The 57,671-nt window shown below is 72.8% G+C and carries 39 protein-coding genes and 3 tRNA genes (2 of these 42 only partly in view); 19 read left to right on the top strand and 23 right to left on the bottom strand.

Features of this window, described 5'->3' with window-relative positions:
* The 5 genes from NQZ70_RS22505 to NQZ70_RS22485 all read right to left on the bottom strand — a co-directional run.
* Positions 1-1,203: the 5' portion of a hypothetical protein gene (locus NQZ70_RS22505; protein WP_165374109.1), read on the bottom strand. 513 nt of this gene lie to the left of the window's left edge; 1,203 of the gene's 1,716 nt are visible here — the first part of the coding sequence; the start codon lies at positions 1,201-1,203; its stop codon lies off the left edge, out of view.
* A gap of 199 nt (positions 1,204-1,402) precedes the next feature.
* Positions 1,403-5,476: a hypothetical protein gene (locus NQZ70_RS22500; protein WP_129576027.1), complete on the bottom strand. Its 4,074-nt coding sequence runs from the start codon at positions 5,474-5,476 to the stop codon at positions 1,403-1,405.
* A gap of 197 nt (positions 5,477-5,673) precedes the next feature.
* Entirely contained in the window at positions 5,674-6,681 is a 1,008-nt protein-coding gene (locus tag NQZ70_RS22495) for a hypothetical protein (RefSeq protein WP_165374108.1), read from the bottom strand.
* A 150-nt stretch (positions 6,682-6,831) separates the two neighbouring features.
* Positions 6,832-8,358, bottom strand: coding sequence for a methyltransferase domain-containing protein (locus NQZ70_RS22490; RefSeq protein ID WP_129581514.1), 1,527 nt, complete (start codon positions 8,356-8,358; stop codon positions 6,832-6,834).
* A gap of 39 nt (positions 8,359-8,397) precedes the next feature.
* Positions 8,398-9,048 (bottom strand): transaldolase family protein, encoded by a 651-nt coding sequence (locus NQZ70_RS22485; protein WP_129576025.1) that lies wholly within the window; start codon positions 9,046-9,048, stop codon positions 8,398-8,400.
* 224 nt (positions 9,049-9,272) lie between these two features.
* On the opposite strand from NQZ70_RS22485, the gene NQZ70_RS22480 reads away from it, so the two are divergent.
* Entirely contained in the window at positions 9,273-10,823 is a 1,551-nt protein-coding gene (locus NQZ70_RS22480) for a PAS domain-containing hybrid sensor histidine kinase/response regulator (protein ID WP_237245523.1), read from the top strand.
* Between the two features lie 19 nt (positions 10,824-10,842).
* On the opposite strand, the gene NQZ70_RS22475 is transcribed toward NQZ70_RS22480, so the two are convergent.
* Positions 10,843-12,363, bottom strand: a complete 1,521-nt coding sequence (locus tag NQZ70_RS22475) for a sigma-54 dependent transcriptional regulator (protein WP_129576024.1) — start codon at positions 12,361-12,363, stop codon at positions 10,843-10,845.
* Positions 12,364-12,480: 117 nt separating this feature from the next.
* On the opposite strand from NQZ70_RS22475, the gene NQZ70_RS22470 reads away from it, so the two are divergent.
* The 6 genes from NQZ70_RS22470 (at position 12,481) to NQZ70_RS22445 (ending at position 20,357) form a co-directional block, all read left to right on the top strand.
* On the top strand, positions 12,481-13,341 hold the full coding sequence (locus NQZ70_RS22470; RefSeq protein WP_129576023.1) for an outer membrane protein assembly factor BamD: 861 nt from the start codon (positions 12,481-12,483) through the stop codon (positions 13,339-13,341).
* Complete coding sequence (locus NQZ70_RS22465) at positions 13,338-13,652, top strand: hypothetical protein (protein WP_129576022.1); 315 nt, start codon at positions 13,338-13,340, stop codon at positions 13,650-13,652. The genes NQZ70_RS22470 and NQZ70_RS22465 overlap by 4 nt, the downstream gene beginning before the upstream one ends.
* A 113-nt stretch (positions 13,653-13,765) precedes the next feature.
* A complete protein-coding gene (gene greA, locus NQZ70_RS22460) occupies positions 13,766-14,242 on the top strand; it encodes a transcription elongation factor GreA (protein WP_129576021.1) in 477 nt (158 codons plus the stop codon).
* Between the two features lie 71 nt (positions 14,243-14,313).
* On the top strand, positions 14,314-17,772 hold the full coding sequence (locus NQZ70_RS22455) for a sulfatase-like hydrolase/transferase (RefSeq protein ID WP_237245522.1): 3,459 nt from the start codon (positions 14,314-14,316) through the stop codon (positions 17,770-17,772).
* Between the two features lie 31 nt (positions 17,773-17,803).
* Positions 17,804-19,099: a tetratricopeptide repeat protein gene (locus tag NQZ70_RS22450; protein WP_129576019.1), complete on the top strand. Its 1,296-nt coding sequence runs from the start codon at positions 17,804-17,806 to the stop codon at positions 19,097-19,099.
* Entirely contained in the window at positions 19,086-20,357 is a 1,272-nt protein-coding gene (locus NQZ70_RS22445; RefSeq protein WP_129576018.1) for a PQQ-binding-like beta-propeller repeat protein, read from the top strand. The genes NQZ70_RS22450 and NQZ70_RS22445 overlap by 14 nt, the downstream gene beginning before the upstream one ends.
* Before the next feature lie 666 nt (positions 20,358-21,023).
* Here NQZ70_RS22445 and NQZ70_RS22440 read toward each other — a convergent pair.
* The gene (locus NQZ70_RS22440; protein ID WP_129576017.1) at positions 21,024-21,575 is read right to left on the bottom strand and encodes a GNAT family N-acetyltransferase; all 552 of its coding nucleotides are present in this window, start codon (positions 21,573-21,575) and stop codon (positions 21,024-21,026) included.
* A gap of 121 nt (positions 21,576-21,696) precedes the next feature.
* A complete protein-coding gene (locus NQZ70_RS22435) occupies positions 21,697-23,340 on the bottom strand; it encodes a hypothetical protein (protein WP_129576016.1) in 1,644 nt (547 codons plus the stop codon).
* 512 nt (positions 23,341-23,852) lie between these two features.
* Here NQZ70_RS22435 and NQZ70_RS22430 point away from each other — a divergent pair.
* The gene (locus NQZ70_RS22430) at positions 23,853-25,277 is read left to right on the top strand and encodes a serine/threonine-protein kinase (RefSeq protein ID WP_129576015.1); all 1,425 of its coding nucleotides are present in this window, start codon (positions 23,853-23,855) and stop codon (positions 25,275-25,277) included.
* A gap of 76 nt (positions 25,278-25,353) precedes the next feature.
* Here the strand turns inward: NQZ70_RS22430 and NQZ70_RS22425 are convergent, their stop codons facing one another.
* The 3 genes from NQZ70_RS22425 to NQZ70_RS22415 form a co-directional block, all read right to left on the bottom strand.
* A complete protein-coding gene (locus NQZ70_RS22425; RefSeq protein WP_129576014.1) occupies positions 25,354-26,118 on the bottom strand; it encodes a hypothetical protein in 765 nt (254 codons plus the stop codon).
* A 282-nt stretch (positions 26,119-26,400) separates the two neighbouring features.
* Positions 26,401-27,528 carry a carboxylate-amine ligase gene (locus NQZ70_RS22420; protein WP_129576013.1) on the bottom strand — a complete coding sequence of 376 codons (1,128 nt, stop codon included), beginning with the start codon at positions 27,526-27,528 and terminating at the stop codon, positions 26,401-26,403.
* Positions 27,525-28,508 (bottom strand): RimK family alpha-L-glutamate ligase, encoded by a 984-nt coding sequence (locus NQZ70_RS22415; RefSeq protein WP_129576012.1) that lies wholly within the window; start codon positions 28,506-28,508, stop codon positions 27,525-27,527. Before NQZ70_RS22415 ends, NQZ70_RS22420 begins: the two co-directional genes overlap by 4 nt.
* Before the next feature lie 374 nt (positions 28,509-28,882).
* Between NQZ70_RS22415 and NQZ70_RS22410 the strand changes: the two genes are divergently transcribed.
* The 3 genes from NQZ70_RS22410 to NQZ70_RS22400 all read left to right on the top strand — a co-directional run bounded on the left by NQZ70_RS22410 (position 28,883) and on the right by NQZ70_RS22400 (position 29,289).
* Positions 28,883-28,954: transfer RNA gene (locus tag NQZ70_RS22410), tRNA-Val, on the top strand.
* A 43-nt stretch (positions 28,955-28,997) separates the two neighbouring features.
* Positions 28,998-29,074: transfer RNA gene (locus NQZ70_RS22405), tRNA-Asp, on the top strand.
* Positions 29,075-29,212: 138 nt separating this feature from the next.
* Positions 29,213-29,289, top strand: a tRNA-Asp gene (locus tag NQZ70_RS22400).
* 285 nt (positions 29,290-29,574) lie between these two features.
* Here the strand turns inward: NQZ70_RS22400 and NQZ70_RS22395 are convergent.
* The gene (locus tag NQZ70_RS22395) at positions 29,575-33,924 is read right to left on the bottom strand and encodes a CheR family methyltransferase (RefSeq protein ID WP_165374106.1); all 4,350 of its coding nucleotides are present in this window, start codon (positions 33,922-33,924) and stop codon (positions 29,575-29,577) included.
* A 316-nt stretch (positions 33,925-34,240) separates the two neighbouring features.
* On the opposite strand from NQZ70_RS22395, the gene NQZ70_RS22390 reads away from it, so the two are divergent.
* Entirely contained in the window at positions 34,241-34,951 is a 711-nt protein-coding gene (locus tag NQZ70_RS22390) for a PA14 domain-containing protein (RefSeq protein WP_129576010.1), read from the top strand.
* Between the two features lie 27 nt (positions 34,952-34,978).
* On the opposite strand, the gene NQZ70_RS22385 is transcribed toward NQZ70_RS22390, so the two are convergent.
* The 3 genes from NQZ70_RS22385 to NQZ70_RS22375 form a co-directional block, all read right to left on the bottom strand.
* The gene (locus tag NQZ70_RS22385) at positions 34,979-36,517 is read right to left on the bottom strand and encodes a hypothetical protein (protein ID WP_129576009.1); all 1,539 of its coding nucleotides are present in this window, start codon (positions 36,515-36,517) and stop codon (positions 34,979-34,981) included.
* Positions 36,518-36,634: 117 nt separating this feature from the next.
* Positions 36,635-37,996 carry a TIGR03013 family XrtA/PEP-CTERM system glycosyltransferase gene (locus NQZ70_RS22380; protein ID WP_129576008.1) on the bottom strand — a complete coding sequence of 454 codons (1,362 nt, stop codon included), beginning with the start codon at positions 37,994-37,996 and terminating at the stop codon, positions 36,635-36,637.
* A gap of 404 nt (positions 37,997-38,400) precedes the next feature.
* Entirely contained in the window at positions 38,401-39,882 is a 1,482-nt protein-coding gene (locus NQZ70_RS22375; protein WP_129576007.1) for a hypothetical protein, read from the bottom strand.
* A gap of 293 nt (positions 39,883-40,175) precedes the next feature.
* Here NQZ70_RS22375 and NQZ70_RS22370 point away from each other — a divergent pair, with 293 nt between their 5' ends.
* Positions 40,176-41,474: a glycosyltransferase family 4 protein gene (locus tag NQZ70_RS22370; protein ID WP_237245521.1), complete on the top strand. Its 1,299-nt coding sequence runs from the start codon at positions 40,176-40,178 to the stop codon at positions 41,472-41,474.
* A 269-nt stretch (positions 41,475-41,743) separates the two neighbouring features.
* On the opposite strand, the gene NQZ70_RS22365 is transcribed toward NQZ70_RS22370, so the two are convergent.
* Positions 41,744-42,406, bottom strand: a complete 663-nt coding sequence (locus NQZ70_RS22365) for a hypothetical protein (protein ID WP_207217924.1) — start codon at positions 42,404-42,406, stop codon at positions 41,744-41,746.
* Between the two features lie 384 nt (positions 42,407-42,790).
* On the opposite strand from NQZ70_RS22365, the gene NQZ70_RS22360 reads away from it, so the two are divergent.
* Positions 42,791-45,307, top strand: a complete 2,517-nt coding sequence (locus NQZ70_RS22360) for a hypothetical protein (RefSeq protein WP_237245520.1) — start codon at positions 42,791-42,793, stop codon at positions 45,305-45,307.
* Between the two features lie 39 nt (positions 45,308-45,346).
* Here the strand turns inward: NQZ70_RS22360 and NQZ70_RS22355 are convergent, their stop codons facing one another.
* Positions 45,347-45,655: a YciI family protein gene (locus NQZ70_RS22355; protein ID WP_129576003.1), complete on the bottom strand. Its 309-nt coding sequence runs from the start codon at positions 45,653-45,655 to the stop codon at positions 45,347-45,349.
* A 349-nt stretch (positions 45,656-46,004) separates the two neighbouring features.
* On the opposite strand from NQZ70_RS22355, the gene NQZ70_RS22350 reads away from it, so the two are divergent.
* Positions 46,005-46,922 (top strand): hypothetical protein, encoded by a 918-nt coding sequence (locus NQZ70_RS22350; protein WP_129576002.1) that lies wholly within the window; start codon positions 46,005-46,007, stop codon positions 46,920-46,922.
* A 145-nt stretch (positions 46,923-47,067) separates the two neighbouring features.
* On the opposite strand, the gene gloA is transcribed toward NQZ70_RS22350, so the two are convergent.
* Both gloA and greB read right to left on the bottom strand, forming a co-directional pair.
* On the bottom strand, positions 47,068-47,463 hold the full coding sequence (gene gloA / locus NQZ70_RS22345; protein ID WP_020736265.1) for a lactoylglutathione lyase: 396 nt from the start codon (positions 47,461-47,463) through the stop codon (positions 47,068-47,070).
* Positions 47,464-47,513: 50 nt separating this feature from the next.
* A complete protein-coding gene (greB, locus tag NQZ70_RS22340; protein WP_020736264.1) occupies positions 47,514-47,987 on the bottom strand; it encodes a transcription elongation factor GreB in 474 nt (157 codons plus the stop codon).
* Positions 47,988-48,247: 260 nt separating this feature from the next.
* Between greB and NQZ70_RS22335 the strand changes: the two genes are divergently transcribed.
* Positions 48,248-50,107 (top strand): acyl-CoA dehydrogenase, encoded by a 1,860-nt coding sequence (locus tag NQZ70_RS22335; protein ID WP_129576001.1) that lies wholly within the window; start codon positions 48,248-48,250, stop codon positions 50,105-50,107.
* Between the two features lie 99 nt (positions 50,108-50,206).
* Here NQZ70_RS22335 and NQZ70_RS22330 read toward each other — a convergent pair whose 3' ends face one another.
* On the bottom strand, positions 50,207-50,692 hold the full coding sequence (locus tag NQZ70_RS22330) for a hypothetical protein (RefSeq protein ID WP_129576000.1): 486 nt from the start codon (positions 50,690-50,692) through the stop codon (positions 50,207-50,209).
* Between the two features lie 242 nt (positions 50,693-50,934).
* Between NQZ70_RS22330 and NQZ70_RS22325 the strand changes: the two genes are divergently transcribed.
* Complete coding sequence (locus NQZ70_RS22325; protein ID WP_237245519.1) at positions 50,935-52,485, top strand: PGRS family protein; 1,551 nt, start codon at positions 50,935-50,937, stop codon at positions 52,483-52,485.
* 10 nt (positions 52,486-52,495) lie between these two features.
* On the opposite strand, the gene NQZ70_RS22320 is transcribed toward NQZ70_RS22325, so the two are convergent.
* Entirely contained in the window at positions 52,496-53,284 is a 789-nt protein-coding gene (locus NQZ70_RS22320) for a hypothetical protein (RefSeq protein WP_129575998.1), read from the bottom strand.
* A 174-nt stretch (positions 53,285-53,458) separates the two neighbouring features.
* Between NQZ70_RS22320 and NQZ70_RS22315 the strand changes: the two genes are divergently transcribed.
* Positions 53,459-54,691, top strand: coding sequence for a di-heme oxidoredictase family protein (locus NQZ70_RS22315; RefSeq protein WP_129575997.1), 1,233 nt, complete (start codon positions 53,459-53,461; stop codon positions 54,689-54,691).
* Between the two features lie 83 nt (positions 54,692-54,774).
* Positions 54,775-55,836, top strand: a complete 1,062-nt coding sequence (locus NQZ70_RS22310; RefSeq protein ID WP_129575996.1) for an EfeM/EfeO family lipoprotein — start codon at positions 54,775-54,777, stop codon at positions 55,834-55,836.
* A 46-nt stretch (positions 55,837-55,882) separates the two neighbouring features.
* Here NQZ70_RS22310 and NQZ70_RS22305 read toward each other — a convergent pair whose 3' ends face one another.
* Both NQZ70_RS22305 and NQZ70_RS22300 read right to left on the bottom strand, forming a co-directional pair.
* Entirely contained in the window at positions 55,883-56,656 is a 774-nt protein-coding gene (locus tag NQZ70_RS22305; protein WP_129575995.1) for a PP2C family serine/threonine-protein phosphatase, read from the bottom strand.
* Between the two features lie 130 nt (positions 56,657-56,786).
* Positions 56,787-57,671, bottom strand: partial view of a hypothetical protein gene (locus tag NQZ70_RS22300; protein WP_129581512.1) — the 3' portion only. It continues 594 nt past the right edge of the window; the window shows 885 of its 1,479 coding nt (coding positions 595-1,479); the start codon falls outside the window, past its right edge; its stop codon occupies positions 56,787-56,789.

Raw genomic sequence — 57,671 nt, 5'->3', positions numbered from 1 at the left:
GCCGCTGCCGGCCGCGCAGAACTTCCCCGCCTTCGCGCCGCCGCCGCCCCCTCCGCCCTGACCGCGCGCACCGTTCGTGCCGCCCTTGCCGTCGCCTCCGCTGACGCCGGCCAGCGTCAGCAGGGTGCCGCTGCCAGGGGCGCCGGTCTGGCCGTTGTCGCCCGGCGCGCCTTCTCCTCCGCGCGTGCAGTTGGTCAGCGCATCCGGCTGTCCATATCCGACGCCGCCGACGCCGGCCCCCGCGGGGCTCTCTCCCGGCGGCGGCGTGCCGTCGGTGCCGTCCTGCCCGCGCCCATCGTCTTCCCCGGTCTTTCCACCGAGCCCCCCGACGCCGCCGCGCGTCTCTCCATCGTCGCAGACCGTCACGCCGGGCACGCCGCCGTAGACCGTTCCGTCGCACGTATCCGAGACGTCGTCCGGCGCGCTCGCTCCGTTCTGTGGGCTCGTCGGCGTCTCGCCCCGCGCGCCGTTCATCCCGTCGCCCGCGATCACGTCGACGCGCACGAGCTCGGCCTCGATGTCCGCGACCGCCACGCCGACCGACGACCCGCCCGGCTTCATCGCGTCGGCCGCGCGGATCGTGAAGTTCTGGACCTTCACCCCGCCCGCGTCCTCCGCCAGCGCGAGCGCCGCCTCGTCGGCGGGGCCCTCGATCGCGCTCCGCGCCTGCTTGCTCCACGTCCAGTCCGCGGCGCAGTCGAAGCCGCCGATCACCTCGACCGGCGCCTTGACCGTGACGCTCTCCTCGAACACGCCGCGCGAGCACGCCAGCACCCGCTTGCCGTTCGCGTTCGCGATCGCGTCCGCGAGCGACGCGTACGGCCGCGCCTTGGTCCCGTCGCCGCCGGACGCCGCGTCCGCGCTCGCGAACACCGCGCACCGCTCCGTCACCGTGCTCGCGTCCTGGGTCGGATCCGGGGCGCACGTCGGGTCGGGCTGAGCGCCGCCGGTCCCGGTCCCTGCGGGGGGGCAGTACCTGGCGTCGTCCTCGCAATCCTCGGAGTAGGACAGCGGCCAGCACCCGACGAGCTGCAACGCCACGACCGCCGACGCGGCGGGGAGCATCCACAGGAAGGGGATGCCGAGCCTCCGCCGGCGCGCGGCGCGCCGCGACGGCGCGCCGATCTCGGCCTGCGCTCCGCCGGAGGGGGGAGTGGATGCGTTGCTCACCGCCGTGCTGCTCGTCCGTTCCGTCGCTCTCATCGTCCAAGCCTTTCCTGTGGCGCTTCGCTGTGCCTGCACATCCTTGCAGAGGACGCACCGCGCTCCGGTCGCGCCGACCGGAGCATAGCCAGTCGGCGGATCGCCGGATCAAGGGCGATCCGCCGGCCGCATGCTCCCGCCGGAGACCCGCGCGGCGCCCCGCGCCCTCGCCGGGCCGGGCGCCGCGCCTGGCGGAGGCTCAGGGGGCGACGAGCGCCACGTCGCCCTTCGTGGTCTGGCCGCCGACGCGCCACCAGTTCGCGATGAGCAGCTTCCCGTCCACCTCGATGATCCGGGAGAAGGCGCCCGCGAACCCCTCCTGCTCGATCTCCTGCACGAGCCAGCTGTGGCCGTCGCCGCTCTTCGTCCCGATCGCGAGCCGCAGGGTCCCGCTCGTCGCGTCTTGGTAGCTGATGCGCACCTCCCCGGCCGCCGTCACGAACACGCTCGCGTCGTCGCCGACGAGGTGCTGCCCGTCCGCGAAGGGGACGCCCTCGATCCCGAGCCCGTCGTCCGCCACCTCGGACGCCTCGACCTCCTCGCCGCCCTTCACCCGCGCGTACCGCAGCCCCTCGGAGCGGCCGTCCGCGTAGGCGAGGTGCCAGTCGCCGGCGCGATCGATGAACAGCGACGCGCCCATGCCGACGTCGCCCGTGTCGGTCCCGTCCGGCGCCGCGCCGTCCACGATCCGGGTCTCCCACGCCCCCGTCGATCGCGACGCGATCACCACGTCGCCGCGGATGCGATCGTAGAACGCCAGGCCGAACCCGCCCGCGTTGTCCGGGGCCATCGCGATGTAGTCGCCGATCGCCTCGGGGTACGTCTCGGTCCGGTTCCCGTCGGAGATCGCGGCGCACGCCGGCGAGCCGTCGTCGTCGATGCACGCCTGTCCAGAGGCGCACGCCGGCGCGCAGTCGCCGCTCGCGAGCGGCTTCACGCAGCGCCCCGTGGACCGGACGCACTTCGTCCCCGCGCCGCAGAGGAACTCGCGGCACGGCGTCGCCTCGTCCGTCGCCACGTCCTCGAACCGCCACGCGCCCTCCCCGGGCGTGGCGCTCTCCCCGGTCGCGAGCCGGACGCTCGACGTGACCGCGCCGTCCTCGCCGGGCTCCATCGCGAGGTAGGCGATGACGGGCAGCCCCTTCACGAAGAGGAGCTTCGCGTAGCGGCCGATGTCGCTGTTCGGCGCCTGCTGCACGGAGCTCACGGCCCACGCGTCGCCCTGCTTCTGCGCGAACTTCAGCCCGCGGTTGGTCCGGTCGTAGTAGGCCACCGCCGGCTCGCCTTCCGGGTCGATCGCGATCGAGGTCCAGAGGCCGACGTCGTCGCCCGGCTCGGTCTGGCCCCCGCGGAACCCGCTCGCGTCGAACCGGGTCGGGTCGACCGGGGGCTCGGCGGGCACGCCGTCGATCGCCTCCCACGCGACGGCCTCGCCGTCCCACGTGCCGACCACGAGGTCGCCCCACTGGAACGCGTTGCGCCAGTCGGCCTCCGCGTAGCCGGCGACCCAGACGGTGCGCTTGTCGGGGGCGACCGCGACCGACGTGTAGGCCCCGATGAGCCCGTGCTCCAGCGTCATGCAGTCGGGCGCGACGCATCTCTGGTCCTCCACGACCGGCTCGTCGCTGCACGAGCAGCCCGCGTGCGAGCCGAGGAGCGCGGTCACGGCGACGGCGGCCAGCGCGCCGCGTACGCCGCGCCGGGCCGCGCGCGTCGGCGCTTCGCTGCGAGCAGGCGCCTCGCCGCGGGCAGACGCCTCGCCGCGCCGGGCGCCGCCGCGCCGCGCGAGCCGCACGATCGCCGCGGCGGCCGCGAGGCCGAGCCAGAGGCCGCCCGACGGACCGTCGCCCGGGCCGCCGGCCACGACGCAGCCGCAGCCGGCCGACGGGTCGACGGGGAAGCGGCCGCGGAGGATCGGCTGCCGCGCCGTGCCGAGGTTCCCCTCCTCGTCCACGGCCTCGACCTCGATGTCGGCGGCGCCGCCGACGTCCACCGACCGCATCTCCGCCGCCGTCGACCACGCCGACCACGGCCCGCCGTCGAGCCGCACGCGCACCTTCGCGCGCTCGGCGTCCGACACCCGGTCGCGCACCTCGAGAGGCGCCCACCCGTCCACCGCCGCGCCGACCGAGATGACCGGCGGATCGACGTCGACCACCATCTCCACGGTCGCCGGCGTGGGATCGAGCGACAGCGGGTCGCCCGCGACGCGCGATCGCACCGAGATCAGGTGGCGCCCCGGGAGCCGCAGCCAGTCGTCGCGCAGGTCGACGATGCGCTCGCGCGTGAACGGGCGCCACGCGCCGCCGTCGACGCGGTACGAGTACTCGACGACCCGGGTGCCGTCGTCGAGCGGCGAGCTCATGACGAGCCGCGCCGTGGGCCCGTTGTCGCGGGTCATCGTCGGCAGGCGGAGCCCCTCGGCCCGCACCTCCTTGCGGCTCAGCTCGGCCCGCGTCTCGCTTTGCATCGAGCGCTGCTGCGCCGCCGTGGCGAACGACGCGAAGATGCCGAGGTAGTTGTCCTGGCCCTTCGTGAGCTTCCGCAGGCCGGGGGAGCCCGCCCCCTCGGCCGACTCCGGGAGGATCAGCGAGAGTCCGAGCGGCGCGAGCGGCCCGTCGAGATCGATCGCCGGCAGGCCGCTGCCGATCAGCTGCCCGACCTGACTGCCGATGAGGCTGCCCAGCGCCTCCGCGATCGACCTGGGGTTCTCCCGGAGGAGCGCGCTGTTCGTCACCTCGCCGTTCGTGACCCCGATCGTCGCGATCACCGGCGTGAGCCCCTCGGGGGTGACCGCGAGGTTCATGGGCACATCGAGATCGAACGTCGCGGTCATGAACCGGATGAACCGGTCGAGCGACCAGATGTAGAAATCGAAGCTCGCCCGCTCGAGCTGGATGCGGATCAGCGGATCGTCGACGGCGTCCGTGCCGTTGCCGAAGGTGACCCGCGGCGGCGCCTGCGGGCGGATGACGAGCGCGACCTGCTGCGACTCGTGCTGGAGCGTGAGGTCCTTGGCCGACGCCGCGAGCAGCCCCAGCGTGCCGGAGTTGAGGAGAGGCACCGCCTCCGTGGAGATCCCGAGGCAGAGCAGTCCGCTGTTGTAGAGACCGTTCATGGCGTAATTCGCGAACCGCTCGGAGATCGCGAGACCGACGTGCGGGCCGGGGAGATCGCCGGGCCAGCCGGAGACGGTGTTGGCGACGAGCTCATCCGGAATCGGAATGCCCGTGGGCAGCTCGATCTCCGACAGCGGCACACACTTCGAGATCGGCAGCGGCTCGGCGCCGCCGTAGAGGCCGAGGGTGACCCCGTTGCCGACGGGGTTGAGGTCGCCCCACGCGAGATCCGAGCCGTCGTCGCGCTCGCCCATGCCGCCGCCGGCGAGCAGGAGGTCGAACCCGCCCTGGGTGCCGGGGGAGATGCTCGCGAGCAGCCGGCCGAGGTCGAGGTGGCCCTCGACGCCGAGCAGGACCGAGGCGCACTCGTCGGTCGCGTGCGTGCCGTAGCGGCAGACGCCGCCGATGTCGTTCGTGCCGTCGGGGCAGGCCGGATCCAGCGCCGGATCGGCCTTCTGACAGAGCTGCTGGTCGAGCTGGCCCTTCAGCGCGTTGGACATGGATCCCATGAAGATCGTGAGGATCGGCTTCACGAAATCGAGGGCATCGCCCACCCACGTGCCCCCGCAGTCGAGGTGCAGGCTCGATTCGAGCTGATCCTCGTCGATCGAGAGCCGGTTCACCTTGACGCGCGAGTAGCCTTGCCGCGAGTGCTGCGGGTTCACGTCGATCTCGATCGAGAGGTCGACCTCGACATCGATGTTCGTGAAGGTCTGCTCGTCGGGCGGGCACGCATCGTTGCCGTTGAGGGTGACGTACTGGGTGCTCTCGCCCAGGATGCCGCCGTCGAGGAAGATGGGCAGGCGCTGCATCCGCACCGGCAGAGGCCCCCGGATGACCAGGTTGTGCGGCGTCTTGGGCTGGATCTGCAGCGCCGCGCGCCCCGCGTCGATCTCGGCCACGCACGCCGGGGGGGTCGCCGCCGGATCGGCCCCGCCGGGACAGAGGGTGTAATCGACGATGCCGGCGGCCACGGAGCCCGAGGACTTCGGGATGGAGAAGGTGATCACGCCGCTGTCCCCGCCGCCGAGCAGCGCGCGCCCGAGCACACCCAGGTTCTGCTCGAGGAACTCGATGCCCGACTGCGTGAGCCGCGCCGAGCCGGCGTTCTCGATGCGGTCCGCGGGCTTGAAGCCGGCGGGGAGGGGGGTCATTCCACAGCCGGAGCACCCGCCGCCCGATGCGGCACATCCGGCGATGACAAGGAGCACAAGGATGGAGGAAAAATGCTTGATGACGCGGGGCATAAGGAACCCTCCGAGGAGCGCGACCCGCAGCGCCGGGCCCGCTGGACGCGGGCATCAGGACGCCACGACAGAGCGTACGCTCCCCGGAGAGCCGCCCGCAAGCGCTACTGCTGGCAGAGACCGTTGATCTTGACGGCGCTCGCCGCGAACTCGCCGCCGAGCGCATAGGCGTCTGCGCAGTCTTCCGTCGCAGGCGAGTTCGTCGCGCTGCACCAGTCGCCCTTCAGCACGATCTGGTCGCTCTCGTCGCGCTTGCAGGTATTGGGCTCCCCACCGGCTCCGTATTTTACGATATCGCCCGAGAGCACGAGACAGAGGCTCATCTGGTTGATGTTGGACACGATCACCCGGTCGACCTCCTCCAGCGTGATGAACGCGGCGAGCTTGCCGCCGTTGATGAACGCCGGGGGGTCGCCGTCCTGGCCGGGGAGGCAGGCGTTCATCGGGTCGAGCCCCTCGACGTTGTACCGGCCGACGCAGTTGTTGTCCGCGGACAGCGTCGCGTCGGTGAGCCGCACCTGGTGCAGGGGTAGGATGATCGGATCCGGGCTCGTTTCCAGGAAGATCGGGACGTTGAGGGTCTCGGCCTCGCCGCTCCACGCGCCGTCGTCGCCCAGGGGGGCGTCGATCTCGGTCGGCGCGATCTCGAACTCGCCCACGGACATGTTCGCGAAGCAGTACCCCTCGAGCGGGTCGTCCGCGATCTTCGCGCCGCCGGTGCGCAGCTTGCCGTTCGCCTTGTCGAACTCGAGCAGCCAGGAGAAGGTACCCGTGCCGTTCAGATTACACTGGGGCAGATTGATCGTCAGGCCCTGGGCGACGAGGCGGGCGACATAGCCGATCGCGAGCACGTCGGGCTTCGTGATCGTGAGCTGCGCCATGCGCAGCCCGAACGTGGTCGCGTCCCGATTGTCTTGGACGGCGACGCAGTCCGAGGCGACCGCCGTGCAGACCGGGTGTTTCTGCGAGCAGTCCCTTACGGTCGCGCCGCCGGTAGCTCCAGGGGAATTCGAGCTCGCCCCCCCGGCATCGTCGCCACCGCAGCCCGCCGCCGCGGCGGCGCCCGTCAGCGCGGACACACCTAGTACGCAAACTACCTTCTGAAACCGCATCTCTGGCCTCCTCTCGAGTCGAAAGATGCCGAGTATAGGCGCCCGCAATGCGATGACCACGCGGGAGACGGGACGCCGCACCGCGTTGTCACCGCCTCATCGCCGCTGCGCGACGAAGCGGTGACGCCGGGCGGCGCGCTTCTGGGACGCCTAGCGACGCTCGTAGCGATCGCCGAGGCGGTCGCCCACGGGGAGCGCGCGCAGGAGGCGAATCATGGTCCACACGGTGCCAGCCAGCTTGCGCAGCTTCGAGGTGCCGACGCGCTCGTTGTAGTCGATCGGCATCTCCACCACGCGATAGCCGCACTTGGCCGGGAAGAGCAGCGTGTCGATGGGCAGCGCGTCCCCCTCACCGTCGAAATCGAACGCCCGAATCACCGAGCAGCGGTAAGCGCGCATGCCGCTGTGGACGTCCGAGGTGGGGATGCCATGCATCGCGTGCGCCATGGCGGCGAAGGCGCGGTTGGCGAGGTAGTTCGGGACCGGCATGGCCGCGGGCCTCGAGCGCGTGCGCGCGCAGTTCACCACGTCGGCGCCCTCCTCCTCGACGAGCCGCCGGAGCACCGGGATGTTCTCGGCGGGGTAGGTGAAGTCGCAGTCGAGGTAGATGAGCAGCTCGCTCCGGGCCGCGGCGCTGTACATGAGGAGCTCCATCGCCGGGCCGTGGCCGCGGGGCGGCACCTGGCGGAGCACGCGCGCCCCGAGGCTGGCCGCGATCTCGGGGGTCCGGTCCCTCGTGGAGCTGTCGACGCAGAGGATCTCCGCGTCGGGCGCGACCCTCCTGATCTCGCCGATCATGGCGCCGACGCTCTCCTCCTCGTCCATCGTGAGCATGCCGACGGTGAGCCGCATCCGGCGGGGGCGCGGCGGCTTCCTGGCGACGATCACGTGCTGGAACGCGAGGAGGCCGGGCGCGCGGCTCGCCACGACGTCCTCCAGCGGGCGGACGAGCGCGTGGTAGGCCTTGTAGGGGAGCGAGCGGGCGAGATCGGTGGGGTCGTCGCCCGCGCCGAGGCCGCTCAGGATGAGCCCCTTGGCGGCGCGGACGAGCATCGGGTTCTGCTCGACGCGGAGCACCTCGAGCCCGGCCCGCTCGACGAGCCGGAGCGCCGACGCGCGGGTGAAGAAGCGGAGGTGCGAGTCGTCGAGGATGCCGCTCGGCGCGTAGTCGAACCGCCCCGCGAGCAGGCCGAGGCGCACCGGCCACGCCGCGACGTTCGGGAGCGAGACGATGACGTGGCCGTCCTCCTCGAGGTGCGGCAGGAAGCGGCAGAGCACGGCGAGCGGATCGGCGGTGTGCTCGAGGACGTCGGCGAACAGGATCAGGTCGAAGCGCCGGTCGCCGAGCGCCTCGCGCACGGCGGCGTCGCTCGTGATGTCGGCGGCGAGGACCTCGTCGAGCGCCTCCCCGGCGCGCGCGAGCGACGCGGGCGCGACCTCGATCCCGGTCACGCGCGCGCCCGTGCGCTTGACGGCGGCGCCGTTGAGCCCGATCCCGCAGCCGACGTCGAGCACCGTCCGGGGCCGGCCGGCGACGGCCACGAGGGCCCGGTTCACCTCCTCGACCGCGTACTTGCGGCCGGCGGGGGCCTCCGCCGGGGCGGGGCGCGGCGCGCGCGGGCCGGGGGTGTCCTCGTCTCTCGGGTCTCCGGGGGGGCGCGGCCCTCGAGCTTCCACGTCTCCTCGCGCGCGGCCGGGCTCGGCGTTCACGCGCGGCTACTTAGCACGCTTCTCCCAGGCGGCGTTGAATTCGCGGATCGTCTCCTCGGTCTTCGGGTTGTGGAGCATCTTCCGCAGGATGGCCGGCGGCACGGTCACGATGTGCGCGCCGGCGTCGAGCGCCTCGTTCACGTCCATGAGGTGGCGGATCGAACCCACGATGATCTCGGCGCGCAGCCGCTCGCGCTCGAGCCGCGCGCGCGTGCGCTCGATGACCGGGGCCGCCGGGTAGCCCATGTCGCGGATGCGCCCGCTGAAGATCGAGACGTACGCGCCGCCGGCGAGGGCCGCGAGGTACGCCTGGTTGAAGCTCATCACGCACGTGACGTTGGTGCGCACGCCGCGCTTCGCGAGGGCGTGCGTCACCTTCAGGCCGACGTCGCTGAACGGCACCTTGACGCAGATCCGCTCGGGCGCCCACGCGTGGTAGCCGCGGGCCTCCTCGAGCATCGCCGCCTCGGTCTCGCTCGTCAGCTCCACCGACACCGGGCCGGCCGACGCCGAGAGCACCTCGCGGATGCGCCGCTCGAGATCGACGCAGCCCGCGTCGCGCGAGAGGATGAGGGGGTTCGTGGTCACGCCCGCGAGCACGCCCCAGGAGAACATCTCCTTGATCTCGTCCGGGTTCGAGCTGTCGAGGAAGAACATGCCGCGCTCCTGAGGGCTCGGCCGAGCCCCGGCGGGGTCTAGGCCAGTTCGGCGGGCTGGAGAAGGAGAAACCGTCCGCGCTGCGCGCCAAGACGGCCCGGCCCGCCCGCCACGCGCGCACGTTGCCGGCGTGAACGGCGTTGCAGTCGAGAGGAGTCCGCGCTTCATTTCGGGGAGTCGGGGATCTCCCTCCGACTGAACGTTTCCGCACGGACAGCGCGTCGATGAGCAGCGGACGATCGTCGTCGAGAGACCCGGTGGAGCACAGCCCGCTCCTGCACAGCTCGCTGCTCGCGTCCTGCTCGCCGGCCGGGCTCTACGTGGCCTCGCTCGACGGCCGCCTCCTCGACTGCAACGAGGCGCTCGCCCGGCTGCTCGGCTACGGCTCGCGGCAGGAGGCGCTCGCGGCGGCGGATCTCGTCCTCGGCGGGTGCGTGGCGGGCGGCGCGGGCGGGAAGCCGCCGCCGGCGAGCGCGATCGAGACGTGCCTCACGCGCCGCGACGGCTCGACGGTCCGCGTGATGCGGACCGAGTCGCTCGCGGACGGGCGCGGGGAGCGGCTCGTGACCGGGGTGATCGTCGACCTGTCGTCCTCGCGCTCCACCGAGGAGCGCCGGCGCGAGCTCTCCGAGGAGCTGCGCCAGGCGCAGAAGATGGAGGCGGTCGGGCGCCTCGCCGGCGGGATCGCCCACGATTACAACAACCTGCTCGCGATCATCCTGAACTACACGAGCCTCGTCATGGAGGAGCTCGACGAGCAGAGCCCGGTGCAGAAGGATCTCGCCGAGATCAAGGGCGCCGCGCAGCGGGCGGCGTCGCTCACGCGGCAGCTGCTCACGGTGAGCCGGCGCGGGCTCGCGCAGCCGGTCGTGCTGGATCTGCGGGACGTCGTGCGCGGCATGGAGGGCGCGCTCCGCGCCGCCGTCGGGGGCGGCGTCGAGCTCGCGATCGCGCTCGGCCCCTCCGGGTGCCGGGTGCTCGCGGACGCGGGGCAGCTCGAGCAGGTGGTCATGAACCTCGCGCTGAACGCGCGCGACGCGATGCAGGACGGCGGCCGGCTGTCGATCGAGGCGCGCGCGGTCCGCGTCGGCGCCGCGGGGGGCCTGCACGAGGCGCACCCGGCGATCCCGCCCGGCAGGTACGCGCGCCTCGTCGTCAGCGACACCGGCAGCGGGATGAGCGACGACGTGCGGACGCGCGCCTTCGAGCCGTTCTTCACGACGAAGCCGAGGGGGAAGGGGGCCGGCCTCGGGCTCGCCACCGTGTACGGGATCGTCAAGCAGTGGCGCGGCTTCATCGAGCTCGCGTCCCAGCCCGGGGAGGGCACGCGCGTCGAGATCTACCTGCCGCTCTCGGCGCGGCCGTCGGCCTCGCGGCGCGGGCGCGCGCCCCACGCCGCGCCGCGCCGGGGCGACGGCGGGACGGTGCTCGTCACCGACGACGAGGACGCGGTGGTCGCGCTCGCGAGCCGGATCCTCGCGCAGCACGGCTACACCACGCTGACGGCGCGCGGCCCGCGCGAGGCGCTGCGCGTCTGCGAGGCGCAGCGCGGGCGGGTCGATCTGTTGCTCACCGACGTGCTGATGCCGGAGATGTCCGGCGGCGAGCTCGCCGAGCGCCTCGTGAAGCAGAGGCCGGACATGCGGGTGCTCTTCATGTCCGGCTACACGGGCGACGCGCTCGCCGCCCGGCCGGACGCCGCGGTGCTGGGCAAGCCGTTCACGGCCGAGTCGCTCCTCCGCGCCGTCCGCAGGGCGCTCGGCGGGGCCGCGTAGCGGGGGGCAGGGCCGCGCGCTACGGCGCCTCGCCCCGCTTGATGCCGTACGCGCGGATCTTCTTGTGGAGGTTCGTGCGCTCGACGCCGAGCAGCACGGCCGCGCGCGAGATGTTCCAGTCGAGGCTGGCCAGCACCTCGACGATGTAGCGGCGCTCGGCCCGATCGCGGAACTCGCGCAGCGTGAGGCGAGGGCGCTCCGGCTCGCTCCGGGCCGCGCCCGCGGGCGGCTCCGCCGCGCCGGGGGCGGGCGGCGCGATCGACCCCTCCCCGGCGGCGCCCTGCGCGTCGTCCTCGAACGGGTTCTCGTGCGGATCCTCCGGCAGATCGGCGATGGTGACGACGTCGGCCGAGAGGATCGCGGCGCGCTCGATGACGTTCTTGAGCTCGCGCACGTTGCCCGGCCAGCTCCGGCGCTCGAGCGCGGCGTAGACCACCGGATCGATCGCCTTCTGCTTCAGGCCGTTCTCGTTGCAGAACGCCGCCATGAACGCGTCGGCGAGGGCGCGCAGGTCCTCCATGCGGTCGCGCAGCGCCGGGCTCTTGATCGGGAACACCGCGAGGCGGAAGAAGAGGTCCTCGCGGAAGCGCAGCGCGGCGACCTCCCGCGAGAGATCCTTGTTCGTCGCGGCGAGCACGCGGACGTCGACGTGCCGGCTGTGCTCGCCGCCGACGCGGCAGATCTCGCCCGATTGCAGCGCGCGCAGCACCTTGGCCTGGGCGGCGAGGTCCATGTCGCCGATCTCGTCGAGGAACAGCGTGCCGCCGTGGGCCTGCTCGAAGAAGCCCCGCTTCGGCCCGCTCGCCCCGGTGAACGCGCCGCGCTCGTGGCCGAAGAGCTCGCTCTCGATGAGCTCGCGCGGGATCGCGGCGCAGTTGACCCGGACGAAGGGGCCCCGCGCCCGCGGCGAGAGCCGGTGGATGGCCCGGCTGATGAGCTCCTTGCCGGTGCCGCTCTCGCCGGTGATGAGAACGCTCGCCTTCGTGGGCGCGACGCGGTCGATCTCCTTGAACAGCCGCTGCATCGCGGCGCTCTGGCCGATCATCTCGTAGCGCGACTGCACCTGGGCCTTCAGGTCCTCGACCTCCCGCGCGAGCCGCGAGTTCTGCAGCGCGTTCTTGACGCCCACGAGGACGCGCTCGCGGTTGAGCGGCTTCTCGAAGAAGTCGCAGGCGCCGAGCTTGACGGCCTTCACCGCGTCGTTGACGGTCGCGTGCCCGCTGATCACGATGACCGGCAGCTCGCGGGTGCCGTCGTCCTGGCGCACGCGCTGGAGGAGGTCGAGGCCGTTCATGCCGGGCAGGAGCAGGTCGACCAGGGCGAGGTCGACGGGGGTGTCGCCGTGCGCGAGCAGCTCCAGCGCCGCCTCGGCGCTCGGGGCCTCGGCGACCTGGTAGCCCTCGCCCTGCAGGACGAGCGCGAGGGTGCGGCGGATGTTGCGCTCGTCGTCCACGATGAGGACCGTGGGCGAGGCGGCGCCGCCCGGGTGCAGCGTCGGGGTGGGGGCCGCTGGTGCAGGCGCTGGAGGGGAAGCGGGCATGGGCCGACCATACCCCAGCTCTCCCGGGCGCCACGACGCGGGAGCAAGAGCGCGCGGGCCCGGCCCGCGGCGGAAGCCCTGGCGCGCCGGCGCCGGATTGGGTACGAGGCGTGCACGATGAGACCCACCGCCGCTGTCCTCGCCCTCGCCGGGTGCCTCGCTGCCCTGGGCGGGCTCGTGGGCTGCGACTTCGAGCTCAACGACGGCCGCACCGCCACCCTCACGTACACCGAGGACGCGCGCGCCGCGTACAACGAGGCCATGGCCGCCTTCGAGGCCAAGGACTGGGAGGACGCGCGCGCCCTCTTCTCCGAGGTGAAGCGGCGCTTCGCGTACAGCCGCTACGCCCGGCTCGCCGACCTCAGGATCGCCGACCTCGAGTTCGAGCAGGGCAAGTACCCCGAGGCGATCTCGGCGTACCGCGCGTTCATCCAGGAGCACCGGACGGATCGGAACGTCGAGTACGCGAAGTACCGGATGGCGAAGTCGCTCTTCCTGGACATCGACGACACGGTGTTCCTGCCGCCGGCCGAGGAGCGCGATCAGGCGACCACGATCGAGGCCCACCGGGAGATCCGCACCTTCCTCCGGCAGTTCCCGCGCAGCCGTTACCGCGACGACGCGGCCTACATGCTCGAGGTCGTGACCGGGCGGCTCGTGCGCCATGAGCTCTACGTGGCGCGCTACTACCTCAAGGCGGACGTGTTCGACGCGGCCATCGCGCGGATCGACTACGCGCTGCGGACCTTCCCGGGCTCGGGGCTCGAGCCGGAGGCGCTCGTCCTCAAGGGCGAGACGCTCCTCAAGATGAAGAAGCCGGACGAGGCGCGCGCCGTGTTCGAGTCGGTCATCCGGGACTTCGGCGGCCCGTTCGCGGTGACCGCGCGGCGGTTCCTCGACGACATGGGCCCCGGCGGGCAGCGCCGCGCGCCCGCCAAGGCGGCGTCGGGCCCGGCCCGCTCGGGGCCGCAGCTGTGACGCAGGCGGTCGGGCGGCCGTCCTCCGGCGCTCGCTACGTGCTGGAGCAGGCCGACGCCGGCGGCGCGCCGGGCGAGTTCGTCTACCGCGGCGTCGTGCGGCTCCCGGACGCGGACGTCCCGGTCGAGGTGCGGATCGCCGAGGCGACCGGCGCGGCCACGGCGACGGTGGACGCCGCGGCCGTCCCGCACGGCGGCCCGCGCCCGGAGGAGCTCTCCCGGACCGCGGCGGCCCTCGTCCGGAGCGCGACGAAGTCAGCGGACGCCCATGCGCGGCGGCCTCCGCGGAAGATCGTGCGCTGGCGGGGGTAGTCCAGCGGGGGCAAGGCAGGGCGCGCTGCGTCCGGGCGGCCGGCGCTATCCGCGATCGGCGCGTCTCGCGCCGTCGTCGACCGGGCGGGAGCCATGCTAAAAGCGTCCCCACCATGTCCGAGAAAGTACCCATGACGCCCGAGGGGCAAGCGCGGCTCCGCGAAGAGATGCGACGGCTGAAAGAGATCGACCTGCCGCAGGTCGTCAAGGACATCGGAACGGCCCGGGAGCACGGCGATCTCTCCGAGAACGCCGAGTATCACGCCGCCAAGGAGCGGCAGGGCATGATCGTCGCCCGCATCAGCTACCTCGAGCAGACGCTCTCGCGCGCCGAGGTCATCGATCCGTCCAAGCTGAGCGGCAGCAAGGTCCAGTTCGGCGCCAAGGTCAAGCTCGCCAACGTGGACACGGATGAGGAGCAGAGCTTCCAGATCGTCGGGCCCGAGGAGGCCGATCTCAAGCTCGGGCGCATTTCCATCGCCTCGCCGCTCGCGCGCGCGTTGCTCGGCCACGAGGTCGGCGAGGAGGTCCGCGTGATGATGCCGGCCGGGCCGCGCACCTACGAGATCCTCGAAGTCTCCTACGCATGACCGATCGCAACGGCGCCGCTCCGATGCGCCCGCGGGGCCATGGGGGCGCCGGCCGGCCTCCCGGGGGGTCCGTGCCCCCCGGTCGATTCGCGCACGGGAGCCGGCCTGACCCGGCCGCCGCCGCGGACGGCCTCGCCGGCGCCGCGCCGGGAGCGCTCGGGCACCGGGCGCCGTCGGCGCCGCGGCTGCAGTCCGGGCCGGCGCGCGCGTCCACGCCGGCGCCGGCGCCGAGCCGCGCGACGTTCCCGAGCGGGAGCTCCGACGCCCCGCCGCGCAAGCTCGAGACCGAGATCGGGTGGCGCATGGCGGACGCCTACCTCGCGCTCGCGGCGCTCGCGCTCGCCGAGCTCCTGGTCGTCGGCGCCCTGCGGTGGCGCGAGCTGCTCGGGCTCTACGAGCTCGGCCGCGCCGTGCGCGACCTCCTGCCGCTCGCGCTCGCGGCCGCGGCGCCGTGCGCCGCCGTCCTCGGCGCGGTGCTCGAGATCGCCATGCGCGCCGAGCGCCGGGGGTTCCGCGTCGCGGCGGCGCTGCTCGCCGGGGCGTTCGGCGGCGCGGTGGCCTTCGGGGTCTCGGCCGGGCGCATGTTCGAGGGCGGCCGGCGCGCGCCGTTCATCGCGGCGCTCGCGCTCCTCGGCGCGGGCGCGACCTTCGCGGCGGCGCCGCGCGTGGCGCGCGCCCTCAAGCGGGCGCGCGCCGCGGGGGCCGGCCGGTGGCTCGTCCTCGCGTCGGCCTGCGCGGTCGCCCTGCTCGAGGTCGCGAACGTGCGCGTCCTGCCGCGCCTCTACGCCGCCTTCCACCTCGGGCTCGCGGCGCTCACGCTCGCGGCGGCGACCTTCGCGACGCCGGCGCTGCCCACGCGGCCGTCCGGCCAGGGCGACGCGCGCGAGCGGCGCTCGCCGAGGCTCGTGCGCGCGGCGCTCGCCCTCGTCCTCTTCGCGTTCGGCGCCGCGCTCGCGCCCGGCGCCGCGGACCGGCTCGCGCTCGCGGACAACATCCGGCTGATCTACGCCACGCACGGCCCGCTGCTCGGGCACGTGGTCGAGCTCGCCGCCGTGCTGTCGCCGCCCGATCCGCTCGACGCCGCGCCGCTCGACGAGCGCGCGAGCGGCAACGCGATCGATCTGCGGGGGCGCGACATCGTGCTGATCAGCATCGACGCCCTGCGCGCCGACCACGTGGGGGCGTACGGCTACGAGCGGAAGATCACGCCGAACCTCGATCGCCTCGCGGCCGAGGGCGTGCGCTTCGAGGCGGCGTACACGCCGACGCCGCACACGTCGTACGCGGTCTCGTCGCTGATGACGGGCAAGTACATCCGCCCGCTCGTGCTGCAGGGGCTCGGGGACGACTCCGAGACGTTCGCGCAGCACCTCCGCCGCTACGGCTACAAGACGGCGGGCTTCTACCCGCCTGCGGTGTTCTTCATCGACGGCGAGCGCTTCGGCGCGCTGCGCGATCGGGCGCTCGACTTCGAGTACCAGAAGATCGAGTTCGCGAGCTCCGCGCTCCGGCTGGAGCAGGTGCGGAGCTACCTCTCCGGGCTCGGGTCGGAGCAGCGCGCGTTCATGTGGGTGCACCTCTTCGAGCCGCACGAGCCGTACGAGGCGCACCCGGAGCACCCGCTCGGCGATCGCGACATCGATCGCTACGACGCCGAGATCGCCGTGGCGGACGCGGGCGTGGGCGCGATCGTGGACGAGATCCGCAAGGAGCGGCCGGACGCGGTCGTGATCGTCACGGCCGATCACGGCGAGGAGTTCGGCGAGCACGGCGGGCGCTACCACGGCACGACGGTGTACGAGGAGCAGGCGCGCGTGCCGCTCATCGTGAGCGCGCCCGGCCTGCTCTCGCCGCGCGTAGTGAGGGCGCCGGTGCAGCTCGTCGATCTGCTGCCCACGGTGCTCGCGGGGCTCGGCATCCCGCGGCCCGCGCGCGTGCGCGGCGCCGATCTCGGGCCGCTGCTCGCCGCCGGCGACGCGGCGGCCGAGCAGGGCACGGCGGCGCCGCCGGGCGGGCCGCCCTCGCTCCCGGGCTTCGCGTTCGCCGAGACGGACGCGCAGACGCTGCTCGCCAAGGGCACGCTGCGGCTCGTCTGCGCGCGCAAGATCGGCGCGTGCGCGCTCTACGACGTGGCGACCGATCCGCGCCAGCAGCAGGACATCTCCGCGCTGCGCCCCGCGGAGCTCGGCGCGATGCGGTCGGAGCTGCGCGCCGTCGAGGCGTCGCACGGGCGCTACGAGGTCCGCGGCCTGAGGAAGGAGGGCAAGGGCTGGCCCGACGCGCTCCGCCGCGGCATCGCGGGCGACGCCGACGCGGTGGTCGAGGTCGCGGCGCTGCTCGACGACGCCGACGTCGCCATCCGCCGCAAGGCGGGCGAGGTGCTCTTCGATCTGCGCCGCTCCGAGGCGGCGCCGTCGCTGCGGCTCGCGCTCGTGCGCGACGAGGACGACGAGGTGCGGCGGTGGGCGGCGCTCACGCTCACGCGGCTCGGCGAGGGCGCGCCGCTGACGCGCGATCTCGTGGTCGATCGCGATCGCAAGTGGCGGCGCCTCGCGGCGCTCGCGCTCGCGGAGGCGGGCGATCGCCGCGGCGACGACGTGCTCGTCGCGTGGCTGCGGCAGGTGGTCCGCGGCCCGGAGCAGGACGGCGGCGAAGGCGCGGGCGAGGCGACGTCGTTCGAGCGGGCGCGCGAGATCGTCGACGCGCTCGCGAAGATCCGGGTGAAGGCCGCGCTGCCGCCGCTCATCGCCGCGCTCGGCGACGTGCGGCTGCGCCCGTACGCCGCCGCCGCGCTCGCGGCGATCGGCGAGGACGCCGCGCGGCCGGCGCTCGCCGAGCGGCTCGGCCAGGAGCCGTACCAGACCGCGCGCGTCGCGATCGCGGAGGCCCTCGTGAAGCTCGGCGCCGGCCCGGAGCTGCGGGCGCCGCTCCTGCGCATGCTCGGCACGCCGGATCCGCTGCCCGGGGGGCTCGGGCTCGCGCTCCGGGCCGACATCCTCGACCTGCTCGGTGGGCCGCGCGAGCGCGATCTCGGCCGCCTGCGCCGCTTCGCGAAGAGCGGGGTGGGGCTCGGCGTCGTGATCCCGAAGGCGGGCAACGGCAAGGGCGTGCGCGTCCTCTGCCGCGCGCGGACCGACGACGGCCGCTCCGGCGAGGTGCGCTTCGGCAGCCCCAGGCGCGGCGCGCGGCCGCCGAAGCGGGACGGCGCGTCGATCGTCCCGGCGAGCGCGCCGGAGCTCGACGCGGAGCGCGCGGTCACGCTCGCGATCCCGCCGGGGAGCGAGCCGGCCGAGGCGTTCGCGACGCTGCCGCCCGCGACGGGCGCGCAGCCGGGCGCTTACGCTGATTTCGTGGTCTACGCGACCCAGAACGTCGAGGTGCAGGCGTGCGCCGTGGTCCCGCTGAGCGACGAGATCCCGCCCCCGCCGCCTGCGCCCTGGTCGCCCGGCGACGCTGGCGGCGCCGGCGACGAGGCGGCGGCGCCGCCGCGCTCGACCGACGGAGCGCCTGCGGCTCACCGGCCAGATTGACGCCGCAGGCGGCAAGACTAGAGTCCGCCGCGTGTCGGACAAGGACCGAGAGCAGACCGAAGAGAAATCCGCGGGGAGTGACAAGGACGAAGCCACGCGGAGCGATGGCGACGAGGGCGGGGCTGCGGAGGCGGCCCCGGCGCGGCCGCCGCGCGGCGCTCCGGTGAGGGAGGCCGGCGCCGACGAGGGCGACGACGAGGCGGCGCAGCGCGTCGCCGAGGCGCTCGGCGTGGGCGCGTCGGACGAGGCGCCCGCGGCGGAGGCTGCTGGCGACGAGGCGGCCCCGGCGGTGCCGAACCGCGCCGCCCGCCGCCGCGACGAGGCCACCGCGCGCCGCCGCAAGAAGAAGGTTGCCGGCGAGGAGCTGCCCAAGGACAAGAACGCCCGCGCGAAGGAGCTGCTCGCGCGTCGCCGGGAGCAGGCCGCGGGCCGCCGCCCGGTTCAGCTGCTGCCGGGCGAGATGGTCGAGGACGCGCTCAGCCGGATGACGACCGGCGCCGGCCGATGGATCAAGAAGAACTTCCACGTCGTCCAGTGGGGCGTGCTGGCGGCGCTGGTCGCGACCGGCGGCGTGCTGTTCTACCTGTCGCGCACCGAGAAGAAGGACGCGGTGTCGACGTCGGCGCTCATGTCGGCCGTCGCTGCGGATCGGGGCAGGGTGCTCGCCGAGGACACGCGCAGCGAGGAGGAGAAGGAGTTCGACGTCACGAGGACCTTCAAGTCCGCGGACGAGCGGTCGGACACCGCGCTCGCCGCGTACAACAAGGTCATCGACGAGCACGGCGGCAGCGGCGCCGCGATCCTGGCGAAGCTCGGGCAGGCCGGTGTGTTGCTCGACAAGAAGGACTACGACCGCGCGCTCGAAGCGTACAGCGCCGTGGTCTCGTCGCCGCTCGCGGGGGCCGATCCCGACGTGAAGGGCCGCGCCATCGAGGGCATCGGGTTCGCGCGTGAGGGCAAGGGCGATCTCGACGGCGCGCTCGCATCGTTCAAGGAGCTCGAGGCGATCGACATGAAGGGCTACAAGGAGCTCGCGCTGTACCATCAGGCGCGGGTTTACCTGGCCAAGGGCGACAGCGAGAAGGCGAAGGAGCTGCTCAAGAGCGCGCACGAGAAGCTCCAGGCTCCCTCGACCGAGGGCCGCTCCTTCCAGTTCCTCGAGGCCGTCGTCGAGGAGATGCTGCGCAAGATCGACCCGGCCGCCGTGCCGCCCCGCGCCGCGTTCGGCGGCCCGAAGGGCCAGACGATGACGCCGGAGGAGATCGAGCAGCTGATCCGCCGCGCGCGCGAGAACGCGGAGAAGAAGGCGGGCGATGCGCCGCACTAGCCGCGCCGCGGGCGCTGTGCTCCTCGGGCTGGGCCTCGCGTCGCTCGGCGGCTGCGGCAACCTGGGCGTCGCCGCGGCGCCCGACGCGCCGCTCTGGCTGCACCACCCGGGGAGCGCGCTGGGCATCACGAAGCGCCGCGAGCTCACCGCCGAGGCGCGGAAGGTCGGCGAGGCCTACGAGCGTGGCCGCCCCGAGATCGACGCGGCGCACCGGCGTGTCTTCGTCGGGTCGAGCGATCACGGCCTGTACGCTGTGCGCGCCGACACGAGCGACGTCCTCTGGCGGTTCGAGACGCTCGGCCCTGTGCAGAGCGAGCCGCTCTACGACGCCGCGTCGGACGCGGTCTACTTCGGCTCGAACGACGGTGCGCTCTACAAGGTGCGCGCCTCGGACGGCCGGCTGGTCTACCGCTTCATGACCAACGCCAAGGTCGCGCGGCGGCCGGTGCTGCGCGACGGCGTGCTCTACGTGACGAACTCGAACGACACGCTGATCGCGCTCGACGCGGAGACGGGCGCGATGCGCTGGTATCAGCATCGGACGCCGGCGTTCGGGATGGAGATCTCCGGGCACGCCGGCCCGGCGCTCGGGCGGGACAAGGTCTACACCGCGTTCTCCGATGGGGTCGTGATGGCCTACGACCTCAAGAACGGGTCCGAGCAGTGGGCGCTCGTCGACCTGGCGGCCGAGGCCGAGCAGAGCGCGGGCGGCCAGACGCCGAAGTACCTCGACACGGACACCACGCCCGTCTTCGGCCAGATCGCCTCGGGCGATGTGGTCTTCGTGGCGGGCTACGCGGGCGGGGTGTTCGCGCTCGACGCCGAGAACGGGACCCGGGCCTGGGTGAACGAGGCGGCGGTCGGCGTGACCGAGCTCGTGCTGTGGCATCAGCCTGCGCATGCGCCGCGGAGCGGAGGCGGTCCGATCGTACCCGAGCGGAAGGTGCTGCTCGCGTCGTCGGGCTTGACGGGCCTGTGGGCCTTGGACCCGGAGGACGGCCGCACGATCTGGCGGCGGGATTTGCCGGACGGGGGCATCTCGGCTCCGGTGCCGTTCGCGGGGGCGCTGCTGGTGACGACCACGCGCTACGGGATCTTCCTGTTCTCGCCGCTGGACGGCGCGGTGATCGACGGCATCGAGACGGGGGGCGGCATCGCGATGACGCCGGCCGCCTACGGCCGGCGCGCGTTCGTGCTGACGAACGGCGGCGCGCTGCTCAGCCTCGACGTCGAGACGCCGCCGCTTCCCAAAGGCTGAGCGGTCGTTCAGGTCGAGCACGGCGCGGGCAGGGCGCTCGGGTGCTGTAGGGCTGGAGGATGACGCGGTGCGTTGTGGCGCGCGGGTGTCCTGGAGCGCCGACCCGGGTTGAGGTTGGGCGAGGCTGACCCGGGTTGAGGTCGGGGCGAGGCGGCGACCCGGGTTGAGGTCGGCGGCGAGGCTGACCCGGGTTGAGGTCGGCGGCGAGGCTGACCCGGGTTGAGGTCGGCGACGGCGACCCGGCGAGGCGAGGCTGACCCGGGTTGAGGTCGGCGGCGAGGCCGACCCGGGCTGAGGTCGGCGGTGGTGACCCGGCGGCGCAAGGCCGACCCGGGTTATCGAGTTCCAGCCCCCTGCCCTCGGGATCGACCTCGGATCGCATAAGAAACATTATGTCAACTCGCGCCGTCGGACGTCTTGGCCGACCTCCGAACGGTGCCCAACCCGCCCGAACGAGCCTCCGCCGGCGAACTCGCGCCGGTTGACGGCCCCTTGCCGCCGGCGCCCGAACCCAGGTCCAGCTCAGCCCCCACCGAGCCGACCTCCACCGGCGCACGCCGCTCCGCTCCGCACCGGTGAACCCGGCCGCGAGCACCCCCCACCGCACTCCCGCCCGCCAAGCGCACCCCGCCTGCGACGGCCCTCCACCGGCCGCCGCCCGCAGGCTCAGCCGTCCCGGACCGCCTCGTCCTCGTCCAGCGCTTCCGCAGTCTTCGGCCGGATCGCCGCCCAGAGCACGACCTCGCCGCTTCGGGTCAGCGGCCCTCCGGCGGCCTCCTGCTCGCTCCGCCACGCGCGGACCTTCGCGGGCGCGTCGTCGCCAAGCGGCGCGAAGCCCGCCTTCTTGAAGAACGCCTGGGCCCAGCTCGCCCGCCCCCTGGCCCTCAGCACGATCTGTTCCATGCCGAGCTCCCGCGCCCGCTCGTGGAGCTCCGCCAGCAACCGCGTCGCGACGCCCCGCCGCTGGTGTTCCGGATGCACCGAGATCTCCTCCAGGTACGCGACCCCGGGCGCCTCGTCGCGCCACGCCAGGTAGCCGGCCGCCTCGCCGTCCGCCTCCGCCACGCGCACGTCGTGCTGCCGCGTCAGCGCGACGATGTCGGCAAGCGTCCGCGCCGGCACCTCCGCCGCGTCGAACCCGATCTCGTGGTACATCGCCGTGCAGGCCTGCTCCGTCGCGGCGAGCGCTGGCAGCTGGGCCTCCTGCAGTCCTGTCACGCGGATGCGCTTCGGGGCTGTCCGTTCCTCATGCATCCCCGGAGGCTACCGCCATCGCGCGGGATGCCCCACTTCTTGCCGATCTCCCGCGCCGCCCGCGGCGCCAACGCGCCGCGGCACCTCAGCTGCGCAGCTGGAGCAGCCGCGCGATCGTCTCGCCATCCCCCGGGCTCAGCGGGACGAGGATCCCGAGCGCCGCCCCCCGCGGCGGAGCGTTCCGCCCGTCCATCGGGACGAGACGGAGCTCCCCCGTGCTGGAGATGCCGATCACCGCGATCCGCAGCGCCGGCAGCGGCTCGATCTGCGACGCGGGCAGCCGCGGCGGCGGCGCCTGCCACTCGCCCTCGTACGGCGGATCGCTCCACGCCGAGTCCACCGCCGCCCCCTCGGACGGCCGCGCCTGCATCGCCCCCGAAGGCCCCCCGGCCAGCGTCGGTTCCCCCTGCTGATCCGCAGAGGCGGCGCCCGCGTCCTCGTCGTCCGGCTCGGCCTCGGTCCAGTCGGCGCGATCCTCCGACGCCTGCGGCGCATCCTCCGGAGCCGCGGCGGACGGCTCGCCGTCGCCCGCCTGCTCCAGGCCGAGCATCGGCGTCTCCTCGTCCAGGTCCTCGATCCGGTGCTCCATGAGCACCCGCTGCTCCTGCGCGGTCAGCGGCCGGCGCGTGGTGCCCTCGTCGTCCGGCCAGAGCCGCGGGCGCCGCTCGGTCGCCTCCTGCGACGAGCTCGCGCCGAGCAGCGGGCTCGCCTGCCGCCGCGCCACCGACGCCACCGCGATCGCCGTCGGCACCGTCTCGCGCTGATCGGGCGGGGCCTCCCCGTCCGCCGCGAGCTGCTCCCCGGTCGCGCTCTGGGGCGCGGCGCCGGACGCGCCCGTCCCCGGCTCCTGGCCCGCAGGCGCGCCCGCGACCGGGAGCTTGACCGCCGGGACCTCCTCGGTCACCGCCGTGGTCGACGATACCCTCGCGTGGGTCGACCCCGCGAAGCTGGCGATCGGCCGCGCCTTGATCGCGGCAGGACGGTCGGCCGCCTGCGGTCCGGCAGCGGCCCGCGCCGGGAGCCCCGCCGCGGCGCCCGCCGCGCGCGCGGCCGGCGACAGCTGCGTGGGGGTCGCCTCGCGCACGGCCACGGACCTCGCCGGCGCGGGGGAGCGCCCCGCCCCGAGCGGCACCGCGCGGCCCAGCCCTCCGACGGGCCTGGGCAGCGGGCCGGCGTCGCGGGACGACGCCATCGCCGAGGTCATCGGCCCCGCCGGCGCGTCGCCGGCAGGCGCGCGGACCGACGGCGACCGCTTCGCGGCCGGCGACGCGGCGGCCGGCGGCACGCTCTGGCCGCTGCGCTCGCTCCGGCCTCCCTCCGCGCTCGGCGGTCGCGACGGCGCCGCGTGAGACCCGGCTCCCGACGCGCCCGGCCTCGGCGGCGGCGCGCTCGCCGTGGCAGGAGACGCGCTGAACGCCTGAGGCGGCGCGCTCAAGGGCGTCTTCGGCGCGCTCGCGATCGCCGGCGGCGAGTCCGTGGCCGTGGCCGAGCCCGGATCCTCTTCGGTCACCGAGATCTTCTGCGCCACCTCCGCGGCCGCCTTGAAGAGCTCGAGAGCGCGCAGGTCGGCGTTGGCATCCGAGGCCTGCTCCGCGGCGCGGCGCAGCCACCTCAGCGCTTCCTCACGCTCGCCGCGCCCCCACAGGGCCGTCGCGGTCGACAGCGCCCAGTGCACGTCTTCGTCGTCTTCGTCGTGCGGCGGCGGGATCGGGCGCAAATTGGCTTCCATAGAGGCCTCGTCGAGCAGGTCGCTCCCCTGTACCACGACTCTCGCGCCCGCGTCTCCAGCCCGATTTGGCGCACTCTTCGCTACGAATCATTCCTTTTCGCCCGGTCCTGTTCCCATCCAGGCGCCCCATCGATCGCTCCGGCAGCGCTCGCTGCATTCTTCCTGCCCGACCGTGCTCGCGTAGTATCCGCTGCGATGAGCCGACCTCGCGTCGCGCCCTGCAGCCGCCGCTCCGCGCGGCCGCCTCACGCCCGGTCCGCGCCCGCGCTCCTGCACGTCGGGCGCCGCGCGCAGCGCCGCTGCCCACGCGGAGGAGGGCCGCCGTCGCGCCCGAACTTGAGGTCTGTGTCCCCTTCGTGGCACCCTGGCTCCGCGGGACCTCCTTCGTGACGTGCGAGCGCGATGGCGCTGCGTCGCTCCGGCAGACGTCGAGGCTGCGTGCCTCCACGAACGTAACGGCGGCACTCGAGCTCCACCCCTCCTAACTCCGCCTCCCCATCTAGGACCACCGCGTGCAGATCTTGTCGGACCTCAAGCCTGGAGACACGCTGGGCCGCTACGAGATCCTCATGCCGGTCGCCCGTGGAGGGATGGCGGCCGTCTGGGCGGCGCGCCTCGTGGGTTCCCGCGGCTTCCAGAAGATCGTCGCCATCAAGACGATGCTGCCGGAGATCGGCAACGACCCGGCCTTCGAGGCGATGTTCCTCGACGAGGCGCGCCTCGCGTCCCGCATCCGGCACCCCCACGCGGTCGAGATCGTCGAGCTCGGCGACGAGAACGGCGTCCTCTACATCGTGATGGAGTGGGTCGACGGCGACACCATCTCCACGCTCAACAAGCAGGTCCGATCGACCGGCGGCGTCCCCCTGCCGATCCTCCTGCGCATCGCCTCGAGCATCTGCGCCGGCCTCCACGCCGCCCACGAGCTCCGCGACGACGAGGGGAAGCTCGTCGACCTCGTGCACCGCGACATCTCGCCGCAGAACGTCATGGTGTCGTACGACGGCATCGTAAAGATCGTCGACTTCGGCGTCGCCAAGGCCACGGGCCGGCTGCACGAGACGCGCGTCGCCGGCCAGCTCAAGGGCAAGATCCCGTACCTGTCTCCGGAGCAGCTCACCTCGGGCAAGGTCGATCGCCGCTCCGACATCTTCTCGCTCGGCGTCCTCCTCTACACGACCCTGAGCGGCTATCACCCGTTCCGCGGCCGGAGCGACGCCAAGACCATGGAGAACATCCTGCGGTTCGCCCCGGTCCCCCTCCGGGAGCTCGTGCCCGACGTCCCGTTCGATCTGGCGGTCGCCATCGAGCGCGCGCTGGCCAAGGATCCGGCGGACCGCTGGAACGACTGCGCGTCGTTCCAGCGCACGCTCGACCAGATCGCGATCTCGATCGGCACCCCGGTCACCGACGGCGACGTCGGCCGCTTCGTCCGCGAGACGCTCGGGGACATCGTGGCCGAGCGCCGGAAGAAGCTCGCGACCGCGATCCAGCTCGCGGACAGCCGCATGTCGGCGCGGGGGGAAGGCCGCACCGCGTCCTCGATCAGGGGCGACCGGCGCAAGCAGGCGCCGGCCGGGAACACGCCCCTCCCCGCCACCTTCGCGGGCATCCTGCCCGTCTCCCTCGAGGACCCTCCCCCGAAGTCCTCGTCGAAGTCGCCGCCCGCGAGCCTCGCGCTGCCGGTCGCGTCCGCGCCTCCGGCCCTGGTCACCCCGGCGCCCCGCGCCCGGCGAAGGTGGCGCCGCCGCGTCTCCCTGGCCCTGCTCCTGGTCCTGCTGCTCCTCACGGGCGCGGCGCTCGCCGCCCGCGCGGGCCTCCTGCCCGTTCCCGGCGAGGTGCACGATCTCCTGCGCGACGGGCGCTCGCTCCTGCGCGGCGCGCGCGAGCTGCTCCGCGGCGCCCTCGAGCGGCTGAGCGCCCTCCTCGCCGACTAGCTGCGTCGCGCGGAACTCGCTCAGGCGCTCGGCCGCGGCGGCCTCGCGCCGCGCGGTCAGCGCTGGTCGGCCGCGGTCACTTGATGCCGGCGGACGGCTCCGGCAGGCAGACGCCGAGCGCGCACAGCAGGAGGTTGACGTCGCCGGCCGCGCAGTACACCTGCCGCGCGCAGTAATCGTCGTAGCCGCAGAGCTGATGGCAGGACGCCTCGTTCCCGAGCGCGCCGGTGAACGTCATGCACGACCAGCCGCTCGAGAGCCACAGCCCCTCGGGCCGCTTCGTGTCGAAGAGGCACGCGTCCGCGCGCGTCTCCGGGTCGAACACCTCCGCGGTGCACGCCTCGCCCCCGGACAGCTTGCTCCGCGCGCCAGACATCGTGTTGAGCAGGTAGGTCACGTCGCACGTCTGCCCGGCGGCCGACTCCCTCACCACCCGGGCGCGCAGCTCGTCCTTCCTCGCCGCGTAGGACCGCACGGCGCGGATCGCGCCCGTGACCTGGTTGTTGCCGCCGTCGGGCTTCGTCCCCTCGGCGAGCGCCGCGAGCACCCGCTCGGCCAGCTGCTCCGCCTCGGGATCGGCGCCCGCCGCGCCGTCCTTCGCGTAGCCGAGGCGGATGTACGAGGCGGGCGTGCGCGGCGTGCACGGCTTCGCGTGGGCCCAGAGCTCCTCGCTCACGATGAGCGGCCGCTTCGTCTCCGGCTGCTTGCAGACGCCGACCGAGCCGGGGGGCAGCGTGCCGGAGGCCCGCGGCGTCGGCTGCCCCGGACCTTCGTTGACGTACTCGGTCGACGCGCAGCCCGCGGCGCCCGCGGCGACAGACAGCGCGACAAGGCAGCCCACCGAGAGAGCGAACGCAGAGCGGCGCGGAGCGATTCCCACGGCCGCACGGTAGCAGAGCCGGCGCGCGAGCAGAAATTCTCGCTGGGAGGCCCCGCCGCGCGCCGCGGCGGCGGCGGTCCGCGCCGCCGCGAGCCGGCCCCGACGCGCGAGCCCTCCCCGACGCACGAGCCGGCCCCGACGCGCGAGGCCGCCCCCGAGGCTCCAGAGACCCGACCGAGGGCGCCTCATGGCGCCCCGCCGCGCCGCGGGCGACCCCGCCGCCCGCCGCCCGCCGCCCGCGGCCTACAGGCCGAGGCTCGACTGCTCGACCAGGTCGTCGACGACGGCCTCGAAGCTCTGCGTCCGGGCGTAGACCGCGAGCTGGCGATCGGCGCTCGTCCCCTCGTCGAGGATCGCCCGGATCCGCTCGAGCTCGCCCTGCGATCCGAAGATCTCCGCCGACTCCTGCACGAACTCGAGCAGCTCGCCGACGAGGTGGCGGACGGGGACCTGCTCCTGCTTGCCGAAGTCGATGAGCTGCCCGTCGATGCCGTAGCGCACGGCGCGCCACTTGTTCTCCTCGATGAGCTCCTGCCGGTACTCGCGGAACCCGAGGTTGCGCCGGTAGAGCAGGTAGAGCTTGCCCATGACGGCCTGGATGAGCGCCGCCAGCGCCACGGTGTCGTCGAGGCGCGTCGTCATGTCGCAGATCCGGACCTCGACCGTGTCGAAGAACGGGTGGGCGCGCACGTCCCACCAGATCTTCTTCGCGTTGTCGATGCAGCCCGTCTTCACGAGCAGGTCGACGAAGCGCTGGAAGTGGCCGTAAGACTCGAAGAGCCCCGGGATGCCGGTGCGCGGGAAGCGCTTGAAGATCTCGCTGCGCGTGCTCTTCAGGCCCGAGGAGCGGCCGAGCCAGAACGGCGAGCTCGTCGACAGCGCGAGGATGTGCGGGAGGAAGTAGCGGACCTGGTTCGCCAGGGCCATCGCCACCTCGCGGTCCTTGACGCCCACGTGCACGTGCAGCCCGAAGATGAGGTTCGCCCGGGCGACGTCCTGCAGGTCCTCCACGATGCCCCGGTAGCGCTCGCCGTCGGTGATCTCCTGCTTCTTCCAGTCGCTGAACGGGTGCGTCCCCGCCGCGACGATGCGCATCCCGCCCTGCCGCGCGAGCGCCCTGAGGCTGCCGCGCAGCTCGGCCAGCTCTTCCCTCGCCTGCCGGACGTCCCGGCAGATGCCGGTGCCCGTCTCGATGACCGACTGGTGCATCTCCGGGCGGACCCGCTCGCGCAGGAGCTTGTGACCCTGCCCCCCCTCGAGCAGCTGGCTCACGTACGACCGGAGCTCGCGCGTCTCGGCGTCGACGATCTGGAACTCCTCCTCGACGCCCAGCGTGAACTGGCCGTCGAGCAGCCCCAGGGCCGTGGTCACGACGAGGCCCCGAGCCGGACCTTCTGCACGGAAGGCCGGACGAGCCTCGACCACGCGTAGCCGTCGCGCGTCCGCCGGTCGCCGCGCGCGCACTCCACGGCGAACGCGACCATCCAGTCGACCGCGATGTTGAAGTAGCGCTCCCGCAGGTGCTCGATGTGCATGTCGGGCGCCGGGTTCGTGAAGTCGATCGCGTACGGCACCCCGTCGCGGATCGCGAACTCGACCGAGTTCATGTCGTAGCCGAGCGCCCTGTTGATCTTGGTCGCGTCCTCGACGATGCGATCGTGGAGCGCCTTCGGGAGCCACCGCTCGTCGTCGTGCTGCACGTAGCAGCCGCGGAGCCCGGTGGGGCCGATCGCCTTGGGGTCGTACTGGATCGGGAGGATGCGATCCTTGCCGACGCAGATGCAGCGGACGTAGTCGTCGAAGTCGATGAACTCCTGCAGGGTCATGACGTTCTGCCCGGAGGCGTTGTAGGCGGCGAGCAGCTCCTCCTGGGTGCGCACCACCGACACGTCCTTCCAGCCGCCGCCGTCCGCGGGCTTGAGGATGGCCGGGAAGCGCACGTAGTCGATGATCGCCTCCCAGTTGAGCGGGTACTCGAGGTTGCGGAGGCTGCGCTCCTTGACGATGGCCGGGATGTAGTCGCGCTGGGGCAGCATCACGGTGCGCGGCGTCGCGATCCCGATCTGCGACGCGAGCGAGTAGCCGAAGAACTTGTCGTCCGCGCTCCACCAGAACGGGTCGTTGATCACGAACGCCCCGCCGAGCGCCGCCGCCTTGAGGTAGAAGCGGTAGTGCTTCACCTCCTGGCTGATCCGGTCGATGAGCACCCGGTACGGGCTCTCGAAGCGCTCGGGCGTCCCGCCGATCTTCGCGATCTCCGCCCGGACGCCCGGCACCTTGTTGCACCGCTCGAGAAAGGCCTGCGGGAACGACTGCTCCCAGCCGACGAGGATGCCGATCTTCTCCGCCATACGTTGCTGTCTCCTCCCACCACACGTGGTCGCGGCCACCGCCGCTGACGCAGAGCGTAGCGCGGATACCCAGGAATTTTACGCTAGAAGTGTAGCGAGGGGGCGGCCGCGTGAGCCCGTTCAACGGCTATGCCCGCCCGTCCGTCCGGTGCGATCGCGACGTCGCCCGCGCGCGCGACGCGGGACGCAGAGGAGGGCGTCCGCCATCGGCGAGCGTGGTGCGCGCGGCGTGAAGAGCGCGCCACGCGAACGCCACGCGCTTGACGCGCAGCCCCAGGCGGAAAACCCCGGCCAGATCGGCCAGGGACGGAGCCGTCCGAAAATAGATCTTGACGGAACCTGCTCGGCGAGTAGAGTCGCGCACCTCTCCGACGGGGCGGGTAGCTCAGCGGCAGAGCGTCGGCCTTACAAGCCGATGGTCGCAGGTTCGACCCCTGTCCCGCCCACTCCTGGGTCAAGGGCCTGGGCGAGCTGTGATGATGTCAGTCTGGGGTGGTAGTTAAGTTGGTTATAACGCCGGCCTGTCACGCCGGAGGCCGCGGGTTCGAGTCCCGTCCACCCCGCCAACTTTCTTCTGTATTTCCGAGTCGCCGCTCACCTGAGCCTCCCTCGGTTGTCCCGTGTCGCTCGATGCGGGGCAGCGAGGAGGTTTGGCTCATGGGAGCCGGGCACTTGCCCGCACGGCGATCGGAGCGCTGACATCTGGGGTGGTAGTTAAGTTGGTTATAACGCCGGCCTGTCACGCCGGAGGCCGCGGGTTCGAGTCCCGTCCACCCCGCCAGCACTGCTCGGAATCTTCGACGCGCGGCCGTCAGGCCGCCTTCGCCGGGCCCTCTCGACAGCTCGTTGAGCCCGTTGGCATGGCCGCGCGTCGTCGCAGGTTGCGCCATCGCTGCGCTACAGGCCCTGCGCTCGCCGCGCCGCCTCACCGCGCCACGGGCCCTGCCCTCGCCGCGCCGCCTCACCGCGCCACGGGCCCTGCCCTCGCCGCGCCGCCTCACCGCGCCACGGGCCCTGCCCTCGCCGCGCCATCACGCGCCGCCTCGCCGCACCACGGGCCCTGCCCTCACCGCGCCATCACGCGCTGGATGGCCGCGTCGAGGTCGCGGAAGCTCACCGGCTTGATGAGGTGCTCCAGGAAGCCGGCGCGGATCGTCTTGCGGCGATCCTCTTCCATGCCGTAGCCGCTCAGCGCGATGGCTTTGAGCCCGTGGCCGGCGGACCGGATCGACGCGATGAGGTCCGTGCCGCTGCCGTCGGGCAGCCCGAGGTCGCTCACGAGCAGATCGAACGCCTCCGCCCCGACCAGGTCGAGCGCGGCGCGCACGCTCCGGGCGATGCGCACCGTGTGGCCGGTCAGCGTGAGCAGCTCGCTCATCATCTCCGCCGTGTCCTCGTGGTCCTCCACGAGGAGGATGCGCAGCGCGCGCCTCGGCGCCGCCGTCCCGGCGGCCTTCGCCTGCGTCGGCGTGGCGGACGCAGGCGGCCTCGCGGCGGGCAGGAGGACGCGGAAGGTCGCCCCGGCCCCCCGCCCAGGGCTCGACGCCGTGATCGTGCCGCCGTGCAGCTGCACGATCGCGCGCGAGATCGCGAGCCCGAGGCCGAGCCCGCCGAAGTGCCGCGTCGTGTCCGCGTTCCCCTGCTCGAAGGCGTCGAAGATCCGCGGCAGGACCTCGGGCTCGATGCCGACCCCCTGATCCCGCACCTCGATGACCACCTGCGCGGCCTCGTCGTAGCAGCACAGCTCGATCTGCGACCCGGGATAGCTGAACTTCACCGCGTTCTTCAGGAGGTTCCAGACCACCTGCTCCAGCCGGGCGACGTCCGCCGAGACCCAGTGGTCGCCCGGCGCGACGTCGAGCGTCAGCCGGATGCTCTTCGCGTCGACCTCGTCGGCGCAGATCTCCATCGCGTGCTCCAGCACCGTGCGCGCCGCGACCGTGTGCGTGACGAGCTCGAGCTTGCCTCGCACCACCCGCGTCAGGTCCAGGAGATCGTCGATGAGGCGCGCCTCGAGCTCGGCGTTGCGCTGGATCATCTCCACGCCCCGGCGGACCTCGTCGGGCAGGTCGTCGCGGCGGAGCAGCCGCGACGCGGCGGTGACCACCGGCGTGAGCGGCGTCCTGAGCTCGTGCGACAGGACCGCCAGGAATTGATCCTTCGTGCGGTTCGCGTGCTCGGCGGCCTCGCGCGCCGTGATGAGCTCCGCCTCGGCCTGCTTGCGCCGCGTGATGTCCTGCACCACCGCCATCGTGCGGGTGATGCGGCCGCCCGCGTCCCGCGCCGCCGTCACCGTGGTGCTCGCCCAGAGGCGCCCCGCGTCCCTCGTCACGTAGCGGTTCTCGATCGCGAAGTCGCCGATCTCGCCGCGCAGCAGCCGCTCGTACCGCTCGGCGACGGCGCTCGCGTCCTCCGGGGCCGTGATGTCGAGGAGCGCCTTGCCGAGGAGCTCCGTCGCCTCGTGGCCGAGCATGCCGGCGAACTTCCTGTTCACCCGCACGAAGCGGCCCGTGGCGGGCTCGCACTGGACCTTGCCGACCACGGCGCTCTCGAAGATCATGCGGAAGTCCTCCTCGCTCGCGCGGAGCGCCTCCTCCGCGCGCTTGCGCCGCGTGATGTCGGTCAGCATCGCGGAGGCCCCGATGATCGCACCGCCGGCGTCGTGGATGGGCGCGACGCTGATCGAGACGTCGACGCGATCGCCGCCGCGCGCGATCCCCACCGTCTCCACGGGCTCCACCCGCTCGCCGCCGAGCACCCGATCGAGGACGGCCCGCATCTCGTCGGCGCGCTCGGGCGCGATGATGAGGTGCGCGGGGCGGCCGGTCACGTCCTTCTCGCCATAGCCGAACATCCGCTCCGCAGCCGCGTTCCAGCTCGTGATCGCCCCGTCGACCGCCGCGCCGAGGATCGCCTGCTCGGCCGAGGCGACGATCGCGGCGAGCCGGCCGCGCTGCGCCTCGGCCTCCTTGACGCTCGTCACGTTCACGAGCGTGACGACCACACCAGAGATGACGTTCGCCAGCGTGCGGTACGGCAGGATCCGCATCATGTAGCAGCAGCGGCCGTCCTCGAGCTGCACCTCCCGCTCCTTCGGCGCGAGCGTCCGCAGGACGTCGCGCGCGTCCGCGACGAGCGAGGAGGCGTCGAAGCGCGCCGCGATGTCGAGGATGGATCGGCCGATGTCGCCCTCGATCAGCCGGAAGACCTCGGTCGCCGCGGGCGTGAACCGCCGGATCCTGAGCTCGTCGTCGAGGAACACCGTCGGGATCTGGGTGCTGAGCAGGAGGTTCTGGAGATCGTCGTTCGCCGCGTCGAGCGCCTCGATCTTCGACTTGAGCTCGCTGTTCAGCGTCTCGAACTCCTCGTTCAGGCTCTGGAGCTCCTCGTTCATGCTGAGGAGCTCCTCGTTCGAGCTCTTCAGCTCCTCGTTCGAGGTCTCGAGCTCCTCGATCGTCGTCTGGAGGTGCTCCCGCGTGGCCTTGAGCTCGTGCTCGAGCTGGTCGACGAGCGACGCGCTCTCCCGCCGCGGGCCGAGCGGCGGCGCCTCGCCCCGCGCCGCCGGCCGGAGCTCGTCGAACAGGACGACGTACAGGCCGAGGTCGTCCTCGAGGCCGCCGAGCGGCCGCACGACGAGGTTGAGGCGCTGCGTCCCCGCGATGGTCTCGACCGCGATGTTCTCGTGGACCACCTGCTCGCGCATCCTGACGGCGCGGTGCACGGCCGACCGCACCTCGGGGCGCAGCGCCCGCAGCACCATGTTCGAGACGTTGACGTCGAGCGCCCCCGTCGACGGCGCGAGGTACTTCCCCGTCTCGCCCGACAGGTACACGATGTCGCCCTGCTCGTTCACGACGACGCACGGCGGCCCGTAGCGATCGAGGAGGCACCGCTCGATGGTGCGCTCGATGCTCTGCTCGGGCGACCAGGAGCCGCGGCGCGCGAGCTCGCCAGCGCGCCCGTCCGCCGCGGTCCGCTCGCCGAGCGGGAGCCGCGGCAGCGCGTACCCGACGGCGCGCTTCTTCTGGAAGATCCGCCGCTTGCCGTCGATCGGGCGGAACAGGTCGCTCCGCTGCGACACGCTCTCCGAGGGGCCGAGGAGCAGGTAGCCGCCCTCGACGAGCGCGTAGTGGAAGACCCCGAGCACCCGCCGCTGGAGCTCGCCCTCGAGGTAGATGAGGACGTTGCGGCACGAGATCAGATCGAGCCGCGAGAACGGCGGATCCCTGGCGAGATCGTGCCGGGAGAAGACGCAGACGTCGCGGATCGCCTTGGCGATCGAGCGGGTGCCGCCCTCCTCGGCGACGAGGAAGCGCGCGAGCCGGCCCGACGCGATGAGCTGCGTCGCCTCGCTCGGGTAGCGCCCCTGCCGGGCGATCTCGATGGCCTCGTCGTCCACGTCGGTGCCGAAGATCTGCACGCGCGGGGCCGCGGGCAGCTGCTCGACGTGCTCCATGAGGAGCATCGCGATCGTGTAGACCTCCTCGCCGGTGGCGCAGCCCGGCACCCAGACGCGGATCGGGCTGTCCGCCTCGCGCTCCGCGAAGAGCGCCGGCACGATCTCCTCCCGCACCGCCTCGAACGTCTCCGGATCGCGGAAGAACTCGGTCACGCCGATGAGGAGATCGCGGACCAGCTGCGTCGGCTCGTCCGCCTCCCGCCGGAGCAGCGCCATGTAGTCGGCGATCGACGTCGCCCGCAGCACCTGGGCTCGGTGCTGCACCCGCCGGACCAGCGTGGTCCGCTTGTACTGGCGGAAGTCGTGCCCCGTGCGCTCGAGGAGCAGGGCGCAGATCTCCGGCAGCCGCGCGGCGATCTCCTCGACGAGGTCCGCGCGATCGCCCTCCGCGGGCAGGCGCCGCGCGTACTCGAGCAGCGCGGCGGGGATGTCGCGGAGGGCGAGCACGTAGTTGACGAGCCCGGTGTCGATCGCGTGCCGCGGCATGTCCGGGTGAGCGGCGGTCGCGGGGTGCTGCGCGATCGTGAGCCCGCCGTGCTCTCGGACGACCTTGAGCCCGCTCACGCCGTCGTGCCCCGAGCCGGAGAGCACCACCGCCACCGCCCGCTGCTTCGTCTCTTCGGCCAGGGACCGGAGCAGCGCGTCCATCGTCGCGCGGTGGCCGCGCGGCTCCGCGAGACGGCTCAGCCGGAAGGCGCCGCCCTGGATCGTCGCCGTGGCGTGCGAGGGGGTGACGTAGACGTGGCTCGGCTGGATCGGCAACCCGTCCGTCGCCTCCAGCACGGGCATGCCCGTGTGGGCCGCGAGCAGCTGCGACATTACGCCCGCGTTGTGCGGCTCGAGGTGCACGAGCACGAAGGCGAACCCGCTGTCGGGCGGCATCGCCGAGAGGAAGGCCCTGAAGGCCTCCAGGCCGCCCGCCGACGCTCCGAGCGCGACGATGAGGCTGTCGGCCAACTGCGTTCTCTGGGACGACGGGGCCCCCGTCGCGGCATCGCGGCTCTCACCGTCGCTTCGCATCAAAGCCTCTGACGCTTAGTACACGTCTGGGACAACAGCCAGCGAACGTCGGCGCAAAGCGCGGCCGGGCGCGCCATAAGGATCTACCCGACCGCCATCTCCAGGTGCGCCACCTCCTGGAAGCGCCCGTGGCTCGGTCGTCACACGCAGTTTCCGCGGGCGCGAATGCGCCGCTTGCCCTTGACAAATCGCACCATCTCCGCGTGCATAGCCGCCGAGCGGCCGGCCCGGCCGCGGAGCAACGGAGCGGTTCATGAGTCGATTTCTACTCTGGTGGAGGGCGACGTCCGTCACGGTGAAGGCCGCGGCGGCGTGCGCCGTGGTGGTCACCCTGGGCGCCGCGGTGCTCGTCGGGCGCTGCGCCGTGACGACGCGGGCGGAGCCGCCGCGGGCCGGGCCGGTCCTCGTGAGCGGCGCGGTGATCACGATCGACGCGGCGCCCGCCGCGCCGCCGGGGGTCGTCGTGGTCGGGCAGGCGACGGACTTCGGCGGGCCAGAGACCGCGGGGGTGAACGCGCTGCGCGGCCTCGTGTACTTCGTGCCGAACGGCACGTCGCACCTCCTGAATACCGCCTCGCTGAGCCCGGTCGCGGTCCTCTACACGCCGCGGCTCGATATCTCGCCGCGGTCCTGGCAGAGCGGCTTCCCGGGCGTGCCCGGCGGACGCAACGAGTGGTTCCAGATCTCGTACGAGGGAGAGTTCGTGACCTCGCGCAGCGGAGCGCACCAGTTCGAGCTGCTCTCCGACGATGGTTCCAGGCTCTTCATCGACGACCGGCTGGTGGTCGAGAACGACGGCCGGCACGAGCCGCAGAGCGCGCAGGGCGCGGTGATGCTGGAGCCCGGGAAGCACCGGATCCGGATCGGCTATTTCCAGGGGCCGCGCTTCGAGATCGCGCTGCAGCTCTTCGTGACGCCCCCGCAGAGCACCCGGCAGATCCTCGACATCTCCCGGGTGCTCTGAGCGCGGCGCGGGCGGCGGCCGCGCGCCTCAGCCGCCGCGCTGCGAAAGCGTGAGCAGCGCCTTGACCTTCGCGTACGAGACGTAGGGGTTGTCCTCGGTGCCCCCGAGATCGTCGCTGTCCTCGCCGGTCCCCTGGGCGCGGACCGGCATCCACGCGTAGTCGGGGTGGAGCTCCTTGCCGTTGATCCCGTTGACGATCGACGGGTTCTTGATCCACTCCCCCCCGAGGATCGTGAGATCGCTGTCGAGCTCGAGCACGTAGTGCAGCTCCGAGACGGAGAGCGGGACGTCGCGCTGGGCGGGCGGGAGGAGCAGCGTCTCGCCGGTGACCGAATCGGAGATCATCCAGAAGCGCGCGGCCACGCGGACGAAGCGCTTCGCGGCCGGGTTCAACCGGTAGTTGTAACAGTCGGCGCCCATGTAGGCGCCGCCGCACAGGAGCCGCGCGGCGTCTTGCGGGCCGATCTCCTCGATGGTGTCGATCGCGAACTGCTTCACGGGGAAGCTCCACACCTCCGCGTCCCAGGTGTGGTCGACGATGAACATGAGCCGCTGCTTCTGGGTCGACTCGCCGGCGAGCGGCTTCGCGCCGACCCCGAGCAGCCCGGTCATGGCGACGTGCATCGTGGCCGGGTTGAGGTCGCGGCAGGCGGGATCGATCGGCCTGCCGTAGATGTCGCGCGCCGTCCGATCCGCCCGAGTCTCGCAGCGGCGCCCCGAGAAGGTCACCGAGTCGCTGAAGTAGAGCTCGCTCATGAGCGCCTCGATGTCCGCCATGCGGAACAGGACGCACCCGGTCTCCGCCGCGGCGCACTCGGTCACCGTGGAGCCGACGAGCTTCACCCGGACGTCGCGGCGCGGCCCGGCGCCCTCGGCGGCGACGTACGCCGACCACCCGTTGCAGTGCCCCCACCAGTACTCCGGATAGATCCCCTGGTAGAGCCCGTGATGCTGCAGCTCCCAGCGCGTCGCCGGACCGGCCACGACCACCGCCGGCTGGATGTAGGGAGGGTTGCGCAGGTACGGGGGCCTCCGGAGATCGTCTGCGCTCCACGTGGCGATGCTCGCGAGCGACTCCATCTGTCCCGGGTGGAAGAGAACGTCATATTTCTCGACGGGAGAGAGGTTGTCCGGGTCGGAGGTCCGATCGGAGTAGTTCTTGAACGTCGAGTTCCAGCGGTCGGCGATGCCGTTCTGCCGCTGGGGCCACCAGTTCGAGGGGAACGCGCTCGTCTGCGCCTCGCCTTGCAGCAGCGTCGTGTCGAGGCGGAGCCGGGCGCCCTGGAGCTCGGGGTGCAGGTACGAGGGCAGGTTGGCGCCGTCGATCGCCTCGCGGCCGCCGGTCGTGGGGATGAGGAGCTGGTGGCCGCCGCCGAGGATCTGGCCGGTCTCGGGCGAGTAGCCGAGCACGTAGGGCACGGGCCCACCCTCGATGAAGCGGAAGGCGGGGCCGTTCACGCTGCTCTGCGCGACGTCGACGCGCTCGTCGGGCGCCCGGTCGAGCTCCGCGCAGCCCAGGACCAGAAACACCGAGCTCACGATGCCCGCCTTCATCCGCGTCTTCATCGCTGATCCCCCCGGAGACCGACGCTCGCCGATCCCTCGGGCGTTCTCTGCAGAGGCCGCGCCACCGGGCTCGTCGTCAAAGAGCGCAGCCATTGCACGCGTCGGCAGCCGGAGCATTCACCGTGCGCCGATGCGCCAGAGCACGACCTTCACGGTGTCGATGAGGATGGAGATATCGAACCAGAGCGAGAAGCTCTTCATGTAATAGAGATCGTACTGGAGCTTCTCCAGCGCGTCCTCGGCGGACGCGCCGTAACGGCAGCGCACCTGCGCGTGCCCCGTCACGCCCGGCTTCACGCAGAGCCGCTGCCGGAAGAAGGGGATCTGCTTCTCCAGCGCCTCGATGAACTCGGGGCGCTCGGGCCGAGGCCCCACCAGGCTCATCTCGCCGACGAGCACGTTCCAGAGCTGCGGCAGCTCGTCGAGCCGCGTCTTCCGGATGAACCGCCCGACGCGGGTCACGCGCGGATCGTTCTCGATGGCCCACGCCGCCCCGTTCTTCTCGGCGTCGGTCCGCATCGACCGGAATTTGTGGATCCTGAACGGCTTCCCGAGGGCGCCTGTCCGGATCTGCGAATAGAGCGCCGGTCCCCTGGAGTCGAGCTTCACCGCGATGGCCGTGAGCGCCATCAGCGGCAGCGCGAGCACGAGCCCGGCGCTCGCGCACACGACGTCGAAGAGCCGCTTCGCGACGAGCGTCCGCCGCCGCACGCGGAAGCCGTGAGAGAAGATGATCTGGCTCGGCTTCAGCTCGCGCACGCAGATCTTGCCGGTCACGCGCTCGTAGAAATCCATGCCCTCCTCGATCTGGACGCCGCGGAACTTCAGATCGAGCAGCTCCTCCAGCGGGAAGGCGGCGCGCCGATCGGGGATCGCCACGATCACCACCGCGACGCCGCGCTGCTCGACGAGGCGCCGGAGCTCCCGCGTCCTGCCTGCGATCTCGGGATCGTCGATCGGCTCTTCGTCCCTGACGAGCCGGCCGGCGAGGCGCAGCCCGAGGACGTCTCCGTCCTTCCGGATGAGGGACGCGCACGTGCGGGCGAGCTCGCCCGACCCCAGCACGACCGCCAGCCTGGAGAAGCTCTCGCTGCTCAGCACCCGATTGCACGCCGCGCGCCACGCCGGGAGCACGATCGCCGCCGCCCCGAGCGACGTGAGGAGCACCCGGTCGCCGAGCTCCGCGTCCGGCACGAGCCAGAACGCGAGCCACAGCACGGCCGCCGCCATGCCGAGCGCCCGGAGCATCGTCAGGAACAGCGCGCGCGCCCTGGGCGGCTCGGGCCCGTACAGGCCGTGATAGTAGAGCGACGCCAGCGCGACCAGCGAGATGCTCAGCGTCTGTCCGAAGCGCTCTCCGTCGAGCGCGTGCTCCCAGCCCACGAGCACGCCCGGCGCGCAACACACCAGGAGCGAGAGCAGGCTGGCCTCGACAAACCACACCATGGCCCGGCGCGGCGACCGGAACAGCTCCAGCATCGTCCCTCCCCACTCGTCTAGCCCAGCGCCCCGGGCGGTCGCGCACCACGGCGCATCGCCTCCGGCAGGCACACACGGTTGTAGTTGGACCTACATTAGAGCAGACCGGGGCAGATCGCCAGATGCCTCCGACGAATCTCGTCCATCGGCGGCGGACTGAGCCGCTGCGCGCGAAGCCGGGCGCGGCGCAATCGACGACATCGCGGGCGGTTGCGCCGGGGATGCGCGGTGACGAGGGGAGTCGCGGCGAGAGAACGCTGTCGACGGACTGCGTACGTCGTCTCCAGGGGGCGCGCTCAGGGGGCTTTGCGGATCCGCGGCGCGGCGAGCGCGTCGCTCCGGCCGGGAGCGCGCTTTGCTCGGTCGTGCCGAACAGGTGTGTCGAACAGGTGTGTCGACGCGGCTTATCGCGCGTCGCGCGTCGCCGGCGCGCCGACGTCGCCGGCGCGCGCGGTCGGCGTCTCCCGCGGGGTCTCGCCGGCGGCGGCGGTCTCGCCGGGGGCGGCGCTGCGGTCGTCGAGCTCGCGGCCCGGCTCGGGCGGCTGCCAGCGGCCGGACGGCATTCCCTGGATCATCGCGGCGCGGCGCTCGTCGTCCCATGCGCTGTCGGGATCGTGGCGCACGGTCCGGTGGCGGTCCGTCGACAGCGTCCCCGAGATCCCGGCCATCACGATGCTCCTCAGCGAGCCGCCGGCCTCGCCTGCGCTCGGCGCCGGGTCGAGCGCCGCGCGCACGAACTCGAGGTCGACGCCACCGCGCAGCGCGATCCCGCGCGCCAGGGGATAGGCGATCTCCGCGCCCGCGAGCGCCGTGGTCGTGGACAGCGATCCTTCCCTGGAGGGCGCCGGCGCGCCGGGCGCGAGGTGGAGCGGCGGATTCGCGGCGACGGGGGCGCTGCCGGTCGAGAAGCGGGCGACGCCGGTCACGAGGAGATCGCGGGTCGCGCCGCCCCGCGCGGGCCGAAAGCTCGCTTCGATGGACGCCTCGTGCTCGTGCCCGAATCCGATCCTCGGCCCGAGCGACGTATAGGCGTACGCGTACCCCGCAGTCAGCCGGTAGCGCTCCTGCACGTAGGTGAGACCGACCCGCGCCGTCGGCGCGATCACCGCGTCGCGCGACGACAGCACGGGCGGCGGGCTCGCGATGGTCACGCCGCCCGAGGCGCGCGCCGAGGCGTTGCGCGTGAGCTCGTGAGACGCGGACAGGAGCGCCGCGCCGGCGTGGACGCGGGCCTCGCCGCGCGTGAGCTCGGTGTCGAGCAGCGCGTGATGATACTGGGTGATCTCGTACCGGAGCTCGGGGGTCAGCGTGTCCAGCGCGCCGACGTCGATCGACGTGCTCACCTGCGCCCGCCCCGTGTGCGCGTCGATCCCGACCGCGGCCGGGTCGTCGGCCGAGAGCGCGCCCGCCTGCTCGTACCCGAGCTCGAGGCGCGCCGCGGAGCGCCGCGACGTCGTGATCGACAGGGCCGGTCCCCCGGAGAGCGTGTATTGCAGGCGATTGCCGTACAGGAACGGATCGCGCGCGGCGAGCGCGTCGGCGGCGCGAACGCCGAGGCGGGTCGCCAGGTAGCCGGCCGCCGCCATCGAGAGGTCCGCGCGCGGCGAGAGCGTCCAGCCCGCTCCCCCGCCGAGGCGCGCCGAGACGCTGTCGGACGGCGCGGATCGCGCCGCGTCGAGCGAGACCTGAAAGACCCGCTCGTAGCTCCCGTCGACGCTGAAACCGTAGCGCGAGCTCTCGCCGCGCAGCGAGCCATCGACCGAGCCCCCGAGGCCGGCCATCAGCGCGCCGGAGCCCACGTCCCCGACGTTCGATGCCACGCTCTGCTCCACCGCCGCCTGTGCCGTCACGTCGGACTCCCACATCGGCAAGACGAACGAGAACACGCGCCCCCTTGCTGTCGAGCGGCACGCCGCGCGGCGGGAGCGACCCGAATCGGCCACCCTCCCCTCCCCGGCAGCGCCCCCGGCGCCCGGAGCGTCCCACGTTGGATGATGTTTGCAACATTACAAATCTGACCCCGGCATGCCGCCGGCGGGGCGCGGCGGCGCTCTGAGCGCTCCTCGAGGCTGGCAGCGCGCGCTCTCGCGGCGTGGACGTGCGCAGGCAGGGCGGGACGTACCTCGAGTCCGCCCCTGCCCCGCTGGGCGGAAGGACAAATTGTAACATGAATTACATCATGAAATCTGGCGTGGGGGCGGGCATGGAGGAGGAAGGCTGGTCGAGGCCGCTGCGCGTTCTCTGGGTGACGCGCATCTTTCCGAACCGGGTCGAGCCGCTGTCGTGCGCGTTCCAGCGGCAGCAGCTCGCGGCGCTGTCGCGGCGCTGCGAGGTGGAGGTGCTGGCCGCGATCCCGTACCACCCGGGCGTATCGCTCCTTGGCGGGCGCACGCGTCCGGGCCGCCTGACGGCGGTGCCCGAGCGCGACGAGATCGACGGCGTTCCGGTGGTGCACCCGCGCGCGCCGTACCTGCCGGGGGCGGGCCGCGTGCTGGCGCCGGTGAACGCGCCGCTCTACCTGGCGGGGCTCCTGCCGTACGTCCCGCGGCTGCGCGGGCGGTTCGACGTCGTGCTGGGGGCGTGGCTGTACCCCGACGCGTGCGCGGCGGCGCTGCTCGCCCGGATGCTCGGCCTCCCCTATGCGGTGAAGGCCCATGGCACGGACGTGAACGTCGTCGCCCGCTGGCGCTCGGTGCGCCCGCTCGTCGGCGGCGCGCTCCGGTCCGCCGCGTACGCGATCGGCGTGAGCCGTCCGATGGTGGAGGCGCTCGCGGCGCTCGGCGCCCCGCGGGATCGCGCGGTCCTCGTCCGCAACGGGGTCGACCGCGCGCTCTTCCGCCCGGCGGACCGGCGCGCCGCCCGGATCGAGCTCGGGCTCCCGGAGCGCGGTCGCGTCGTGACGTTCGTCGGGAACGTCCTCCGGGAGAAGGGCATTCACGAGCTGCTGCGCGCGTTCGAGGCGATCGACCGTGACGGCGGCGACGGCGGCGAGCCGATCCACCTCGTGGTCGTCGGCGACGGCCCGGAGCGGGCGGCGGTCGAGCAGGCGGCGCTGCGGCGCGATCGCGAGGGCGGGTCGGCCGAGCTGCGGGGCGGGCGCGGCCGGATCATCGCGGTGGGGGCGCGGCCGCTCGCCCAGGTGGCCCGCCACCTCGCGGCGACGGATCTGCTGGCGCTCCCGAGCTGGGCGGAGGGCACCCCGAACGTGGTGCTCGAGGCGCTCGCCGCGGCGCGGCCCGTGGTGGCGACGCGCGTGGGGGGCATTCCGGACGTGGTGACGCCGGGGCGCACCGGGCTGCTCGTCCCGCCGCGCGACGCCGGAGCGCTCGGCCGCGCGCTGCGCGACGCGCTCGCGCGGACCTGGGACGACGGCGCGTTCGCCGAGGCGGCGCCCCCGTCCTGGGAGGAGAGCGCGGAGGCGCTGCGCCGGCTGCTCGCGCGGGCGGCGTTCGGAGAAGGCGGGCGCGCCGCCGCCTGAAGCGCGAGACGTCGCGCGGCGCCGGGCTCGGGCGGCCGGCGCCGTCCTCGGGACACGAAGGCGGGAGGGGCAATCGCCGTGTCGACCGGGCGCGTTCCGGCGATGGAGAGAGATAGAACCACAGAGAGGCACAGAGGGCACAGAAGAGGGGAGAAGAAAGAAGAAGCTTTATGTCGCTTTTATCTCTCTTCTCTTCCCTCTGTGCCTCTGTGGCTCAATCTCTTCATGAAACCAAGGGCGGACCTGGGCGGCACCCCTCCCCTCGCCGCTCACCCCCACGAGATCGACCAGGTGCACCGCGGCGCCCCGCGGTGCCTGCAGGTCGTGTGCTCGACCGCGATGCGCCGGCTGCCCGCGAGCGCCAGGCCCGCCTCGATCCAGCCGGAGATGCCCTGACTGCACAGGTAGAGCGGCAGGCCGCCGCCCGAGAGCGTGACCGTCCCCGCGACCTCGCTGACGACGCGCACGCTGAAGTCGCCGTACTTGAAGTAAGTCCTGTACACGAGGCCGAAGCGCTTGAAGAGCATCGACGGCGAGCTCCCCAGCGCCATCGTTTTGTAGATCGTCGTCAGATCGTTCCGGGCGATGTCCGCGCCGAAATGGCGCATCTTCTCCATCCTGCTGGCGAAGACGCCGTGCAGGAGCGCGCAGTCGATCTCGATGAGCGGCGCCATGTCGTTCCAGGTCGACGGGATCGGCGGATCGCTGAGATAGCGGGCCGCCTGCGGCGACAGCTGGCGGCCGAGATCCGCCACGAACCGCTCGCCATAGCTCTGCCGCAGCGCCTGGGCGCGCGAGCCGATCAGGGTGCCTTTCACGAGATTGCCCTCGCCGACGATCCGTGGATCGCCGAGGAACGGGGCGAAGTCTGGCGCGAGCATACTTCGGAGCGCTCCCATCTTCTCGTAGTATAGCGGCAGATCCGCTCCCATGTGCGACGGATTCGCGTCACCTCCTCCTTTCTGAAAGCGCTGCGCCCGGAGACGGGCAGCGCGGCGGCCTCGCTGGTCGTCATGCGCGTCGTCCCGCGCTCGAGCACCAGCTTTCGACAGCGGCGCGGGTCGAGCGCGGTGCCGGTCGCGCGGGTCGCGCCGGTCGCGCCGGTCGCGTGGGCCGCGATGTTTCGGCAACGTTTCCTGAATGTTTCGCGTGTACGAGCTCCGCCGCCTTGCGCCGGGCGGCCGTTCGGCAGGAACGCTCGGCGCTTTCGGGGTGACGCGGGGCGCGCACGCTTGTACCCGGCATGACGCGTGCTGCTCGGCGTCGATCGACGCTGGCCGGCGCGGCTGTTCGCGCCGAGCAACACCGAGGAGCGCATGCGACCGATTCACCACATCCTCACCGCCGCGGTGCTCTCTCTGGGCCTCGTCGGCGCGGCGGCGCGCGCCGATGCGGCGCCGGCCGCTGGTCACCCGCGACTCTGGCTCACGAAAGACCACCTCCCCAGGCTGCGCGGGTGGGCGGCCGACAGCCGCAACCGCATGTACAAGGAGGCCCTGCTGCCCGCGCTCCAGGGCGCCCTCGCCGCGTACGACGGCCGCTTCTACCCGAATGGCCGGCCGAACCCGGCGTGGCCGGACGGCGGCACCAACGCCTACGTGCAGTATCCGACCGAGGCGTATGCGGAGTTCTTCGCCTTCCTGTCGCTCATCGATCCGGACGTCGCGGCCCGCCCGGTCCACGCCGTCAGGGCGCGCAACCTGCTGATGCACGCCATCGAGGAGGCGAGCAAGGGGAGCGCCGACGACAAGCCCTTCCGCGACCCGGGGTTCGCGACCGGCGACCGCTCGCGCTGGTGGGGTGAAGGGTTCCCGCTGACGGTGGACTGGATCTACGGCGCGATCGACGCGAGCGGCCGCCCCGTGCTCTCCGCCGGGGACAAGGCCAAAATACGGCAGGTTTTTCTCAGGTGGGCCGACGACAACCTTCACGCCGCCACGGCGGGCAACGAGCACCCCCACCCGGTCGGCGTCATGAACGATCCGGCGCTGCTCCGCGATCCGCTCCAGCTCCGGTGGGCGGCGAACAACTTCTATCTCGGCCACCTGCGCCAGGTCACGCTGATGTCGCTCGCGATGGACGAGGCGGACGACCGCCCGCTCGATCCGAACACCCCGCCGGAGGCGCTCGGCAACACGCTGCGGAGCTACCGCGCGGACGCGACCGGCGCCTGGCTCTACCAGGCCTTCGCCGTCTTCGAGGCCCCCGAGATCGCCGCCAAGCACCTCGGCGTCTCGCCCGACGGCCTCGGCGTGGCCAGCGGCGGCCTGCCCGTGGAGGGCTTCCTCTACGGCGGCGGGCTGGCGAGCCTCCACCAGGCGCTCCTCGCGCTCCACACGGCCGGCTACGGCGCCCGCGCCGTGTCAGGCCCGCAGATCGGCCTCTTGCGCAGCGGGTACTGGGACCGGTTCTCGGACGGGTTCCTGCACTCGATCGCGCCGGGCCCGGTCACGTACCCGTCGATGCCCGACCTCGGGCCGGTCTACGAGGCGGCGAACTACGGCGACACCTTGCGGGTCCGCGTCGAGCCGCGCTTCGCCGAGGTGTTCGGGTCGCTGGGCGTCTACGACCTCCTCACCGGCAACACGGCGCGCTTGCAGAGGTCGCGCTGGATCGTGGCCAACGCGTTCGAGGGCGGCGCGCCCGCGCTCTACGCGCGCACGTCCAAGGTCTGGGGCTCGCCGGTCCCGAGCCGGGCCATCCTGAGCTTCTTGCTCTTCGACCCGGCAGCGCCGCTCCCGCCGGATCCTCGCCCGGCGATGCCCACCGTCTTCTTCGAGCGGGCGCCGGGCCGCGGCGCCGTCCTCGCGCGCTCGGACTGGACGACGAGCGCGACGTGGTTCACGTGGCGGTGCGGCTGGGTCACCATCAACCACCAGCTCGGCGACTGCAATCAGATCGAGCTCTACCGGAAGGGAGAGTGGTTGACCAAGGAGCACACGAGTTACTCCAGCAACCTCATCGGGTCCACGGCCGACTATCACAACACCCTCTCCCTGCAGAACGACCAGCCGTCGCGGCTGCGCTGGTTCGAGAAGGAGCTCGCCGCGCGAGGCGGCCAGTGGCGCGAGGGGCGCGCCGCCGGCGACCCGATCGCGCGCATGAGCCGGGGCGCAGGCTACGTGTTCGCCGAGGGCATCGCGACGGACCTCTACAACACCCGCCCGAACGCCTGGGTCCCGTCGGACGCCGCCCTCGACATCGTCCACGCGAGCCGGTCGGTCGTCTGGCTGGAGCCCGATCACGTGGTGGTCTACGACCGCGCGGCCTCGCGCACCGCCGGCCGGTTCAAGAGGTTCAACCTGATGACGACCGCGGCGCCGCAGATCTCGGGCCGGACGGCCACCGCCGTGACCCCGAGGGGGCAGGCGCTGTTCGTCCAGAGCCTCCTGCCCCGCAGCGCCCGCATGACGGCCGTGCCGGTCGAGGACGTCGACGACGCGGCGGAGATGGAGCCGACGACCCACCGCCTCGTCGTGGAGGACCCCGCCGGCCCCGCGGACGTCCGCTTCCTCCACGTGCTGCAAGGCGCGGACGCGGGCGCGACGATGGACGCGGCCGTGCGGATCGAGGGCGCCCAGGGCTCCGGCGTCGAGGGCGCCCTGGTGGCGGGCCGGGCCGTCCTCTTCCGCTCGGACCTGCAAGCGAGCCCGGGGCCGGTGTCCTATCGGGTGCCCGCCGCGACGCGCAGGCACGTGATCACCGGCCTTTTGCCGAGGGCCGGCTACGACGTGGCCGTCGTGCCGCAAGGGGCGGAGCTCGTGATCCGCGTCACGCCGGGCAGGGCCCACACGACCGACGACGCGGGCGTGCTGGCGTTCGGCGCGCCGTAGCGCGCGGGCCGCGGCGCGCGCTACGGCGCGGCGCTGCCCTCAGGCCTTCGGGGCGAAGACCCGGTCGAGCTCCTCTTTTCCGAACACCGGCGCCCACGACAGGAGCTCGTACTGCGCCAGCCCCCTCTGCGTGTAGGGATCGCCGTCCCGGATCTGATCCAGCGTGGCCCCGGCCGCGTCGTCCGGCACCCGGAGCAGGAGCGCTCCGCCGTAGCGCGGATCGAGCGGCCCTGACGCGAGCACCAGCCCTTGATCGATGAGCTTCTTGAGATAAGCGCGGTGGTCGTCGACGACCTTCAGCACCTCGTCGAGCGGGCGCCGGTAACGGATGATCGCAATCGCGTACATGATGTCTCGATTCCTCGGGCCGCAATCTACCAGAGCACGGCGCCCGGCCGAGCCTGTTCTGGACAGGCCGCCGTCCGGCGGAGATCGCGCGCCCGCGCGGGGCGCCTCCGAAGGGGGCGCGCGCCAGCGGGCCGCCGCGACGGAACGCGAGAAAAACCATTGCATCGCCGGAATGTGCTGCCCTCGCGATCTCCAGGCTTGACTTGGCGGCCCGCCATGTTGCAGCGCGGCGGCGGCGAGGGTGAGCGAGGGCGAGCGAGGGCGAGATGGACGTCGCGTCGTCGCACGCCCCCCTTTCCCTTCGCGCTTCCGTCTGGCAGTGTGCGCGCCCTCCGCTGGAGACATCTGTATGGCGCGACCCCCGAAAGCAGCACCTGCTCCCGTTCTCCCGTCCTCGCCTGCCGCCGCGCTCGCGGCGTACGGCCGCGTTGAGCCGAAGCTCCTCGAGCTCGGCCCCGACGACCTCGTGACCGTCTACGTCGAGGTCCCCAGGGCCGTGAGCTCCGTGCTCTCCGCCCTGCCCCACCTGCGCGAGCTCCGCGACGAGATCGTCCGCGATCTCCCGAACCACCCGATCGAGATGCTGGACGAGCTCGAGGACTACGCCCTCGCGGCGTGGTACGCCGACCTGCTCTACAGCACGCCCGCGAGCGAGCTCGACGCGAAGAAGCTCGCCGACGACGCCGGCACGCTGCGCGAGGGGCTCCTCGTCGCCGCCGAGGCGCTCGCCTACAGGAACCTGCTCGACAAGCAGCGCGTCGCCGACATCCGCAAGGGCAAGGGCCACACGGATCTCGCGAGCGATCTCATCGCCCTCGCCGAGCTGTTCCGCGGCTCCTGGGACAAGGTCCGCGCGAAGACGGCGGTCGAGGACGAGGAGCTCGAGCGCGCCGCGGATCTCGGCGTGCGCCTCCTCGCCGCGCTCGCCGCGAAGCCCGGCAAGGGCTCGTCCGCGGCGCCGAAGATCACCGACGCGAGCGATCGCCGCGCCCGCGCGATCTCGCTGGTCGCCAAGGCCTACGAGGAGTGCCGCCGCGCCGTCGCCTACCTGCGCTGGCACGAGGGCGGCGACGGCGACCTGGCCCCGTCGCTCCTGCAGAAGCCGCGCGGCCGCCCGCGGAACGCCGAGAAGGCCGCCGCGGCCGCGAGCGGCGCGGCCGCCGAGGCGCCGGCGAAGGCGCCGGCCGACGAGGCGGCCGCCGCGGACGGCGGCGAGCTGCCCGCCCCCGAGCCGGCGAACGACGCATCGCCCGTCGCCAGCGCCTGATCCTCGGCGCCTCGCGCGAACCCACGAGACGAGGCGCGGACGCCGCGGAGGCCCTCGAGCCTCCGTCCCGCGCCGCGCCCTCTCCGGTCTGGCGCTCTCTCCTCGACCTCGCCTCGACCTCGGCCTGCCGGCCTCGATCGTCGGGCTACCGGTTGAGGCTCGACTCCTCGATGAGCTCGACCTTGTAGCCGTCCGGATCCTCGACGAACGCGATCACCGTCTTGCCGTGCTTCATCGGGCCCGGCTCGCGCGTGATCTTCCCGCCCGCCGCGCGGATGCGGTCGCACGCCGCGTAGATGTCGTCCACCCCCAGCGCGACGTGCCCGTACGCCGTGCCGAGCTCGTACTTCTCCACGCCCCAGTTGTGGGTGAGCTCGATCTCCGCGTGCTCCGGGTTCCTCCCGTACCCGAGGAAGCACAGCGTGAACTTGCCCTCCGGGTAGTCCTTCCGCGACAGGAGCTGCATCCCGAGCACGTCCCTGTAGAAGCCGATCGAGCGCTCGAGATCGCCGACCCGCAGCATCGTGTGCAAGATCCTCATGCCGAACTCCTGCTCCTTTTCCTCTTCCTCCGGCCGCGCCTCTGCGGCGCTCAGCCGTACCGCACCGAGATGATCTCCATCTCCGCCTCGCCCGCCGGGCGGCGCACGGTGATCACGTCGCCCGCGCGCTTGCCGAGGAGCGATCGACCGACCGGCGAGCGCCAGCTGATGCGCCCGGCCCCGCTGTCGATCTCGTCCTCGCCCACGATCTGGTAGGTGTGGCGCGCGCCGTCCTCGTCCTCGATCTCGACCGTCGCGCCGAAGAAGACCTTGTCGCCGCGCTGCTCCGACGGGTCGACCACCACGGCCTTCTCCAGCCGCTTGGTCAGGTAGTGCATCCGCCGGTCGATCTCGCGCAGCTTCTTCTTGCCGTAGATGTACTCGGCGTTCTCGGAGCGGTCGCCCTGCGCCGCCGCGTCGGCGACCTCCTGGACGATGCGCGGACGCTCCACGGAACGGAGGCGCGCGAGCTCCTCGGACAGCTTCTTCGCCCCGCCGGGCGTGATGTAAGCCGGGTCGGACATGGTTCGATCGCGACGGAGCCTACGCCGCGCCGCCCGTCGGATCCACCGCCCTGGCGCCCGCCGCCGACCCGCCCCTCGACCCCCCCGGCGGACCCCAGGATCACGTCTGATTTCCGCAAGATGGCCCCCCTGTCACGGACGCATGTTGACGCGACGCGGCGGCATGCTAGGCGAATGAAGAACTATGCCGCGGCTGCGCGGTAGACCGGGAAGGGTACCGGCTGCCAGCGCCGGATGCCGCGGCAACGAGGAGGTCTCCCATGTCGAACGCCCAAACCTTCCAGAACCGCTACAAGGCTGACCTCCGCGAGATCCGCTTCCTCCTGTTCGAGCAATTTCACCTAGACGAGCTGCTCGGCAACGCGCCGTACGACGCGTGGGGGCGCGACGAGGTCTCGATGGTCGTCGACGAGGTGTACAAGTTCGCGTGCGAGGTCTTCGGCCCGCTGAACACGGTCGGCGATCGGGTCGGCTGTCGCATCGAGGCGGGGCAGGTCAAGACCCCGCCGGGGTTCAAGGAGGCCTGGGACAAGCTGTACGAGGCCGGGTGGAAGTCGGTCTCCGTCTCGCCCGCCTACGACGGCCAGGGCGGCCCCTTCACGCTCTACACGGTGGTCGAGGAGTTCCTCTGCGGCGCCAACGCGGCGCTCAACATGTACCCCGGGCTGACGTACGGGGCGGCGGAGCTGATCGAGCACTTCGGCACGCCGCGGCAGCGCGACATCTACCTGAAGCGGATGTTCGGCGGGCAGTGGAGCGGGACGATGTGCCTGACCGAGCCCCAGGCCGGCTCGGACGTCGGCTCGTCGCGGACGACCGCGGTGAAGCAGACGGACGGCAAGTACCTGATCCGCGGCACGAAGATCTTCATCTCCGGCGGCGACCAGGACCTCACCGAGAACGTCGTGCACCTCGTGCTCGCCCGCGTCGAGGGCGCTCCGCCCGGGACGAAGGGCCTCAGCCTGTTCGTCGTGCCGAAGTTCCGGGTGAACGACGACGGCTCGCTCGGCGAGCCGAACGACGTCCTCGTCGGCAACATCGAGCACAAGATGGGCATCAACGGCTCGTCGACGTGCGTGCTCAACTTCGGCGAGAACGACGGCTGCCTCGGGGAGCTCGTCGGCACCGTCGAGCACCAGGGCATGCCGCAGATGTTCCGGATGATGAACGGCGCGCGCATCTCGGTCGGCCTGCAGGGCGTGTCGGTCGCGTCGTCGGCGTACCTGAACGCGCTCGAATACGCGAAGGACCGCAAGCAGGGCTCGTCGATCCTCCAGTGGAAGGACGCGACCGCGCCGCGCGTGCCCATCGTCGACCACCCGGACGTGCGGCGGATGCTGCTCGACATGAAGAGCCGCGTCGAGGGCATCCGCGCGCTCATCATCAAGCTCGCGCGCCACCAGGACGCGGTCGCCGTCTACCAGGGCAAGGACGACCGCGCGGCGGCGTACAACCAGGGCCAGGTCGATCTGCTCGTGCCGCTCGTGAAGGCCTACTCGTCCGATCAGGCGTTCCGCGTCTGCGAGACGGCGATCCAGACGTTCGGCGGCGCCGGGTACACGAAGGACTACCCGGTCGAGCAGTACTGCCGCGACGCGAAGGTCTTCTCGATCTACGAGGGCACGAACCACATCCAGGCGATGGACCTCGTCGGGCGCAAGCTCGGCCAGGCCGGCGGGGCCAACCTGCAGGCGTTCCTGAACGACGTGGCCGAGTTCGTGAAGGCGCACGAGAAGCACCCCGTCCTCGCCGCGAGCGTCAAGGAGCTCCGCGAGGCGCACGAGGCCGTCGCCGGCTCCGCGATGCGGCTGCTCTCGTGGTTCCAGATGGGCAAGATGCCGATGGTGCCGCTCGCGGCGAACCGCTTCCTCGAGATGATGAGCGAGCTGGCGATCGGCTGGCTCCTGCTCGACGGCGCGGTCATCGCGCTCAGGGCGCTGGAGACCTTGCCGCAGGGTGACGCCGGCGCGAAGGACCGCGCCTTCTACGAGGGCAAGAAGCACGCGGCCCTCTACTTCGCGTCCAACGTGCTCCCGCACGCGAAGTTCTCCGCCGAGCTCCTCGGCCGTGAGGACTCGTCCGCCCTGGACATCCCCGTCGAGTCGTTCGCGACCGTCTGATTCTCGCCGCCCGTCCCGATCGAATCGTTCGCCGCCGTCTGACCGCCCTCCCCGCGCCGGCCCCGCCTCGAGGTGGGGCCTCGGCCGCGCGGCGCGGGCTCACTCCGGGACCGTGAGGCGCTCCGCCAGGTCCCGGATGGGCACCGGCATGGTCGGATCGCGCGACACGGCCACGATGTCGGCGCGGAGCGCCCGCGCCTCCGTGAGCCGGAGCCACGCGAGCGCGAGCCGCGTCATGCTCGGCAGGCCCCGCGCGAGCACCGCCCGGACGACGTCGACCGCGGGGAACGAGAAGGCCACCTCCTCGGGGGGCAAGCCCGCGGCCCTCGCCGCCGCCTCGATGCTCGCGTCGAAGTCGTCCCGCTTCGACTCCAGCACCTCGAAGAAGGCGCGCCCGCGCTCGGGCGCGAACGCCTGAGCCGCCCCGCCGTCCTCGGGCGCGAAGACCCAGGCCCCCGCGCCGTCGAGCCCCACCCGCGCGCCCGACTCGAGCGTGACGAGCGGCAGGAAGCGACCGCCTTCGAGCGGCTCCCCGCCGCCGGCATCGAGCAGCTCGCGCACGCGGTCCTTCAGGTTCGCGCTCATGAGCCGATGTTCGCACGGAAACCACCGCGATGGGCAAGCGCGATGGGCGACCGCGATGGCAGCTCGGCAGATACACCTCTTTCCGGCGGGGGACGTCGCGCTCCACGCCCCCGCCGCGCGCGGCGCTGAAACCCCGCGGCGACCGCGGCCGCGAGGAGAACAGGCGTGGAGAGCGCGCCGCACGGGAGGCGCCATGTCGCTTTGCTTGGAAATCGCCCCGGGGTGGCCGGAATAAGAATAGTATGGGGATTCAATTCAAAGCTGATGCATTCGTATTGCTGGGGTTCATTTCGGCTGCCGCGGCGACGGCCAGCGGCTGCAACATCGGCAATGGTGATTACATCCAGATACCCGTCGATGATGGGCCGTCGGACGACGCCTGCGTCCCGAGCAAGGCCGAGGGGAAGATCGCTTCGTCGTGCGGCCTGTGGGTCTCCCGCACCGGGCACGACGGCAACGCGGGGACCTCGGGGGCGCCGCTGAAGACGCTCTCGAAGGCGATCGAGCTTGCCTGGAGCAAGGGAAAGCGCATCTACGTCTGCGCCGAGGAGTTCGACGAGGCGGTGCTCGTGCCCTCGGGACACAGTATCTTCGGTGGGCTCGATTGCCGCGACGACTGGCGGTGGATAGGTGACAAGAAGAAGACGACGCTCACCGCGCCTGAAGGCGAGACGCCGCTCAAGTTCCACGGCGGCAGCGGCGCCTCGACGGTGGTCGTCGAGGACCTCCACGTCATCGCGCGCTCGATCTTGCCGGCCCACACCGAGCTGGCAGGCCGCTCCTCGATCGCCGCGAACACCTCGGGGATCCCGGTCGACTTCACGCGGTGCATCCTCGAGGCGGGCGACGGGGCGCCGGGCAAAGAGGGCGAGTCGTTCGCGAGCGACCCCGCCGAGGCGGGGCAGTCCGGCAACTTCGGCAACGCCGCGTGCACGTCCTCTGCGGTCCTCGGCGGGGCCCCGGTGTTCAACACCTGCGGTACGCCCGACGACCGCGAGGACGACTCGCGCAGCGGCAGCGGGGGCGTCGGTTCGGTCTCGTCGGGCTCCGATGGAGGCGACGGGGATCCGCGCGACGCGGAGAACGGCGGGAGGGGCGAGTCCAGCAGCAGGGCCTGCACGCCGGGCGACGCGGGCGCGGACGGCGCAGATGGGCGTCCCGGCGCGGGGGCGGTCGGCTTCGGCGACGTGATCCTGGACGGGTACACCGGCCCGCTCGCCGGCAACGGCACGCCGGGCAAGCCGGGCCAGGGCGGCGGGGGCGGCGGCGGCGCCAAGGGCGGCGCGGGCGCGATGATGTGCCCGTTCGAGAGCACGGCGGGAGGCGCCGCCGGCGGCTCCGGGGGCGCGGGCGGCTGCGGTGGGCTCGGCGGCAACGGCGGGGGCGCGGGCGGGGCGAGCATCGCGGTGTTCGCGGGGAGCGCGCCGGTCCACTTCAACGACGTGGTGCTGAAGACCGGCCGCGGGGGCGACGGCGGAGACGGCAGCAGGGGCCAGGAGGGCGGCGAGGGCGGTCAGGGCGGGCCAGGCGGCATCCTGGGCGAGGCCACGGGGCTGAACGCCGCCTGCAGCGGCGGCGCGGGCGGGCGAGGCGGCCGGGGCGGCCACGGCGGCGGTGGGCTCGGCGGGCACTCGATCGCCGTCGCCTACGCGGTCAGGGCGCCTTCCCTCTCGAACACGACCGTCGAGATCGGCGAGGCCGGGCTCGGCGGGCGCGGGGCCTCGGCGCGGTACAACGGGCAGGACGGCGTGGCGGCCGAGATCTACGACATCGAGCAGTCCTTCAGGCAGTAGCGCGCCGCGCCTACTCCGGCGCCGGGGGCGCGGGCCAGCTCCGGTCCTCCTGCATGCAGCGGAGCTGCGTCACGCGCCGTCCCTCGGCGGTCGTCACCGCGCTCTCCCGGACGGGCGCGTCGCGCCGCGCGCGCCGGCTCAGCTTCTCGACCACCAGGAACCCCTCCCGCTCGCCCGCGAGGCGGAGGAACTCGTCGAACAGCGCGACGTGCCCGCCGGGCGCCCCGTCCTCGGCCGTCGCGATGCGGCGCTGCGTGGCGACGCCGATCACCAGCGCGCCGCCCCGGGCGCGCACGACCATCGCAGGATCGAGCCCGCGCTGGCTCTCGTCAGGCAACGTCCAGAGCTCCGCGACCCCCGCCTCGGCGAGGCGCCGCTTCATGTAGTGGAAGGCGGACTCGAGCGTGTTGTTCCGGTACGGGACCGCCCTCGACTCCATCGGATCGACGTGGTTCCGCCAGAACGCGATCAGCGCGTGCGCCCAGCGCCTGCCGTCGGGCCGGCGGTCCTGGAACGGCCAGTCCCCGGCCATCGCCTCCGCGCAGGCGAGGAGCAGCGCCCGCTCGTCGATCCCGCGCGTCGCAAGGCAGGGCGCGCAGTGCATGTACGCCGTGCCCCGCTCGAGGAGCGCGCCGCACATCGAGCAGACGTCGTTGCCGTAGCCAGGGCCCATGTACCGGAGCCAGCCGGCGTTGAGCGCCAGGTGGGCCGCGCGGCGCTCGTCGAGCCACGCGATCTCGCGCAGCCCGTCCGCGAGGGCCCTCGATGCCGCGCGCCGCTCGTCATCTCGCTGCGTCATCCGCCGTCCTCCAGCGTGGGCCCCGTCCGCGCCGGCCCCGCAGTGTAACGCCTGGGCCTCCACCGCGCTTCGCGCGGCGACGCGAACCGTCCGCGCGCGATCCGCAGCGGCCAGCGCGGCTCTCCGGGTTGTTGACATTGACTTTCATTTACCCTTACGCTACGCGTCGACAACATGTCGCGATTTGCCTCAGTTCTCGCGCTTCCTGTGCTCTTCATCATCGGCTGCGGCGGAGAGCCTGCGCCCGCCGACCCGCTGCTCGGCCTCCAGCTGATCGGCGATGATCTCAGCGATATCCCGCTGCACGGCGCCTCCGCGGAGCAGGTGGCCCGGTTCAAGGACGGCGACGCGCTCTTCGATTTCGTGTTTCGCGAGCGCGACGGGCTCGGGCCGCTGTACATCCGCTCCTCGTGCGCGGGGTGCCACGAGGGGGCCGCGCGCGGCCCGGGCGCCGTCCAGAAGATGGTGCTCGTCGAGGCCGACGGCGTGACGCCGGCGGTGGATCAGGCGGCGCTCCCCTACGGGCACACGATGCGGCCCTACGGGGTCGCCGGGGCGACGACGCTCGCGCGGCCCGAGCTCGAGGGGACGATCAAGCTCTCGCAGCGCCTCGGCCCGCCGGTGTTCGGGCGCGGGTACATGGAGGCGGTCGACGACGCCGAGATCGAGCGGATCGCGGCCGAGCAGGCCGCGCGCGGCGACGCCATCCGCGGGCGCATCAACCGGGTGGTGTTCCACTCGAAGAAGAACGCGGACGAGTCGTTCCACACCTTCGGCGAGGGCGACGAGAACCTCATCGGCCGCTTCGGGTTCAAGGCGCGGGTGGCGACGCTCGATGACTTCACGGCCGACGCCTACCAGGGCGACATGGGCATCACCTCGCCGCTCCGCCCGGACGAGCTGCCGAACCCGGACGGGCTCACGGACGACGCCAAGCCGGGCGAGGACGTGGCGCTCGACACGGTGAACGCCGTCGCCGACTACATGCGCTTGCTGGAGATCCCGAGGCGCGCGCCCGCCGACGAGCGCGGTCAGGCGCTGTTCGCCGAGGTCGACTGCGCCGCTTGCCACGTCCCCTCGCTGCGGACGCGCGCCGACTACCCGATCGCGCAGCTGGCGGACATCGACGCGCCCGTCTACACCGATTTCCTGCTGCACGACCTCGGCCCCGATCTCGCCGACGGGTTGGCCGACGAGTCGGCGAGCTCCGTCTCCTGGCGGACGGCGCCGCTCATCGGCATGCGCCACAGCACCTCGTACCTCCACGACGGCCGCGCCAGGACCCTCGAGCAGGCCATCCTGCTCCACGACGGCCCGGGGTCGGAGGCGGCCGATTCGGTCGCCGCCTTCCGCGCGCTCTCCCGCGAAGATCGCGAGGCCCTCATCGGCTTCGTGCGCTCGCTCTGATCGACGTTCGCCGGCGCGCGCTCGCGCCAACCGACATCCCGCGCTCGCTCCGGGCGAGCCGCGAGAAGGAGCTCGAAAGATCCATGCATATCCCCGCCTGCCTGCGGTCCGGTCTGGCCATCGCCGCCGCCGCCCTCTCGCTCCCCGCGTGCGGGAGCGACAACGAGACGCTGTACACCGACGCGGATTACGAGCGACGGGCAGTGCTCGAGGTGAAGGCCTTCATCCAGGACAACCTCGACGAGTTCGCCGCCGCCACGGCCGCGCTCCAGGCGGCCGCGCCCGAGCCGGACGAGGACGGGTGGAGCGCGTCGAGCGACAAGGCGGCCGTCGACGCGATGAAGGCCGCGTGGAAGAAGGCGCGGCAGTCCTACGAGCGCGTCGAGGGGGCCATCGCGGTCGTCTTTCCGGACCTCGACTACTCGACGGACGCCCGCTACGACGCGTTCATCGAGGTCGCGGCCGACGACGATCCCTTCGACGACGAGGGGGTGACCGGCGTGCACGCCGTCGAGCGCATCCTCTGGGCGGACGAGATCCCGGAGCCCGTCCTCGCCTTCGAGTCGGCGCTCACGAACTACAGCCCCGCGGCCTTCCCGGCCACCGAGGCCGAGGCGGCCGCGTTCAAGGGCGAGCTCTGCGAGCGGCTCAAGGCCGACGCGGCGAAGATGAAGGCCGATTTCGAGGGCCTCGCGCTCGACGCGCCGTCCGCGTACCGCGGGGTGATCAGCTCGATCCTGGAGCAGGTCGAGAAGACGAGCAAGGCGGCGACCGGAGAGGAGGAGTCGCGCTACGCGCAGTACACCCTCGCCGACATGCGCGCGAACGTCGCGGCCGGCGAGCAGACCTACGCCGCCTTCCAGCCGTGGCTGCTCACGAAGGGGGCCGAGGGCGCGGAGGTCGACGAGGCGGTGCTCGCCGGCTTCGACCGGCTGTCGAGCGCGTACGACGCGATCGAGGGCGACGCGCTGCCGCCGCTGCCGGAGGGGTGGAGCGAGGAGGCGCCGACCGAGGAGCAGCTCGCGACCCCGTTCGGGAAGCTGTTCTCGCTCGTCGAGCGCGAGAGCGACGACGCGACGCCCGGCACGCTCGCGTACGACATGACCAGATCCGCAGACCTCCTCGGCATCCCCTCCCTGCCTTAGGCGCACATCCGTCGGGGGGGAGAGCGGGCGGTAGGGCGCGGGGGCGTCAGGCGGCGGGGGTCCAGCGGATGAGGACGCACGTCACGTTGTCGGGGCCGCCGTGCTGGTTGGCGCGGTCGATGAGAGAGCGGGCGGTCGCGGCGAGATCGGCGCCCTGCGCGAGCAGCTCGGCGATCTCCGGCTCGGGGACCGGGCCGGAGAGGCCGTCCGAGCAGATGAGCAGGAGATCGCCGGCCTCGGGTCGCTCGATGCGCGTGGCGACGTCGACCGTCTTCCCCATCCCGAGCGCGCGCGTCACGACGTTGCGGGCGAGCAGCGGATCCACGTCGTCCGGCAGCTGCTCGCCGCTGTGCAGGTGCTCGTTCCAGAGCGAGTGATCCTCGGTGAGCCGCTCCAGCCGGTGGTCGCGGTACCGGTAGACCCGGCTGTCGCCCACGTGCGCGATGCAGGCCGAGGTCGCGTCGACGTACACGCCCGCGAACGTCGTCCCCATCCCGTAAAAGCGCGGATCGCGCTGCCCCACCTCGAAGATGCGCTCGTTGGCGCGCCAGATGGACGAGACCAGGCGCAGCTCCAAGGGGCCCGCGGCCTCGTCGTAGCCCGTGGGCTGCGTGATCTCGCCCTCGCCGTCCTTGCAGCTCGACTGCACGATGTCGACCGCCATCCGCGACGCGATCTCCCCTCCGGCGGCGCCGCCGATGCCGTCCGCGACGACGAAGAGGCCGAGATCCAGATCGACGGCGAAGCTGTCCTCGTTGTGCTCGCGCTGGCGGCCAACATGGCTGTCACCGGCGGCTTCGATGCGGAGCGGAGGGTTCACGGAGCTTCCTCGTCGGCGAGACGCGTGTCGACTCCGGGCAGCATCCAGCGGCCGGACGCCTCGCGCAAGTCAGGAAGGGGCTCAATTCGAGCGGGGAGCGCCGGGCCGCTCGAGCACGCGCGCACGCGCGCTAGGTGCGCAGCGCCGCGGTCGCGGGCGACCGCAGCGGCGGAGGGGCGCCGTGCGGCTCGCGGAGCTGCTCGGCAGGGGGCGGGACGCTGGCCGTGCGGGCCTCGAAGCGGCCGTTCTTCCAGGTCACGAGCCCGCCCGAGAGGCGCGCGGAGCTGCCCGCGCCGGGCTCGGACCGCAGCCAGACCAGGGGACGCGCGGCGAAGACCGGCTTGGTGCAGGCGATGTCCTCGAAGGCGGCGGACCAGGAGCCGGTGTTGCCGAAGAACAGCCCGCCCTCCCAGCTGCCCTCGGGCGTGTGCGTGTGGCCGAAGACGACCGCCCGGGCCCGGTGGGCGCGGGCGACCTGGCGCGCGGCGCGGCTGACCCGCTGCCAGGTCGCCTCGAGCGGGAGCTTCGGCACGAGGCGCTCGTAAACGACGAGCCCCGCCGGCGCGACGAGCGCCGCCGGCGCGAGCCAGATCGGCGCGAGCAGGAGCCACACGAGGGCCACGGCGACCGCGAGCAGCGCCAAGGCGGCCCGGTCGAGCCAGAGCTCGCGCGCGACGAGCCCCAGCCGGTCCTCGGCCGGCGGCGCGAACAGGCGGGCGTGGCGGGCGACGGCGCGGAGCGGAGCGCCCGTCTCCTGCGCGGCGGCGGCGAGGCACTCGCGCAGGCGGGCGCGCCGCTCGGGCTCGCGCCGGCGCACGAGCTCGACGACCGTGCGGAGCGCGCCGAGCGCCCACGCCCCCGCGAGCGAGCGGCGCGAGAACAGGTAATAGCGCGCCCAGTGCGCGAGGTAGCCGAACGCGGACAGCATGAACGAGGAGTCCACGTGCGGGTTGAAGTACCCCATCCGCGAGACGAGCAACCGGCACACGAGCGAGCCCATGGTCGGCTGGATCTC

It is taken from the genome of Sorangium sp. So ce836, from assembly GCF_028553905.1.
GTDB classification, from domain to species: Bacteria; Myxococcota_A; Polyangia; order Polyangiales; family Polyangiaceae; genus Sorangium; species Sorangium cellulosum_D.
This window is presented reverse-complemented; position numbering and strand designations above follow the sequence as displayed.

Excerpts from the sequence above, each read along its gene's own strand:
- gloA (WP_020736265.1), bottom strand. The coding sequence starts at position 47,463 with ATGAGGATCTTGCACACGATGCTGCGGGTCGGCGATCTCGAGCGCTCG.
- NQZ70_RS22325 (WP_237245519.1), top strand. The coding sequence starts at position 50,935 with ATGGGGATTCAATTCAAAGCTGATGCATTCGTATTGCTGGGGTTCATT.
- NQZ70_RS22445 (WP_129576018.1), top strand. The coding sequence starts at position 19,086 with ATGCGCCGCACTAGCCGCGCCGCGGGCGCTGTGCTCCTCGGGCTGGGC.
- NQZ70_RS22500 (WP_129576027.1), bottom strand. The coding sequence starts at position 5,476 with ATGACCCCCCTCCCCGCCGGCTTCAAGCCCGCGGACCGCATCGAGAAC.
- NQZ70_RS22335 (WP_129576001.1), top strand. The coding sequence starts at position 48,248 with ATGTCGAACGCCCAAACCTTCCAGAACCGCTACAAGGCTGACCTCCGC.
- NQZ70_RS22435 (WP_129576016.1), bottom strand. The coding sequence starts at position 23,340 with ATGGAAGCCAATTTGCGCCCGATCCCGCCGCCGCACGACGAAGACGAC.
- NQZ70_RS22365 (WP_207217924.1), bottom strand. The coding sequence starts at position 42,406 with ATGGGAGCGGATCTGCCGCTATACTACGAGAAGATGGGAGCGCTCCGA.
- NQZ70_RS22360 (WP_237245520.1), top strand. The coding sequence starts at position 42,791 with ATGCGACCGATTCACCACATCCTCACCGCCGCGGTGCTCTCTCTGGGC.
- NQZ70_RS22415 (WP_129576012.1), bottom strand. The coding sequence starts at position 28,508 with ATGGCGGAGAAGATCGGCATCCTCGTCGGCTGGGAGCAGTCGTTCCCG.
- NQZ70_RS22475 (WP_129576024.1), bottom strand. The coding sequence starts at position 12,363 with ATGCCCGCTTCCCCTCCAGCGCCTGCACCAGCGGCCCCCACCCCGACG.
- greB (WP_020736264.1), bottom strand. The coding sequence starts at position 47,987 with ATGTCCGACCCGGCTTACATCACGCCCGGCGGGGCGAAGAAGCTGTCC.
- NQZ70_RS22355 (WP_129576003.1), bottom strand. The coding sequence starts at position 45,655 with ATGTACGCGATTGCGATCATCCGTTACCGGCGCCCGCTCGACGAGGTG.
- NQZ70_RS22330 (WP_129576000.1), bottom strand. The coding sequence starts at position 50,692 with ATGAGCGCGAACCTGAAGGACCGCGTGCGCGAGCTGCTCGATGCCGGC.
- NQZ70_RS22315 (WP_129575997.1), top strand. The coding sequence starts at position 53,459 with ATGTCGCGATTTGCCTCAGTTCTCGCGCTTCCTGTGCTCTTCATCATC.
- NQZ70_RS22310 (WP_129575996.1), top strand. The coding sequence starts at position 54,775 with ATGCATATCCCCGCCTGCCTGCGGTCCGGTCTGGCCATCGCCGCCGCC.
- NQZ70_RS22390 (WP_129576010.1), top strand. The coding sequence starts at position 34,241 with ATGAGTCGATTTCTACTCTGGTGGAGGGCGACGTCCGTCACGGTGAAG.
- greA (WP_129576021.1), top strand. The coding sequence starts at position 13,766 with ATGTCCGAGAAAGTACCCATGACGCCCGAGGGGCAAGCGCGGCTCCGC.
- NQZ70_RS22385 (WP_129576009.1), bottom strand. The coding sequence starts at position 36,517 with ATGAAGACGCGGATGAAGGCGGGCATCGTGAGCTCGGTGTTTCTGGTC.
- NQZ70_RS22370 (WP_237245521.1), top strand. The coding sequence starts at position 40,176 with ATGAAATCTGGCGTGGGGGCGGGCATGGAGGAGGAAGGCTGGTCGAGG.
- NQZ70_RS22485 (WP_129576025.1), bottom strand. The coding sequence starts at position 9,048 with ATGTTCTTCCTCGACAGCTCGAACCCGGACGAGATCAAGGAGATGTTC.
- NQZ70_RS22350 (WP_129576002.1), top strand. The coding sequence starts at position 46,005 with ATGGCGCGACCCCCGAAAGCAGCACCTGCTCCCGTTCTCCCGTCCTCG.
- NQZ70_RS22380 (WP_129576008.1), bottom strand. The coding sequence starts at position 37,996 with ATGCTGGAGCTGTTCCGGTCGCCGCGCCGGGCCATGGTGTGGTTTGTC.
- NQZ70_RS22320 (WP_129575998.1), bottom strand. The coding sequence starts at position 53,284 with ATGACGCAGCGAGATGACGAGCGGCGCGCGGCATCGAGGGCCCTCGCG.
- NQZ70_RS22480 (WP_237245523.1), top strand. The coding sequence starts at position 9,273 with ATGAGCAGCGGACGATCGTCGTCGAGAGACCCGGTGGAGCACAGCCCG.
- NQZ70_RS22495 (WP_165374108.1), bottom strand. The coding sequence starts at position 6,681 with ATGCGGTTTCAGAAGGTAGTTTGCGTACTAGGTGTGTCCGCGCTGACG.
- NQZ70_RS22470 (WP_129576023.1), top strand. The coding sequence starts at position 12,481 with ATGAGACCCACCGCCGCTGTCCTCGCCCTCGCCGGGTGCCTCGCTGCC.